Genomic DNA, 47,728 nt, shown 5'->3' with positions numbered 1-47,728 from the left:
TCCTCGCCGTTATTGGCGTTCAAATGCTCGCACTGGGCCTGCGTGAGCTTTTTAATTTTTAGCCTCTTTTTTTCAAAACAATTTTAAGTCATTCCGTGTTATTATTCCAGCAGCATAGCCGGGAGTAATTACGCAGACGAAGTAACTAGCCTTTTCCACATAGCGCAACCCGCTATGGTTGTCGACAGCAGCAACATCTAATCACTACACCCTTTGACTCCGACAATGGCGCGTATACCGCGATGCATTGTTATGCCCGCTTAAATTCTTTTTTTAGTTGAACAACAGGTAAATCCGTTATTGATTACTAGGTGGATGTTATTTGTTCTCTTTTTTTAATAAGAACATAAAAAAATCAATATAGACGGAACAGTTAGCAGAAAAGCCGTCCCGATTCCTCGGGACGGCCGTTTTTTTTAATACTTCTTTATTTGCTTGCCATTATTAATCTGCTCAACTAAGGAATCGTAATCCCTTCTTTTATTTCGTCGGTGGCATTGACGATCACCTGATCACTGGCATGTAACTGCCCGAATACTTCTGTAGAATCGTTGTGGTGATTCCCTTCCTGTATGTCCACCCATTTGGTGCGATGATCCTGCACCGCCACTACATATTTCTTCTCAGTAGACATCACCACAGCGCTGGAAGGCACCAGCATGGCCTGCGTGGAGCCATTTAACGGCAGCAATACTTCTGTGTACATCCCTGCTTTGAGTAAATGACGCGCATTCTCTACATCTATTTCCACTGCCTCAGAACGATACTTATCGTTCAGTGTCCCTGCCTGCCGCGCAATGGTGCCTTCGAAATGCTGTCCCGGAATAGCGTTCACATCAAAAGTAACCACCGACTGCTGCGACAATTGTGCACTATACATTTCCGGTATCTGTAGTATCAGCCTCAGCTTATCTTCCTGCTCCAGCATCAGCATGGGCTTATCATCCACCTTGGTATCCGGCCCAACCAATGCGCCCGGATGAATATTACGCTCTGTAATTACGCCGTCGAATGGTGCGATAACAGTGAGGTAACCGCGGTTCACTTCCTGCGCACGGTAATTGGCCTGTTCGCTGTTCATCAGCGCGCTATCGGCCAACATACGGGCTTTCGAGAGCTCCAGGTCGTGCGCGGAAATTGTACCCGGCTCGGCACTTACTGCCAGTGTGCGCTCGTAGTTATCTTTGCTGGAAGCAAACATCGCCGCAGCCTGCAAATACTTCGATTGTGCCGCATAGAACTGTTGCGTTACTTCCGGCGCTTCCAGCACCAGCAATACTTGTCCCTTCTTCACTTTGGTGCCCCGGTCTACCAGTATGCTCTTTACAAAACCATTGATCCTTGGATAGATACTTACTTTCTGAAAAGCCGCCAGCGCGCCCGGCAGGCGGATATTGCCGGCCAACGGACGTTGCACGACCGGTACTACTGTATAATGATGATCCGAAGTAACTGCTTTCTTTTCCGGCATGGCGGCAGAATTACAGGCAGCCATGGCTGTAATAATTCCACATGCAGATAAATAATATTTATAGTGTTTCATAATTTATAGTTTATTTTAAATCGTCCTGTTCAGACGGCATTAACGAAGGAGAATCATAACCAGCTTTACGCTGTACCAACGCATATACTTGTGGTAATATCAGCAAAGCCGCCAGTGTAGAAGCAATCAGACCACCAATAACAGCGCGTCCCAATGGAGCTGTCTGATCGCCGGCTTCTCCCAAACCACTGGCCATCGGAATCATTCCTGCCACCATCGCAAGGCTCGTCATCAGGATAGGACGCAAACGTATACCTGCACTCACTATCGCCGCTTTTGCGGAATCGTGGTACTCCCCTCTCAGCTTCTCTGCATTGGTTACAATCAGGATGGCATTGGCCACAGAAACCCCGGTAGACATGATCATACCCATGTACGACTGCAGATTGAGTGTTGCCCCCGTCAGCAATAAGGCGATCAATGCACCTGCGATTACTGCAGGGATGGTTGTCAACACCACCAGCGATAATTTAAACGACTGGTAATTGGCTGCCAGTAAAAGAAAAATCACCACCACAGCTATCATCAGCCCGTTCTGTAAACTGCCTAATGTTTCTACCAACAGGCTGGAAGCGCCCTTTAGTTCTGTAATCAATCCTTTAGGTGGTGTGCCTGTTTCCCTGATTGCTTTTTGTACCGCTGCAGTAGCAGTGGCGAGATCTTTACCGGAAATATTGGCACTAACGGTCACGAATCTACGTGGACCGGCACGGTCAAATTCTCCCGGCATTTCCGTAGTAGTAAAAGTAGCAACATCTGCTAAAACAGGCCGTGGCTGGCCTTTTACCAGGGGAATCTCCTTCAGGTCGTTGATGGCCGTCATGTTGTACTCCGGCACCTGTACCTGCACCTGGTAGGTATAGGCTACTTTTTCATCGAGCCATTGGTTCTTTTCGGTGAACCGGCTGGACGACGTAGACGCTGTTACCGAACGGGCTACTTCTAAAATATTCAACCCCATCTGCGCCAGTTTGAACCGGTCTATATGAATGCTGATCACCGGGAAGTGTAAGGGTTGCGCAATTTGCACATCACGGAGAAAAGGCACCTCTTTCAGGTGTCCGACCAGTTGCTCCGCATAGCTGGCAATTTGCTTCATGTCCTTCCCTGCTACCCGCACTTCAATTGGCGTAGCAGCTCCCTGGCTCATAATTTTTTCTGTGAGATCTATAGGCTCGAAAGACAAGCGCATCTCCGGAATATCTGCCGTGATGCGCTTCCTGAGCTCATCTTTCAGCTTCTCAATATCTACCTTATAATTCTCCTCCAGGTTTACCTGCAATACCGCTTCATGCGTACCACTGTTGAAAATATACAGATTGCTGGTACCGTAGCTGCTGGGAATCAGCCCTACATAAGCGGAGCTGATGGCAACCTGTCCGTTTACAGTACTGTCTACAATCCGCAGCACCTGGTGTAACCCTTCTTCCGTACGCTCCAAACGGGTACCATCCGGCATACGTAGCCGTAGCTGGAACTGTCCGGCGTTCACATGTGGCATCAGGTCCTTTCCAATCCACATATAACAACCACCGGCTAATAACAGGGAGCCGATGAGATATACGGTAACGACTAAACGAGAACGTTTCATGCCACCTTCCAGGATGCCCATAAACCGCCCTTTGAACCGCTCGAATCCGGTGGCCTTTTCCGGATGTTGTTCTCCCTGTTTCAAATGGTCTTTTACTTCAGCAACTTCTGCTGCATCCAGCGCCTGCACGGCATGCGCGTGGTGTTGGTATTTATCTGCCTTCAACCACCAGTTGGCGATAACGGGTACCAGTGTTTGCGCCGCAAAGAACGAGGCTATCATGGCAAAGCCAATTGATAACGACAACGGGAGGAACATGGCCCGCGGCACACCAGTCATGATAAAGGATGGTGCAAACACCGCCAGGATACACAACAGGATCAGCACCAACGGAAACGCAATCTCTTCACAGGCATCATAAATGGCCTTTCGTTTTGACTTACCCATTTCCAGGTGCTGGTGGATATTTTCAATGGTCACCGTGGCCTGATCCACCAGGATACCGATGGCCAGCGCCAGTCCGCTCAGCGTCATGATATTGATGGTTTGACCTGCGAGCTTTAATCCCATTACTGCGCACAACACCGCCACCGGAATGGTAACTACCACCACGAGGCAACTGCGCAGATCACGCAGGAACAGCAGCACCATCAGTCCCGTAAGCAAGGCGCCCAGTGCGCCTTCCGTAATCAGGCTTTTCACCGCATTGATCACGAACACCGACTGGTCAAACTCGTAAGACACTTTCACATCATCCGGTAGCAGACTTTGCATTTCCGGTATTTTCGACTTCAGAGTTTTCACCACATCCCAGGTAGAGGCATCGGCTGTTTTTACCACCGGAATATACACGGAGCGTTTGCCATTGACCAACGCATAGTCCACGGTAACATCCGTAGCATCGGCCACCCTGGCTACATCGCGGATAAACACGTTGTTGTTGCCATTGGTAACAATCGGAATATCGCCGAAGTCGGTGACTTGTTTCTCCAGCGAGTTGAGGGTGGTCACGAACATGGTATTATTGATCCGGATATTTCCGGAAGGCGTCATCACATTATTTTTAGCGATGGCTTCCACTACTTCATCCGCGCTTAAGTTGAAGGCGCGTAACTTTTGTGGATCTACATTCACCACCACAGAGCGCGAGTTAGCGCCAAAAGGCGGTGGCGCCGACAAACCCGGTACCGAAGCAAACATAGGCCGGATACGGGTGGCCGCCAGGTCGTAGATTTCCTTCAGTGATTTATTGGGGCTGCTGAACACCAACTCTCCTACTGGTAATGACGAGGCATCGAAGCGCATTACCTGCGGCGGCAATGCACCGGGAGGGAAAAACTTCATGGCGCGATTCACCTGCAAAGCCACCTGGGCAGAGGCTTCCGCCATATCTGTATTTTCGTAAAAGGTGAGCTTTAATAACGTTAACCCCTGTATGTTTTTAGTAGTGATATTTTTTACCCCATTTACATATAGAAACTGGTCCTGCAATCGTGTAGCAAAAAAACCTTCCATCTGTTGGGGCGACATCCCTCCGTAAGGCTCTATCACATAGATAGTAGGCAGGTTGAGTTTCGGAAAAATGTCGATCGGTATACTGAATATAGACAACAATGAAAAAAGCAGCAGACCGCCGGTGATCACTACCACCGCGATGGGCTTTTTCAATGCCGAAGAAACAAATGACATAGTCGTGCGTTTAGTTCAGATCAGGTAAAAATTGTGAGATAGTGTTGCCGGCATAGGCAGCACGAAACAGTGCTTTCCACGCGGCATCACGGGTTTGCACCAGGTCTGTTTCCGCACGGTTCAACACAAATAAGGCGGTGGTAACATCAATGATGTTGGTCAGCCCTCCCTTATACAGCGCCATTTTCTGCCGGGCCGCCGCCTGCGCCGCTGCCAGCTGTAAGGGCAATTCCTGTAGCTTATCTCTCGAAGCCTGTATATCTGATTCGGCCTGTTGTAATAAACCGTTGAGTGTAGTACGTGTGGTTTCCAGCTGTTGTTCCGCCACTTCCGACTTATACTGCTGTACAGCCACCTTTTCATGGGTGCGTTTAAGATCCGTGAGATTGTAGGTAACTCCCACTCCCAACAGATAATTATACCGGCTGTATCCCATGCCACTCCAAAGGTTTTTGTCATACTGGTCATTAAATGATCCGCTGGAACCGCGCATCCATCCGGCTGCCATCAGGTTTACCTTTGGCAGGCGCGACTTGCGGATCACCTCTTCTGCAGCACGTTGCTGACGATACACTGCATTATAGTATTCCAACATCGGATGTGTACCGATACTATCCGGGGTAGCCATACCCAGCAAGGGAAGCAGGCGGGCATTGTTCACCGTATCAGGTTGTATAAGTGTAGTATCCAGCCCCGTGAAAGTGGATAGCTGAATGCGCACCTGGTTATATTTATTATTGATATCCAATAAATTCAACCGGGCTTTCGAGAGTTCTGCGGCAGCCACAGCACTGTCTACTCCGGGTTTAAGGCCGTGCAAAACGGTAGCGGTAACAGCTCTCAGCACTTCTGCATTTCTTTGAATATTATCTACGGCAATTTTCTGCAACGCCTGCAGGCGCAAAAATTCCAGGTAGTTTTCTATCACCAGTACGGTTAGCTGGTTGGCTGTATTGCTCAGGTCTGTTTGTTGCACTTTGAGTGCCTGTGCAGCTTCTTTTTGCTCACTGTTATAAGCGCCGAAGTTGTAAACTTCCCAGGTCATGGCGGCCATGGCGATGTTACCACTCATGAGGGTACTGTTATTTTCCGCCCGGATACCTMCCGATGTGGAGGGTATCATGCCCATGGTAAAGTATGATCCGTATATGCTGTTATCGGTACCCGCATCTAGCTGCTCGTGCAGTTTTATAGCCGGATACCAGTTATGTTTTATGTCTGTCAGGTTGGCCTGCCTGGCGTTCACCTGGGCCTGTTTGGCTTTAATAGCGGGGTAATGCGCAAGGGTAAGCGCAATAGCCCGATGCAGCGAAAAGCTATCCGCTGCAGATTGTGCGAACAAAGAAGTGAAGGGAAAAATACATAGCAACCACCAACACCACTTCTTCGCGATCGAATATGAGTTCATAAATCGCTGAAAAAAGAATGAAATAAAAAAAATGATAAAACGGGTTATCAGGCGGTGGGCGGGCCTCTCCAGCTCCTCAGCGGTATGGGAATGCTGAGATAAGGATTAAAATAAAATCCGACGTGGATTTTATCTACATAAATAAAACGTGCGGTAATATCCGATAATAAAGGCGGACAAACTTTTTCATGTCCGTAGCTGTCGTTGATGCCTACCGGACGACGTTTAAACCGGGTAATGGTAGTCCGGTAACGGGGTGCTTTTAACGCCGCCTTAAATGCGGTGACACTGGCTTCATGAATACTATTAACGGCTGTTTTTTGTACTGCCATCACCGGCCCCTGCGCTGCTGGCAGGATCATCACGGCGATCAGTACATAAAAAAAATGCCTTAATAATTTCATGGTGGTATACAGTTACGTACCCACTAAGGTATTCAATACCCGCTGGTATTGCAAGACAGGCATCGTTATTTTAACCAAATTTTAATAAAACTAAAAGAAGCAAACCAGGCATAATTCTTCCATTTTCAGGAGTGCATTGGCCAGGCGGTAGTCCTGCATATACAGGCAGGCGAAAGACTGGTATTCATCCAGTGCCGGGCCTACAGCTGCTATTTTCAGGTCGTAGGGCGACAGTTGTTCATTCACAAAATCCAGCATCTCTTTGGCAAAATCTTCTGCCGCTATCATTTCTCCATAGGTGTCCGGGTCCGGTGCTTCCAGTATAATACCCAAATTTAATAATGGCGCCAGTTCATTGAGCAGCGGAATACCTGTGGTCACAAATTCCTCCCACTCAAACTCTGCTACGTTTCCGTTGGCCGACAAGGCTGTATATAGCTCTTCCCAGATGGTCATTACATTAGGGGCTACAATTTCCGGCAACCCACTGATCAGTTCCTCTGCCGCCTCTTCATTAAAAATATCGAGGTAAAGCTGCGCCAGTGGCTCCCGCGCATTTCCCATGCCTTTTAGTTTCTCCAGAAACTTCAGCTCCTGTATCAAATTAGACCAGCGAAGCATCAGTTCTTCTTCATCTTCCTCATTCATTTCATCTATAATCAATACGGCTTTATCCTGGAGTTTGTAATTATCCAGGCGGCTTTTCCGGATAGATAATCCCGGTGTACTAAAGGAGAGTTCATAGGAGGCGTAATTCAAGAAGGAGGTACCAATCAGCACCTTATCTTTAAATATTTCGTGTACTACGCTTTCTTTCGTGTCTATATAGGAATAGCCGTTCTCCTTTCCATAGGTTTGAGTTAACCAGGTAAAATCTTCACGTGAAATATCAGGCATTTGGACTGGCATAATTAAATGGGTGAGTAGTGATCGTTGTTAAATTCAAGACTACGCTGCGTTTTAACCACAGCGTGATTTTGGTGTTTCATTAATTATATAAAAGTAAAAGATTTGGGGAGATGAAAGCAAATATTTCTGCTCTCATCTCCCCAAATTTATATCATTACAACTAAATACTCTCTATAGCCGGAATTTCAGGCCTGCGTTCACACCCAGTCCACCAATATTAATATAGGACTTCAGATCATTGGATGGCTTGCTATCATCCTTGTAAAAAACTTTAGTCCCTTGTTGATTGATGGGGGTATTGGAGTTTTTGTCTAAAGTAGTTTGATATTCCGTCTTCTTTTCCGCCGTGCTGAGATCACTCAGCCCACGTGTTTTGGTAGCGACCACTGTGCCGCTTGCTACATTCACCACGGTGGTTGTTTCGTCGTACCGGGTAATTTCTTTCTCCTTACTTTTTACCGGTATATTTCTATACTCTGCTTCTACAAACACGTCAAAACGGGAAGCCACCTGGAAAGATACGCCCAGCGCGCCCTGGAAGCCAACTGTGATGTTAGGTTTGATTTCTTCTTTGCGGTGAATAGCGGTAGACGCCTGCAAGCCTGGGCCAGGAGAGCTTACCTGGCTGGCATCTGTTTCAATGTACAGGCGGCCCCATAACGGTACCACCACACCGAAGCGCACATAAGGATTTACTTTTTCCAAACCGGGACTTACCACCAGGCTGGGTGCAAAGTCCACTGCATTCACATAACCATGGGATTCCACATGTCCCAGTTCTTTTGTAGAACCCACTATGGTAGTGAGTTGCCGGGTCATCAGGTTTTTCTGGCTGTGGAAATAATTGAAGGTTCCTTCTACTGCCAGATACTTATTGATGTTGTACCCTACAGATAACCCACCACGGAAACCCTGGCCATAGGAACCTGTCAGCACTTTACGACTGATGGTGTCCAACGGATTGGGATTAGCCGGGTTGTATTCTGTGTGCAAGTCCTGTGGAGGATAAGGACCAACATTGGGAAACTGTCCGGGCGATACACTAAAAAAATAACCGCCGGCAATTTTTAAATACCATTTTGAATGAGCGGGGCTGGTGGAATTAGACATGTCCTGGGCCTGGGTAGTAACAGCAACGGCCGTAAATAGGATAGCAGCACCAAACAGGTGTAGTTTTTTCATATGCAATGGTTTTGGTGTAACGAATTAATCTATTGAAAGTTAACAAATTATTACCAAATAACCATCACTTACACCATTTCATTAAAATGCTTCTGCCAGCGACAGGTATAATCCTTTTTGTCTGGATTCTCCATTCCGTTTTTCTCCTACGGCATAGTCTATACGAATCGTGAGCCGGGCGCTTTCATCATAGAAATAACGGATACCTGCACCGTAACTGGGCTTAAATCCGTCGAAATGAAAATCGCGGTTGGCAAACACCGTACCTGTACCCGCAAAAGCTGCCAGGGCAAACTTAGGCTTGATATCTACAAACCAGATATGGATACGCATCTTAGGATCTATGAGGTAACGATACTCGGCTTGTCCCGCCAAATAGTTCTGGTTACGATATCTCCCGGTATAATATCCCCGCATGATCAGGTCATTACCCATTTCAGGTAATAAATAAAATGGTAGTTCTTTTCCTTGCAGGCTATTAAAAATACCATTTAAGCCCAGGGTACTTTTTTTGGAGATAGCGATAAAATGGGTGCCCTGTGCATCGATCTTAAAGAGCGGCTGTGTACTAAGGAAAGCAGGTGCATAGGCAACATTAAGCCTCAGCCACCAGCCGTAACGGGTATAATTCTGGTTATCACGGTTATCGAAAATACCTGTTAACCCGAGGAAGGTAACATGGCCGCCATACTTATCCGTAAGCGGCATAGTGGTATATACGCCTTTATCGTCGCCGCTGCTATACGTGTCGTGCTGGTACTGAATGGACGCACCGGCATAGAAGTGGCCACTGATACGCCGCTCCCCTTCCAGCTGCACCCTATACCGAATATTGTCTACCAGTGAACGGGTGTCATGATGGGTAGTATCGCCGATACCAAAAAAGTATAACGGATAGTTCTGGTAGCGGAGATTTGTTTTGAAATGCCAGGTATTAGACCGGGTCCAGATATTTGTTTTGAGATCTATTTTAAACTGGTGCTCCGTTGTGATAGCCGGAATGAGATTTATGGACGAATTACGTGTAGCCGGGTCCGGGTTTTTATTATCTGTATAAAAAGAATATAACATAGCGGCGCCTATCTCCAATCCTTTTTCCTGGGAATAGCCCAACACCGGTATAGGAAAAAAACTACGCCTCCGTACCGCCACACTATCGTATATGCCTTCGGGTGAGGCAGCTGTATGGGGAACGCTATCCTGTTGCGCCTGGGCGCCTGCGGCCAATAAAATCAATAAAGCGGTGATATGGAGGTGTTTATACATAGGCTGCAAATGTAAAGAAATTTGCAAAGCCATCGCCGCCTGTCTATATTATGGTTTATCGGAATGCCCCAGACTTTTCTCCGGACTTACCAGATCCCGTACCAGCTGCTTCAGGAACTTAATTTCCGGGAAGTGCCCGGCCGTTTTACGATCAAATATCATTTCTTCGTTTAGCCGTATAGTAAAGGTTCCTCCAATTTCGCTGGGACGCAGGGTAACCCCTCCCAGTTCCTCCGTAAAAGTGGTCAGTAACTCCTGGGCCATGTAGGCAGACCTCAGTAACCATCCGCATTTAGGGCAGTATTCTATGGTAATAACCGGTTTCATGAGCATTATAATTTATAAAGATGGACGTAGGCAGATAAAAAATAAAAATTTTTGGGAAAGATACGACCCTATTTGGTTTATAGGGCATAACACTAAATACATTGGCCTTTTTATGTCAACTTACTTTGAATCGTGGCACATTATCTTTAATTTTAACCTATATTAAGGTGGACCGTCCCCGAATCGCTCCACACTTGTCACTGCCAACACTATACACTATGCTGCCGGCCAGTCCTTTGAATAAATGTATATTAATCCCACTTTACTTTTTCTTGTTGTCGCCTGCGGTAGCAGCGCAGCAGGTTACCAATGATTCATTACTATCATCGCTTCATGCTCATTCCCAAAAAGATACTGTTAGAATCAAACTGTTGAATCAGGTTTCCAGATTATATTTCACTAAAGACGCGGCTATGGCAGCCGGCTTCGGAGAAGAAGCCCTGTTGTTGAGTGATAGTTTGCACTATATACCCGGGAAAATATGGGCCCTCCGCAACCTGGCGCTCGTAGAAAATACCAAAGGCCATCTGGATCAGCAAATGCAGCTGACCCTTAATGCCCTCAAGCTGGCGGAAGTACTCGGCGAATCATATATGCTGGGCGTTTTAAATAATGATGTCGGCAATATTTTCACGGAGCTAAACAGTCCCCGGGATGCCTTGCAATACCTGAAAAAATCGTTAGCCATCAAAACGAAGCGAAATGAAAAAGCGGAGATTGGCAAAACGATCAACAATATCGGATGTGCCTATATTGCCCTGAAAATGTATGATTCCGCTATGTATTATCTGCAACGGGCAGAAAAAATAAAACAGGAATTAAATGATCAACGTGGCCTGGCATATACCTATGAAAACATGGGTATTATTGCGATGGTAACCGCAAAATATACCGACGCACTGCGCTTTCACCAACTCTCCTCCGCGTATTATAAAGAAGCCGGCAATTTACCCGGCGTAGTAAAGGCCAGTCTGAACCTCGCAGAAGTACAAATCATGCTGGGCGATGTAAAAAGCGCCGATAAAAACCTCGACAACGCCAAAGAACTCAACGACAAACTCGGCAACGCCAAAAATGAACTGATTTATTATAAGATCCGGTATGAACTGGATTCTGCGCGGAAAGACTATGCTGCTGCATTTGCCGACTTCAAAGCATACAGCGCCCGGAATATTGACTTTTTCAACGCAGAAAAAGGACGACAAATTTCCCGCTCGGAAGAAAGATATGAAGCGGAAAAAAAGCAACGCGAAAATGTGCTGCTGAAGAAGGAACAACATATGCATCTGGCCACCATACAACAACAACGGGTACTGGTATTATCCGCTGCTGCCCTGTTTCTGGCCCTGTTGCTGATCACCGTGATGGTATACCGCCTGTATAAACGACAACAGGAACTATACCTGGAGCTGAACAACAAGAACCAGGAAGTATCCATGCAGAACCGCATTATCCTGGAACAAAATGCGACGCTGGAAAATCTGAATCAGGTAAAAGATAAAATCTTCTCGGTCATCTCCCATGATCTCCGCTCTCCGCTGGCCATCCTGGAAGGATTACTTTTCCTGCTGAAAGACGAGAAAATTGATGCCAACCAGTTCCGGATGTATACCGATGAGTTGTGGAGAGATGTGAAAAATACGGCCTATATGATGGACAACATGCTGCAATGGGCCAGCAATCAAATGAAAGGCATTGGGGTAAAGCCGGATGATTTCGATCTCACCATGTTGCTCAGCCGGGAGTTTGATTTATTGCAAACCCTGGCCAGACAAAAAGAGGTGAAGTTGTCGCATGAATTGAATAAAAACATCATGGTATATGCTGATCCCGATATGATCCGGCTGGTATTGCGTAACCTGATCAACAATGCCATTAAATTCACGCCTGCCGGCGGTGAAGTGTTGATTAGCGCGCAGATTGGCAACGACATCGCAGAAATCACGGTGAAAGACAATGGTACCGGTATCCCACTGGAAAACCAGCACCGCATCTTCTCTAATATCTATTACTCTACTACTGGTACCCAGAATGAAAAGGGCTGTGGCTTGGGACTGCATCTGTCGAAAGACTTTGTAGAGCGCAACCATGGGCAAATCTGGTTTAACAGTATGCCTGGTACCGGCAGCAGTTTCTCCTTCACCCTTCCCCTATCAGAGGACTCAGAAATCAATCCGCGGGCCTACACCATGGTGGTACAGGATCATCCGGTAAATGGCGTCCGGGTGTTGAGGCGCTGATCAGAGCAGTCCAAACGCTGTAGTATGCTTAATTTCCGTCATCACAAAGGAACTGTGTACCTGTCCGATATTCTCTGCTGCGGCCAGTTTATTGGTTAAAAAGTGCTGGTAACTGCGCATGTCGTCTACTACTACTTTGAGCAGGTAGTCATAGGTCCCGGCCACGTGATAACACTCCATCACCTCTTCCATGCCGGCAATAGCCGTTTCAAATTTCTTAATCAACGGCTGTGAATGCAGTCGCAGCGACACATTACAAAAGGCCATGAGGGCCTTCCCTACCTGATCGCCATGTAGTAGCGTGACATAGCTTTTTATCACCCCACTCTTCTCTATTTTCTTTAACCGTTCGTACGTTGGTGTAACGGATAAGCCTATACGATGTGCAATTTCTTTGGTATTTAACCGTGCATCCTGTTGTAATACCTGTAAAATGCGACGGTCCGTGTTATCCAGTATATCCATGGTAGTTATATTTTTCTTTACAATAGCAATAATTTCGCTCCAAATAGTCTTCGAAAACTACTAAATAATCAAAACTAGTATATATTTTCTATTGTCAACACATCTGTAGTTAAATTAAATTAGTATCCCCTAATTTAGCAGCATCATACACCTGTAATTAACGATTATGAAAGAGTACCGGTTAGCTGCTGCTGATACAGCCGCGCTAAATGAACTGTTGGCGCAGGTACAATCCCGTACCAAAGATTTTCTGGGTTATCCCGTATCAAAAGATTTTGATTATAGTCCCTTGTTGCCTTTTCTCCAATATCCGCTTAACAACCTTGGTGATCCTTTTGTACCTTCTACTTATGCTGTAGGTACCAGGGAGATGGAAAAGCAGGTGGTATCTTTCTTTGCGAACCTTTTCCGTGCACCCGAAGATGACTGGTGGGGTTATGTAACCAATGGCGGGTCTGAGGGCAATTTATATGGCTTATATCTCGCAAGAGAGCTATACCCTAAAGGCATGGTATACTATTCTGAAGCTACGCACTATAGTGTACAGAAAAACCTGCACCTGTTGAATATGCCGGGAATTATTATCCGCACCTTACCCAACGGGGAAATAGACTACGAAGATCTGGAAAACACCATCCGTATGAACCRGCACTTACCGGTGATTATGCTGGCCAACATTGGTACTACGATGACGGAAGCCAGGGATGATGTAAAACGGATTAAAAGTATCCTTAAAAACCTCGCGATCAAGCATCATTACATTCACGCCGACGGCGCGCTATCAGGGAGTTACAGCGCGTTCCTGGAACCCAGGCCCGCCTTCGATTTTGCAGATGGAGCAGATAGTATCGCTATCAGCGGACATAAATTTATTGGCGCGCCCATACCCTGTGGTGTGGTCATTGCGCGAAAATCAAACCGCGACAGAATAGCCCGGTCTGTAGCGTACATCGGTAGTATGGACACCACCATCACCGGTTCAAGAAACGGCCATAGTCCATTGTTCCTATGGTATGCTATCCAATCGCTGGGCATCGCCGGATTAAAAGAGCGGGCCATGCATAGTTTAGCAACAGCCGCCTACGCAGTAAGCCGTTTGAATGATATCGGCATTCCTGCGTGGCGCAACCCCAATGCTATTACGGTGGTGTTTCCGGACCCTCCCGGAAGCATTCGCCGTAAGTGGCAACTGGCTTCTGAAGGTGGTTACTCACACATTATCTGCATGCCTAATGTAAATAAAKAGCAGGTAGATGAATTTATTGCCACCCTCACCGCCGCTATGGCTACGGTTTAATCCTGTCCTTCTGCAATGGCCAGGATGGCGGTATTGAGGGCACGCCGGATCTGACGTTCCGTTTCCTTATTGGCTAACGGCATCACCAGCTGGACTTTAAACTGAACAAAGTCTTTCTTGATTTCTATGGTTTTCAGGGAAAAACTTTCCGGCGTAAAACTGCGGGAATACTCCGCCACGCTGCTTCTCAGTCGATCTTCCAATCCACGGATCGTAAAAGGATGCTTATGATCCAGTTCAAACTCAACGGTCAGTTTTTTGATGTTTTGTTTGGACTGGTTTAATACCGTGGTGGTAAAAACAACGGAGTTGGGAATAATGACAACGTCATCATCATCATTCAGCAATACCACGTTGATGAGGGTGATATCCATGATCCGTCCTTTGTACTCACCTATCCGCACCTGGTCGCCCAGTGACAGCTGATCGGAAAACATGATGATCAGACCATTGATCATATTGGTGATATAATCTTTCGTGAGGAGCGCAATCGCTGCTGCCACGATGGTAATGCTGGTAACAAACTGCAGGGGATTTACACCAAAGAAAAAGGTAATAGCCAACAGCAGGAAGATGGTATTGAGTACAGAAGTGATTCTGTTAATACCCAGTACAAAGTTATCTTTTTCAATAGGTTTACTCCTATTCCGGCGGGTGTACCACGATAAAATCAACAGCCACGCCAGGGAAATCACCAGGTTAGCGCCCAGGAAAAAAGAAAGTGCATTGGTCAGTTTAAACAGCCATACAATTTTGTCGTAAACGGCCGGATGTTCAAGATTGAAATATACAATGCCAAGATACACCAGTAGTTTTACCAGGAAAATAATCCGTTCCCTGCGATTGGCGTTCTTGTACGTTTTATCGGTTACCATCATAGCTATACTCGCTCGCTTTGCTGCGAAGGTACAACCGTGATTTTAAAATTATGAAGCCAGCGGGAGTTATTTCATTTTATCCAGGATTTCTTCCCAGATAATACGGGCAATTTGCTCTGACTCCACGGTACGCAGACTTCCTTCCGGGGTATCTTTGTGATCGGCTGTAAAAGTGGCGGTATGGGGTTCGTATTCGTCCAATACGTGTTCACTGACATCTGGAATCACCTGAAATGCTGTTTCCAAAGCGCTCCTGTCGATTGTGATAACCAAACCGTAGGGCTTACCTTTTATGATCACAGTAATGCTGTGCTTTTCCATACCTTATATGCTGCAAGGTATATACCACAAATAAAGACCGGTGCTGTGTATTGACCGGTCTTTATGAATATATTGTCATTATAAAAAACGACTGGGATCAGGCCATTGCGGCTGATTTTTTACGGGCGGTTGACTTTCTTTTTGAAGCGGCTTTTTTAGCGGTCGCCTTTTTGGCAGTTGTCTTTTTAGCCATTGTTTTCTTCGCCATAGTTTTTTTAGCAGTAGTTCTTTTGGCGGTTGTTTTCTTCGCAGCGATTTTCTTTGGAGCCGCCTTTTTAGCAGTTGCTTTTTTGGCAGTTACTTTTTTGGTGGTAGGCTGTTTAGCCACCATTTTTCTCGGAGGGGCTTTCTTAGCGGCAGCTTTTTTAGGAACTTTTGCACCTTCCTCTCTTGCTTCAGATAATCCTATGGCGATAGCTTGCTTAGGATTCGTAACTTTTCTGTTGCTTCTTCCGCTTTTCAGTTTACCCTCATGCATTTCCTGCATTGCTCTTTTCACTTTACGTTGTGATTCATCTGAATACTTTGCCATAACAAAAAAATTTAGATGGGTTGAGGAAAAGAATAACAGTATAGTGAAAACAAAATATAAGCCACGGAAAATGAAGGACTTCAGTGGGATAAAATGGGGAACCTGCCTCAAAAGTGTGTTAAAAATTCTATGGATTGTGGAATGTATTGCCCTATTCATTTGCGCCCCATCGCCCAATACCTGCTATAGTACGGAGTCCTGGCGGTGGCACATATCTTGATCGCTATTACCGACTCTTTTAACTACTATCACTATAAAACTTCAGGATTATGGAAGACATCAGATTTCAACATGCCACGCCAGTTGCCCATGCAGCTGAAAAAAATCAAGATCAGAAAAGCAAGCATAGTAAACGCGGATTTGCTTCTATGGACCCTGAACAGCAACGTGCCATTTCAAGAGAAGGGGGAAAAGCTGCGCATCAGCAGGGAGTAGCTCATAAATTCACTTCTGAAGAAGCACGTGCAGCAGGTAAGAAAGGTGGCGAAGCAGTAAGCAAAAACCGCGAACACATGGCCGCCATAGGCCGTAAAGGTGGTACTAACCGCGGAAAAAAGAAAAACAACGCAGAAAACGAAAGCAATAATAATGAGCAATAACCCAAGCGGGTTATTGCTTTTTGATTAGTGCAACAACACAGATTCATTTCTCCCCGGAGCGCCTGATATAAGAATATCTTTCTTATATTTATTGCATTTTAGACCTATGGTAGCAAAAAGGCGTTGGTGCTATTTCCTTCTCATTTTATTGAATATCCCTTTAGGGTTGGCCACCAGATGGGCTCCCCAGTATTTCCCCGAGTTGATGCGCGTATACGGCGGCGATGTATTATCCGCCACCTGTATTTTCTTTGGTATCCGGTTCCTCTATCCGGTTACCCCACTATGGAAAATTGGTATCAGCAACTATCTGGTATGTATCCTCATTGAAGTACAGCAGCTGTACCAGGCCGATTGGGCCGTAAAATTCCGTAATACGCCTGCCGGCATTATCCTGGGACATGGGTTTCTGTGGAGCGACTGCGTATGCTATGCGGTAGGTACCATCATTGCACTGGGTGTGGCATGGCTCCTGGAAAAGATAATTTGAGTATATTTATTGGGTATCCTTTAACAATTCCATTATGCTGATATTGATTAAAATCGGGATCGCACTAGTGATGGTGGAGCATCTGTATATCCTTTGGCTGGAGATGTTTGCCTGGACTTCCAGGGGCCCTAAAGTGTTCCGGCAGTTCCCCAAAGAACTCTTTCCTCCCACCAAATCGCTGGCAGCCAACCAGGGCTTGTATAACGGATTCCTCGCAGCAGGTCTGGCCTGGACTTTCTTCATTACCGATCCTGTATGGGCGGCCCGCGTAGCCATTTTCTTCCTGAGCTGTATTGTAATAGCCGGCTTATACGGCGCCCTTACCGCCGATAAAAAGATATTTTTCGTGCAGGCACTACCCGCACTGGTGACGCTTTTACTAATTTTGCTGGCTTAACCCATTTTATGATAGACGCGTCAGATATCCGGATTGGAAATTATGTTGCCTGGTTTGATTACAACATGGAGGAAGCAGCCTTTATAGTAGAAGGCATTTTGGAGGGCTATGTCTATAATTCGGGATTACCACGCAGTAAACTCCCCTTTGATAAAGTCAACCCGGTGATCCTGGACATCTACCTGTTATCCAGGTTTGGCTTTATCAAAGGAGATCCTGATTATGGAGAAGATGTAAACGTATATTCCCTGAAATACAACCGGCTGCACAGTGTGCACGTACGGCATGAAAAAGGGGTATTTCAGCCCCTTACCGATGCCGCAGAAGGTCTTGTAGCCTATGGCCGGCCCATTGTACATGTACACCAGCTGCAGAATCTTTTTCACGCCGTTACCCGTGATGAGCTTTCCCTGTTTGAATAATTCTCTTCTCATTTTACCTTATCGTTAACCCCGAATGTGGCCGGAGATTTCCGCCAACCTTATGAGCATGATGTTTGTTGACCTATGTGTGATCTCACCTTTAAAAAGACAGCTCCATGAGTACCAATACTGCGGTTATACCGAATCCTGCTGCACTGGATGAACTATGTATCAACACACTCCGTTTTCTTTCTGTAGATGCCGTACAGAAAGCTGATAGCGGGCATCCCGGACTGCCGCTGGGTGCTGCTCCGATGGCCTATGTGCTTTGGTCCCGTTTTTTAAGACATAACCCTACTGACCCCGACTGGTTTAACCGGGACCGTTTTGTATTGTCTGCCGGCCATGGGTCTGCGTTGTTGTATAGTTTATTACACCTCACGGGGTACGATTTATCCCTGGAAGAAATAAAGCAATTCCGCCAATGGGGCAGTAAAACCCCGGGGCATCCCGAGCGGGGCGTGGCTCCCGGCGTGGAAGTCACTACAGGCCCGTTGGGACAGGGATTTGCCAATGGTGTGGGCATCGCCATGGCAGAAGCCTACCTGGGGGCAAAGTATAACCGTCCCGGTGATGCAGTGATAGATCACTACACTTACGCACTGGTGAGCGATGGGGATCTGATGGAAGGAGTGGCCGCGGAAGCTGCTTCCCTGGCCGGACACCTGAGATTAGGTAAACTGATTTATTTATATGACGATAACCGCATTACCCTGGCCTCTGCTACACCAGTAACCTTTACAGAAGATCACGCCCTGCGGTTTCAGTCGTACGGATGGCATACCCAAAAAGTGGCCGATGGCAACGACCTCGATGCCATCGATCAGGCTATCCGCGCTGCACAGGCGGTCACCGACCGGCCTTCCCTGATACTGGTGCGCACCCATATTGGCTATGGTTCTCCCAACAAACAAGACACTACCGCCGCCCATGGCTCTCCCCTGGGTCCGGACGAAGTAAAGCTTACCAAAGAAAACCTGGGCTGGCCCACCACACCGGATTTCCTGGTGCCTCCGGAAGCAGCTGCTCATTTTCGTACTGCCATTGACGTTGGTAAAGGGGAAAGTGCCAAATGGGAAGAGCAAATGGTGATTTACGCGCAGAAATACCCGGATCTGGCGAAAGAGCTGCGCGCCCTGATACACGGACATATACCGGAAAACTGGGATAAAGATATAGCCGCCTTCCCGGCCGACGCGAAGGGACTGGCTACCAGAGCTGCCTCCGGCAAAGTCATGCAGGCCTTTTTCCCGCACCTTCCGGGGCTGATTGGTGGCTCTGCCGATCTCAACACCTCTACCAATACAGAATTGAAAGACGCTGGTAACTTTGAAAGCCCACTGATGAAGAACGGCGACCTGCAGGGAGCCGCCGGTGGTGTATGGAGTTACGAAGGCAGAAATATACAGTACGGTGTACGCGAGCATGCCATGGGAGCTATTTCCAACGGGCTGGCGGCCCATGGTGGTATCATTCCTTACTGCGCCACCTTCCTGACGTTCTCAGATTACATGCGGCCTTCGATACGACTGGCGGCGTTATCGGAACTGAAAGTAGTATACGTGTTTACGCACGACAGCATTGCCATGGGAGAAGACGGCCCAACACACCAGCCAGTGGAATTGCTGGCCGCCCTGCGGGCTATTCCTGCCCTGGTGGTGATTCGTCCGGGTGATGCCAATGAAACCATTGCGGCATGGCAAATGGCGATATTGCTACCAGATAAACCGGTAGCACTGATCTTTTCCCGGCAGGCGGTTCCTACTATAGATCGCAGTAAATATGCGGCGGCTAATGGCTTGCGCTTTGGCGCCTATATTGTTTCGGAGGCGCCGAATGGGGCGCCGGAGCTGATCCTCATTGCTACCGGATCTGAAGTAGATTTAGCACTCACTGCACAGGAAAAACTAAAATCACGTATATCCGTTCGCGTTGTATCCATGCCAAGCTGGGAATTATTTGAGGCACAGTCGCCCGCCTACCGGGAGCAGGTATTACCCGCCGCCGTTACCGCGCGGATATCTGTAGAAGCGGGCATCTCCATGGGCTGGCAACGTTATACCGGCGATAAAGGGATCAATATTTCGATAGATCGTTTCGGCGCCTCTGCGCCCGGTCCGGTGTTGCTTCGTGAATTCGGTTTCACTGCTGACAACATTTGCGTACAGGCGTTAGCGTTATTAAATAAATAATTACGAACTATGAAAAAACTGGTGGTCTTCGATCTCGACGGCACGCTGGCGCCAAGCAAATCTGCCATAGATGACGAAATGAGCGCATTATTGTTTTCCCTGCTACAGGTGGCCAGGGTAGCCGTTATTTCCGGTGGTGCCTGGCCACAATTTGAAAAACAGGTGTTAGCACATCTCCCCACGGGAGACCGCCTGCAACAGCTATCTATTCTGCCTACCTGCGGTACTCAGTTTTATGAATACCGCAACGGCTGGACCTTATTATATGCGGAAAATTTTACAGCGGAAGAGAAAGAAAAAATCATTACGGCATTAAATAATGTAGTCGTGAAACTCGGCTATACGCCGCCACAGCTATGGGGAGAACAGATAGAAGACCGTGGCAGTCAAATTACTTTTTCTGCATTGGGACAGCAGGCACCGCTGGCAGAAAAACAAAAATGGGACCCGGATTTTGCAAAACGACAAAAGATGAAATCCTTGCTGGCACAGCTTATCCCGGAATTTTCTGTGAACCTGGGGGGCACCACTTCTGTTGACATCACCAAACCGGGGATCGACAAGGCTTACGGCATCCATAAGCTGGAAGATATCTTACACCTCACCATTGCAGAAATGCTCTTTGCAGGTGACGCCATTTTTCCCGGGGGTAACGACTACCCTGCCAAAGAAGCCGGTGTAGATTGCATCCGGGTGCGTGATCCGGAAGAAACAAAGCGGGTGATTGCTACCATTGTAGCCTGCTATGCTGATTTATGAGCAAGTAACTCGTTGACTAATTCCGTGATGCTAACAACACCGGTGGCAATCACTTCATCGCCGGCGCCATAATAAATATATAAGGCGTCGTCGAATACCGCGGTGCCTGTAGGGAAACACACATTATCTACATCTCCCCTAACCTCCCAAACCCGCTCAGGTACCAGTATAGGATGAGGCAGGCGGGCTATTTCCTTCATCGGATTATCGAGGTCCAGCAAAGCAGCACAGCCTACATATACGTATCCATGCTTCGTTTGATGCACCCCGTGGTAAATCAGTAACCAGCCATGCGGCGTTTCCACCGGCGGACAACCAGCGCCCACGTAGCTTATTTCATGTGCATACCGGGAAGAAAGTACGATGTGATCCTTTAAATGCAGAAAATAATCCTCCCAGAAAGCCGGCGTTAGTTCAGATAAATCATTCACTGCCACCAGCTGTACATCGGGCTTTATACGATGCAGGAAATACAACTTACCGTTGATTCTTCTCGGGAAAAAAACAACATCCTTATCCCATAATTTTGGGTTAAAGTCGTTGTACGTTGTGTATTTCTCACTAAGCGTAAAATTTGTGGACGCCAGTTTTTTAAATGTCGGGAAGTCCATTTGCGCCACAATCAAGCCCTTCTTTTCAAAATGAATACCATCAGTAGAAGTAGCCAGTGCGCCGCAGGCATTCGCGCCATCATAGGCCGTGTAGGTGAGATAATATACATCGTCAATCTTTACCACACGCGGATCTTCGAGCCCTTTGGACTCGTAGTCGTGCTCCGGAAAAAGCAGTGGCTTAGTCCATCGTTCCGTAACGGTCAGCGGACCGCTAAGCCGGCAGAAGCCAATACTGGAATGGTTTCCCGTTTGCACAGCTCTATAGTAAAAAAGAATATCATCGCCTTTTCTGATGGTGGCAGGGTTTAATACGCCTTCATTTTCAAACTCCAGCGTAGTGGGTTTGAGCAACTCACCTTCTTTTTTGATCCGTATCATAGTTCCTGGTTTCCTTTTTTGGGCAAAACTGAATATTCAGATAACAACCTATAAAAGGTAACGTTTTTTACCGGAACCCAACATCCTTTTCAGAGAAACTTAGTACTATTCGAGTGTGGTTAGCAGCTCGTCCACTTCCGGACCATAGTTTGCGGCAAACCGAAATCGTTTGGCCTGTAGCAGTGCTTCTTTAGCTGCAACGCGATTATTTTCCTTCAGATACAGGAGCGCCAGGTTGCGGTACGCATAGGCATTCCCTTTATGCAACGAGAGCGATTTTAATATGTGCTCACGGGCAGCTTCCAGTTGGCCCAGTTGCATCAGCGCATAGCCTTTATTGTTATAGGCAAAGGCGCCATATTCATCATTGCTCAATGCAATAGCCTTATCCAGCATACTGATCGCTTGTTCATACTCGCCAGTGTCCGCATAGTAGAATCCAAGATTATTCAGGAGATAAAAATCGTCGGTTTCGTGAGGCAGTTGATGATAAATTTTGGCAGCTTCTTCAGGAGCGCCCATTTGTCTTAGACACCTTCCCATGTTTTCGAGAATGTCAATATTGTCGGCATCCAGGGCCAATGCGTCTTTCAGATGGGGATATGCTTTATCGTAGGCACGTTCGTTCATCCATGTACTGGCGCATAAAACATAAGCCTCTGTAATATCCGGGCTAGCCTGCAATGCGTACCAACAGTAATTCCGGCATAGCTTTAAGTGATTAAACCGGTAATAATACCTGGCTATCAACAAGTATTTCCCGGCTATTTTTCTTCTTTCAGACTTTCCCGAAAAGAAACGGGTCAGGCCTTCCCGGAATGCATCTCTTTGAGGTTCACTGGCAGCATCCTCCATGTTTATTTTCAGCGTATACTGTACTTCTTCTCCTAACTCCTCCTCCAACTCCAGTCTAATTTGCTGTTGTAACGCCTGCAGATAATCTTCAAAAATAAGCCCCACCTTTTCTAATTGATGCCTGCATGGCCCATTCACGCTCAGCATTGCTAACATCAGGTATTCCGCTGTTAAAGGCGGCCCAGAGAAGGCGTGTTGTTTTAGTTTCGATGCCCCGAGCAGGAGTTCTTCCAGCTCTACTGTAATGGGAACATCTTCCAGATCAGGAGTAACATTTATTTCTGGCCAATAGTATGCGCTTAGCCGATCCCGCAATAGTTTCCTGTCTTCCTCCGGGATAGGTAGTAAAAAATCGTCCCGGCGCAATAGCACTTGCAATAACAAGAGGCTGTCTATATAATAAATTTTCTTGTTGACGCTGAAATTTCGCGCATCAAGCATTACGGCTGCCATTTGATCAGACATAGAAGGAAGCATATTCTAAAACATTAGAATATAAAAATATATTATTTAAAAAATATTAACTGGAGATGTTGGAGGCTGGGGCAGCTATTATGCTACCAATAAAGCCAGGAGGCCCTGGAACAGCAGGCATAAAAAAAGGACGAACCCGGTGTAACCCTTGTTCGTCCTTTCGTTGGTGACCTCATCTGGATTCAAACCAGAAACCTTTTGATTCGTAGTCAAATGCTCTATTCAGTTGAGCTATGAAGCCGTTTCCCCTTTCGGGATTGCAAATGTAGAATAATTTTTTATTCTAACAAATTATTTTTCAAGTTTTTATATCTGATAGCTTTTCGTCAGATTATTTTTTTAGATAGAAAATGCTGCAATTGATGCAGCATTTTCTATCTTTTTGTGACCTCATCTGGATTCAAACCAGAAACCTTTTGATTCGTAGTCAAATGCTCTATTCAGTTGAGCTATGAAGCCGTTTCCCCGTTTGGGATTGCAAATGTAGGATTTGTTTTAAATTAAACAAAAAAAAAATTAAAATATTTTTTCGGACACTATCGTCAACGGGTATACGTAATTTAACAAAATGCCAATAGGCGCAACATTTCAGGCATCCCTATTGGCCTAAAATTATTTCGTATATACAATTACGTTAGTACCCCAAAGCCCCCTTATACTTTAATGATAATATTTTTGCGGTACATCCATCCTATCGGAATCAGGATCACCAATACCAGTAAGATGGCGGCTCCCAGCGAGGCATGGTAAGGCGATAACCAACTCACAAAAACCGTTTGATAAAACCATTCATGGAGGTTGGTATCTTTCACTGGTATATAACCCAGCAGCTTCGGCACCAGGCCGGATAATACAAAAGCCGTAATCGCATTGCGGCCAAACGCCACAAAGGGCGTCAGAAAGCGCTGCCGCTGCTGCACATCAATCAGCCAATAACAGGTAGCCAGGGCCATAGTAGCCAGGCCACCAGTATATAATACAAAGGAGCTTGTCCACAGTGATTTATTAATCGGGAAAAACTGATCCCAGATCAACGCCAGCAGCACCGCCAGGAAGCCATATACAAACATCCAGGACACTTTTACTGCCGGCTCCTGGTCTTTACGCTGTAGCCAACTGCCCACCAGCATTCCGAATATACTTGTGCCAATAGCAGGAATTGTACTGAGAATGCCTTCAGGGTCCCAGGTTTTAGAGCCTCTCCACAAATGAGCCGGTGTAAACACGAGGCGATCCAGCCACGCTCCCAGGTTCGTTTCCGGCTCCAGATTAGCAGCCCCCACGCCGGGTACAGGAATGCAGGTCATGATTATCCAGTAGCCCAGTAATAGCGCAGCCCCTATCCATATTTGGGTACGACGGCTTGTTTTAATGAACAAAATTGCGCAAATACTGAACACCACACCGATGCGTGGTAATACACCCGGAAACCGGAGGGTAGCAAAATTGAATTTAGGGAAAAGGTTCAGTAACCAGCCAAGCGCAATAATAGTAGCACCTCTGCGCAAAGCCTGCCAGATAAGCGCTTTGTGCTGCGTGGGATCTTCCCGGCGAGTTCCCAATGCATAGGAAACAGATACTCCTACAATGAACAGGAAGAAGGGAAAAATCAGGTCGGTGGGCGTACAACCATTCCATTTGGAGTGCTCCAGTGGCGGATATACATAACTCCAGTTGCCGGGGTTATTCACGAGTATCATGGCGGCTACCGTCACGCCGCGAAAAAAATCCAATGATAGTAACCGCTGCTTTATTGCTATCGGCATGTTCGTTTATTTTTTAACTTCCTTCTTCCGCCGGCCTATGGCGACGGTTCCGGTAAATGGCTATAATAGGCGGCTACCGCCTTAGTAAGAAGATAAATATAAAAAAAGAAAGGCGGGAAAGAAAGAGAAGGCTGCAAAATAAAAAAAGCCTCCAGGTAATACCTGAAGGCTTTTTTTGTGACTCCGTCTGGATTCAAACCAGAAACCTTTTGATTCGTAGTCAAATGCTCTATTCAGTTGAGCTACGGAGCCGTTTCCCCGTTTGGGAGTGCAAATATGTAACAACTTTTTATTCTAGCCAAAAAAAATTTCGGATGGCACTATCGCCGACGTATATACGTCTAATAAAAAAATCCGGGAAAACAGCTATGGACGGCCATTTTACCGGATTATCAAAACGAAAAAGAAGTATTTATCTCCCTAAAAAAACAATCCTAACTTGTATAACACATACCCTGCTACCAATAATATGGGGCCTAAAAAAGCCACCCATGACATAGATGGGTGTGGCAAAGCCTCCAGCAATGGTAACAGCTCTTCATTCACTTCGTATAACTTGTCGTCTGCTTTACGAACACACCACATCTTACCCAAAGGAAAAAGCGGAATCCAATAAAGATGGGCATAATTCTGCCGAAGTTCAAACTGTACAAAATCAGGTACATCGCTGAACACGCCTATATCTGCCAGTTGAAATGATTTCATCAGCAAACTTCTGCGGCCATAGAAAAATATCATAGTATAGGTGTAAAAGGGTTAAGCGCTACAGCGCAATGGGAAACAATATATAAACTATTTATATAATTTAATACCGCTCCAGGCATTATTTTTCACTAGACATGTTCATATATCCGGCTTCCTGAATATGTTCAAAGCAAGCCCCTGCGCTATCTAAACATATTTTTTTTAATTAAAAAAAATAGCGATACTTTAACAGTCAAATAGCAACAATAAGGCGCCACTTTAACTAAAACCCCAATAAAAGATTTAACCAGGAACCGGATCGCGCCTAACCCCATACAGCATAGCAGACAAATCATACACTACATCAGGCGTCATTTACAATGGAATGGTAATGCGAAGAGAGCCGCAACTGTAAACAGATATCCGACTTCATTTGTGCCCTTTTGCCAATTGTATACAACGCCTAAAAAAATGTCTGCTACGACAGGACCTACATCAGATAGATAAGTCATACCCCGAAAAACAATTCCCAACAAGAGCATCGTAAAGAAAGCATGTATTCGTTTTCAGACAGGTTTTAACATTAAAAACTTTGTTCGTATGAACCCCAAAAACACAGCGTTACTTACAGCAACGCTCACCGAAAACCTAACATCCAATAAACAGCGGGCACAGGTGGAGCAATTAAAAAAAGAATTAGCCTCCACACTTAATGATCAAACAGTTACTGACGCCATCCCAAAAGGATTAAGCCTGATTGATCGGTTAAACTTTCAAACATTATCGAAGACAACAGACCTGGCGCAGGAAGTCAGTGATGCTGCCACGACACCCGAAGCCGTGAACGGAATCGCTTCTCCGAATTATAGTGTTGTTCGGCGGGACATCCCGGTCATTACCAGCCAGGTGCCGGATGCCACCCCGTCCTGGGCTGCTGGCATGGCGGTAGATCACACACTTGGACCTTTCGTTGATAATTATGGGAAATGGTATTGGTGGGATTTCTATAAAATAGTTACTACCGTAATTGTTCAACGTGGTACKGATCAATTCCTGATGGTACCATTCCATGGTATACTTACCAGCCAACATCAATATAAACTCAACGCAGGCAGTATCTGGATTCGTTCGCAATTGATTACGCCATCTGCTCCTGCTGGCGCCTTCACCGGCCTGAAAATAAAAGGTGGAATACTGCGGTTCAATGATCCGGTAACCATTTCCGGCGGAACCACTATCGTTATCGGGAACAACGATATTTGCGAACTCATAGTTGACCTGGATCAGCCCGCGGATCAACCGGCCAACGATACCCCYACCGGCGAAGATGCAAGGCATCTCAACATCAAATTGCCCGAAAAAGTAACTATTAATGTTGGATCGGGCAATGTGGCGGTGGTATTGGGAACGGATATGGATCTGCGTGTTTATCAAAATGAATTTGCGCTGAAGCCTCAAAAAGCAACTCCCGCCTATAACCAGTTGCTGAACCGGATTCTGGTTCCTTATAAAAACGCGTCCGATTCAAATTCTCTGCAAATCAGCCATGCGCAATCAAAATTATTTCTACCAGCTGGCAAAGCCGGTTTGCAAAATACTTACTGGGCATTACCGGTTACCACTTCATCCATCACTAACCTGGGAGATGCAGCCGGAACAGGCGCCATCGTGTTACAATTAAATCCCGGTATCAACGCAACATGGGTTGGACTGGCTAAAGGACCTATTCAACTAAATGAATGCTATTTGTTAGCCGAACCTGGCAGAATAGCTATCACTGCACCTGCTGCCACTTCGAAAAAAGCAAAGCAATATTTTGAATTGTGGAATGAAAGTCAAAAGGAAAAATTGATCCGATCCAGGGTAGATCTGACCTGGAATCAACCTGTTCAGCTATTCTACAACTGCCTTAGCAGCGGTGCAGAAACAATAAAATCAAACGGACAATCATTGACGGCATCGATTGATCAACCTGTTACAGCGGATCATCATCGCCTCAACATTACCTCCCCTTCTGCTGACCTGGTACTTTTTGAAGTAAAAGGTGAAAGGACTGTTTACGCACTTGCGTTGAACATCATGCAACAATTATCACTGGCAAAAAAAATTGGAACGATAGATCCCATTTCCTTCGCCCTTAGAAATGCATTCTTCAAAACAACACCAGTGGATGATTTTCTGATGATTGGCAAATTGGCTACCCCAACCACCATTAATCAGGGCTCCGTAATCCTGGATTGCCCATTATATTTTATTCTTCCTACCCTCCCCGATCCATACGTAACAAATTTCTATCTGTATGGGCCATCACGGGAACGATTATCTTATTCTTCTTCACCGGGAATCGGGATGAGTCTCGCCGCAACTATTCAATGGAATAATCCCACAACTCCGGATCTGCAGATTTTCTTTCTGCCTGATTCCACCAATCCCCAACTACTTACAGCCATTGAAAGTAACGTGACAGGTTGGTCGAAAAATATTTCATCGCTGCAAACCGATACTGCAAATAACAATACAGAAACTGCACAAGCGGGTGGGGAAACACCACCTTTCAGCACGGCATCCCTCACTTCATTCGCCAGACGATTTAACAATACTGCTGCGGTTTACCAGGAAGATGCAGCCAATAGTCAGCAATTGCGCAACCGCTTCAATAAAGAATTAAACACCACCAATGAAAGCTTCTTCCTGCTGGATGTATCCACCAATGCCGATCTCTTTGGTGTAGGGGTTGGTCTTTCCCACAACAACGATACAAAGGATTTTAAAGTAGTCAGCCGGGTTTTCCCTTTCCAGGTGAAAGACATGGACCTTACTACCTACGCTTTCAATACACGATTATATACATTGCCTCAGGTGCAGTGGGAACCTTTACAAACCATTCAAAATCCAGCTATAAGTCCACCGTTCCCATCTCCCGTTACGTCGGCCAATACAGGTGATCCTACCATTATCGGCACGGCATCCAATGAACTTGTTCCAATTGCCCCGATACCCGCCATTGCCAAATTCATTGCGGAATATAATAAAGCGGGCGACCCACAAAAACTGGTGACGCTTTTCTCCCTTCCATTCGGGATGAAATCTGTTGCAGTAATGGATAACCCCAATGATACAACAAAACAGGGGGCAACAGTTGCCTTAAACTCCCCGGATTTTGATCAGCAGGTACAGGGCGGTATTCAAATTTCGATGATGGCCACCTCTCCATCCAGTGGTGCGGATATGGAGTCGCCCGGCTTCCAGGGAGCCACCATTCAATTGCGCAATCTTATTGATCTGCTGACCGGAAATATTCCCGTGGATGGCATGGGAAACCCATATAGTGTGCTTGGTCCGGTGGTTGACATCATTTTTAACGGTGAATTCAGACCCGGAGGAGGAGATCCGCGGGTGCCACTGGAACGAATGGATATCTCCGGCTACGGTGCCTCCATCTTCAGTAACTGGCTGAATCCAAATGCAGTCATTGCGGCTACCAGCCAGGCTAAATTTGATGTGATTGTAGGAAGAACGTCTCACGAAGTAATACAGGTAAAAAGTCTGCTGTATCCGTGGGCAATTCCGGTTGTCCGCACCATCACTATTCAAAGAACAACGGGGGGCGGTGTTACAAGACACGACAGTGGATGGAAAGCGCAGGGAGCTGGCCTATATGATTTTTCATTCTATACACCAGATCCTGCTGATGCAACCAAAAAAATATTTCATCCCAATCCGTTTGAAACGCATCCTGGCGTGATCAAAGGAATATACAACGTAACGGAAATAAGTGATACCGGACGCATTTATACAGATGTGGCAAATCCGGCTGATCCGAATGATGACGTGATTATGCAGGAAGTTTTTTTCAATGCCGATGTGCTGATAGAAGATGTTCAAACCGGCGCATTCAATGGATATGTTCCGAGCAAAGGCCAACGGGGATTTGTGCAATTAGGCCCCTACCAAAAACTACTCACCCCATTACAATATTTCAATTTCCTGAATAGCGAAGGAACTTTAGGAGGCCCTGTTGATTGTGTGATAAATGTTGGTCAATCCGGTCAGCTGATGCGTTGCCTGCGGGTGGACGTAACTGGCGTGAATGATGCAGGGGCATCGTTTTTTGTATCAACGGCAAAGGGATCTGTTTACCTTCCAAAAGAGGGCTCCTGGAGTTTGGTAAAAACGCAACCGGGATCAGGTGATATTATTACGATTGATGGAGATAGCGGATACCCGCTTATCCGTGAAGGAAAACTCAATACTTCCGGTAAGAAGAAGTTCCCGCCAGTTATTATCAAATCTAATTCCAAGCCATATCGATTTGCTGATGCTGCGGATTTAAAGCAAACCTCATCGCCTAACTCAGATTATGGTATCCTTCATTCTACCGGCCCTCAGAAAGTCCTTTTTCTCAGACCTACTATCAAACGTAATGATGCAAATATCAGAAGTACACTCACGCCATTTTTTGCCGACTGCTATGCATTACTTGGCTCAGTAGGTATTTTCCCGAATGTAAATACCACATTCCCGCTGGGAGGTGGCGGAACGGTATTGGAAATTCTCGGTTCAGGAAAACTAAAATTGAATTCCGGTGGTAATTATCTTGTTCCCGGAGGTTACACGAGAGATCTGGTAAATAAAGGAGGTGGAAGAATTTATGTTGATTATGCGGATGCAGCTGGTGGTGGCGGAACTACAGCTGTTGCCTACTCGTTTGATTCCAATGCCAGCGTTCCGTGGTCTGCCAGCATGGATAAAATAAGTATTGTGACGGACCTTCCATCCTGTCCGGGCATCACCACCTTAACGACCAGCTTTGCTGCAGCGGCTGATCAGAAGCCTAACATGGGACAACCAACCATTAAATATGGCTCGGTTCTTCAACCCATCATTGACATCATCAGCTTTCTCGGCGGTTTTGATTTAGCGAAAGCCATCATGGTAAACATGGGTAATGCCACAGTGGATACCTGGCAACCCAAGATGCAAATGATCATGCCGGTAGAACTGGAGTTTAAAGCTCCTTCCCGTCTTGAAATAAAAGTGGCTAATGTAACAGTACTTGAAACTGGCGTTGAGGCTCCTACTGTTCCCGTGCTTATCCTGGGATTAGAACTTTCATTGAAAGCATATTTTACCTGGCCAAAGAAAGGAGATTTTAGCAGTGCRGTGAGTGAATTTGGTTCCTCGGGGGCATTGTCAAGCGGACTTGACATCGAAATCGAAGGAGAGATCCATATTCTGATATTTACGATTAGTCCTGTTATTGGATTTTATTTCATCGGCATTATTGGATTCGAGGTGGAAATTGATTCCGCGGAAGGTGTTAAAACCAGCTTCAAAATAGCGGTGGGCGCGGAGCTCAGGATAAATATTGCAGATATTATTGAAGCAGCTGCATTAATTGCGATGGGCGTTGAGCATGAATTCGAGAGCGGTACCAACTGGGTATTGATGATATTCAAAGCGGAAGCTGAAATATTGGGTGGTATTATTTCCGTGAGTTTTTCTATTGAAGCCAAAGGAGCACAAGTAAAAGAGTTAGAAGCCGGCGTAGAAAAATCATATGCGGAATGTGAGGTAGAACTGGCACTGGATATCTCTGTTGCTTTTGTTATCCATTTTGAATTTGATACTACCTGGCAGGAAAAAAGAGAATTAAGTTAATAACCCCATCAAAAAATTTAAACTATGATCTCCGATACAAAGCTGACCGTAATGACCTATCCGCAATATTGGGATGGATCGATATTGACAGTGAATCTCCTGGTGCTACCACATGAAGATCCATTGTCGCCGTTTGCAGTGAATTTACCGGCAGGCATAAATGCGCCTGCCTTCGCCGATGCGAATTTAAAATTCAGGGCGATGATCATCGACAACCTCGATATGATGCCAAGGCCAATGGATGTAATCCACCAAATTGCTACGCCTGTTACTCCTCCAGTGAACGCAAGGGCGCTGTTTGTTGAATTGTCAAAATCATTTAAGATCACGAAGCCTTCAAACGTTGTAACACCCGCCAATGCAGGTACTTTCATCCAAAAATATCTTCCAAAAAGTTATCGTAATTCATTTGCATTTTCTTCACCGCGAACACCGCTGGCAAAAACAGATGATAGCTATTTGTGTTCATTTAAGAAAAAAGACGACGCACTTCCACCACCAGTATACTGGGATGGTACGGTGAGTTGGGGAAAAGTGTTTTCCTATGCCCTGCGCCAACCGGCGCTGGCAAAGAAATTAGGCTTCATTTATTATGAAATACCGGTACCCATTCCTGCTGGCGCCTATCAAAATGGCGGATGGTTATATTTTGACCTGGATTCCACCAGTGATTTTTATCCGCAAAAAATTGCCAGGCCCGCTATTACCAAACATTATGCAGCCCGTATTCCTGCGCTTTCAACAGCCAGACCCGTTTATGCGGCGGTGCATTTCCCCGTTTCCGACACACCAGTTGCCGGTAATTACGATCCTATTTTCATTGAGGCGGAAGAATATGATGATGGCTTTGCAAAGATTGTACATTGCATGCAACCCGTCAGTGCGAATCTTTTATTGGAACCAGGTCAGGAAAATCAGGGCTTGCGTCCAACCAGGGATTTCGGTATCCGCCTCGGATGGGACGACGAACAAATATTGATCTGGCAAAACCGCCAAATGGCGGTCGATCCCGAAGTAGGTGATCGTTTGGATGCCCCCATGGGAGTTTTTAACTACCGCGTAGATGTTCGAAAAACAGGCGACGATGATGCCAATTGGAATTCACTGGAAAAAGTAACCGGTGATTTAACCCTGAATGGTATCGATGTTGGAAACTTTACCGGAGAACTGGGTATTGAAGTGGGTCCATCTCAATTAGATGGACAAAAAGATGGTCCTTACTGGCTTCCTTCCTATTACACACAATGGACAGGAACATCATTGGTATTAAAAGATCAAAAAGCAGCAACGCTTGGTGGTACCGATAATGTTTTGAAAAAAATGATGCAGCCGGTGGACGATGACAAAGTAGCATTGCAATATGGAGATAGTTATGATTTCMGTGTTCGCTTTGGTGATATCACCGGTGGAGGCCCCCACCCAAAAGATGTGGCTATCAATAGTGCCCCACCTCCATTTGCCTCCTGCAGATTCAGAAGATTGTTACCTCCAAAAAAATTGGGTGTTCCAGACTTAAAAAATGGTCCTGCGATCACTCCGGATAAAACGAGTTGTGATATTTATCGTTCACTACTCGGATATCCTGCCCTGTTGTACACAGGACTTCCTAATGCCTACAATTTGCTACTGGCGGACCTTCCCAGCGCAATGGCTGAACAAAGAGAGGCCTCCTATCCTGATCCGGATGTAACCATGTTTACTATTGATGTAGATATTAAAGCCCCGGAAATGGACAATGCTTTATCCGATAGTGGAGATGAAGCCTATTATCATTTATTTACCACCCAACGCAATTTCCCTGATGACATAACACAACCCTTCCATTTGGAAGTAGCATTTCATGATGTAAAAACCGTGAAGTATGGTGATGCCGCAGACCTGGGAGATTTGCCATTAACCACCGATACTTCCCCCCTGCAATTACCAACAGCACGTAATATCAGGATAAGGGTGACGCCTCTTTGCAAAGCAGATCCTACATTAAAATATTTTGGCAGTCAGGAAGCCAGAATCGGCCAACCCGTTACCTTGTATACAAGAGCGGAAGCAAGTGATGAAAGAGCATTGTTTAAAGCCGCCATCTCAGCAAAACAATTTCAGTGCATCATGTTACAACCCGATCCAGCTCCATCTCTGAATACAGACGCCGTACAGCGGATTGCAGGACTGGGAACCACCACGCCGGCAAACTTATTTCAGCGACTGGCAGAGCAACTTGAACTGGATACCTCAGGATTAAGCTTATTTGGAAAACCTGGTCAACGGGTAATTTTTGGGTGTGCTAAAGGAATAAGACATACGCTTTCGCCAGAACATGCCAGCATTACGTTTGCTTCGAAAGCAGATTTAACGCATCAATGGATTGCTACCATTATCGTAGATATAAATAGAGATTGGGCATGGGATGGATTAGCTATGGAAAGTTTTGATATCAAAAGAGACGGAGTTGACAAAGTTGGATTTGTTGAATTTCAAAATACAGTTGGCATCACGGCGCTAAAGGACGCTGACAGGTCCTATACACGAATCATATTTTTTGATGCCATTGACCCAAAAGAGTTTGGAGGCGTTTTTCCTAAACCGGAAGACATCAAATATACCATTACTACAAATTTCCAAAAAGATCCGGCACAGCAGGATACGGATAAAAATGTGATGCTAACGGTGCCTGTAGCCATCCCGCCGGCACAGGTCCCTAAAATTGTTTCCGCTGGCATTGCTTTAACCCCTTATGAAAAATCGGATGATTATTCATCGACTAATGACAGAAGAAAAGTGCTTTGGATTGAATTTGCGGAACCGGTTGAAAACCCCACTGATGATGACTACTTCGCATTTGTAAAATCTTATTCCCCCGACCCGATTTTGCTGACAGGTCAACAGCCCATTAGTGATCCAAAGGACAATATACCATTTCTGCCTGCAGAATTAATAAGGGTTATCACACAAGATCAATCGGATGATCAGGCCGGATTGAATGCCTGGCAACGTTTGTTACCATGCAAAGAAATGTCACCACGACATTTTATCATTCCTCTTCCACCTGGATTAAATCTTGATTCTAAAGAATTATTTGGCTTTTTCACATATCAATTCTGCGTTGGTCATGCACGTGTGTGGTCAACTGCTCAGGGAAGGTTTGGAAGACCGATCACGATAACAGGCATACAGCATCCGGCGCCATCGATTCGTTGTATTACCACCCGTGATGAGTCAGGAGTGAGTATGACAGCAGATTTTGCCACACCTGTTTTCAATGGACGGAATTTGTTGGGTAATCCACAAACAGAGTTATGGGGAGTGCTATACGCGCAAGTTTCCCAGGCGAATGGTATGGAGAACAGAAACATCCTGTTAACCCGTCGCCAGATGTATATGAAACGGGATAATTATCTAAAAAAACAAATCACTGAAGCAAATGCTTCCTGTGGATGGTCGAATGATGAGATAGCAATGATGCTGGTGAATTTTGGTTTACCGAAGGAAACTTCATTAAGTGTGGTGGCTATTGAAATGTATAAGAACTTCGAAGCAGTGATAGAGCCTTTGGGCGAAAACCTGGGAAAGATGAGAATTTACAGGACATCGAGATTAGTGAAGGTGCCCATGATTTGTTGCTGTGAAGATTAAGTTGCAAAAATATAGCAACAACGGCTGGTAAATAATAAGCTTCCTGCCAAAATAAAAAACAGGCTTCCCAAACCGGAAGCCTGTTTTACTTTGCGCCCCTGTCAAAGCGCTAAGCGCTGCAGCGCAATGACGACAACACATAAACTATTTATATAATTCAATAATTCCGTTTATAGTATTTCTACTTGATATATTGATTCCATATTACCTTTATATTAGCAGTAAGACCGGTACCAGCCGGACTAATTTTTCTTTTTATATCTAATTATTTCACATGGCAACTGTTGGTACTATTAACAATAACCATCCGCAAAATGTAACGGATTACCCAAACAACAATACCTACTTTTTGGTGTGGAACTTTAAAGAGGGCTTCACCACAGCGCAGATAAAGCCCGTCTTCCAAAGGGTATGCGCCCTGGTGATCAACCTCAATAATTCAGCACTCGATCGTTTCCCCAACTCAAAGGCAAGTTGTACAATGGGCGTTGGCTACAACGCATGGCTGCAACTGGACTTACCCAAACCCTTACCGGCAGAACTTAAAAACTTTGAAGCCATAGCTGGCGTCAAACATACCGCCGTTGCCACTAAAGGTGATCTCCATTTTCACATCCGTTCTGATGTACAGAGCTTTGCCTATGATATGGCTTCCACGATTACTGATTTTATGAAGGAGATAGCAGATTGTATCGTGGAAGTGCAGGGCTTCCGCTATTGGGACAGCCGCTCTATCCTGGGCTTTGTAGATGGTACGGAAAATCCGCATGGAGCAGACCGTGACCATTTTGCCGTCATTGGTGATCAGGACCCTACCTATAAAGGCGGCAGCTACCTCTTTGTACAAAAGTATCTTCACAATCTTGATGCGTGGAAATCGCTGCCCGTAGCCGAACAGGAGAAAGTAATCGGCCGCTCAAAAGAACATGACATTGAAATGAGTGATGATATAAAACCGAAGAACGCACATATTGCACTGGCTAATATTGGGGACGATTTTAAAGTAGTACGGGATAATATGCCCTTTGGTAATGTAACTACCAACGAAATGGGTACTTATTTTATCTGTTATGCCAGCACTTTTACAACGGTTGAAAAGATGCTTCGCAATATGTTTGTGGGTGATCCGGAAGGCAACTATGACCGCATACTGGATTTTAGTACTGCTACTACAGGAAGTTTATTTTTTGTCCCTTCCATGGATATGCTGGATGATTTTGCAGGGTAAGCAGTACGATGTGACTATCAATAAAAAAGGGCCTCCATCATGGATGGAAGCCCTTTTGTGACCCTGTCAGGATTCAAACCTGAAACCTTCTGATCCGTAGTCAGATGCTCTATTCAATTGAGCTACAGAGCCCTAAAATAGTGGAATAGTAAAGTTATCTATTTTTTTCTAACCGCCAAACAGTTATTAAAAAAAACGCTCCAATCTTCTGATTTACACTTACTTTTACAACGATTGATTAATTATTGTAAGAAGTGAAAATTCAACTCTGGAGCATCGGAAAAGAACATGATCCCTATATCAGGGATGGCATTGCTGTATTTCAAAAACGACTACAGCATTATGTGGATTTTGAAGTAAAGCTGATCCCTACCGTAAAGCAGGCCGCCAGTTTATCGGTACCTGAACTAAAAAAGGCGGAAGCAAAAATCATCCTGGATATGTTGCAGCCCACCGATTTTTTGCTGGCATTGGATGAAAAGGGAAAGATGATGACCACCGTACAATTTGCGGACTTCCTCCAACAACGCAATAATGCCGGCACCAGGCAGCTGATTATACTGATAGGCGGCGCTTTTGGTATTGACAGTACCGTATTGCAAAGAGCCCAATTGCAAATGTCTTTATCCCCCCTCACCTTCCCGCATCAGCTGGTAAGGCTGATATTCACGGAACAGCTATATCGTGCTTATACTGTGCTAAACCGCGAAAAATATCATCACCAATAGTTATCTTCAGGATACCAACAATAAGCCATTCATATGACAATTACTATCAGCTTAATTATTATCATTATTACTGCCCTCATTTCTTTTATGGCGTTCCAGAATAACGACCAACTAGAAAAGCTGATGATGCGGCCCTATATGGTAACGCATTATCACCAATATTATCGTTTTATCACTTCCGGTTTTGTACATGCGGATACCCCGCATCTAATCTTCAATATGCTGACCCTATGGTTCTTTGGTGAGTTCATTGAGGGGGTTTTCGAACAGCTATTCCAAAACAAACTGGTATATGTAGCGTACTACATACTGGGCATCATCGTAGCAGATATTCCTTCTTACATAAAAAACCGTAATAATCAATATTACGCATCACTGGGGGCTTCAGGGGCTATTTCGGGCGTTGTATTTACTTCCATCCTGATTGCGCCATGGCAGAAGATTTATGTCTTTGCAGCCATTCCATTGCCGGCAGTTATTTACGGCGTGTTATTCCTGGCAGGATCTGCGTATATGTCGAGGAAAGGTGGTAGCAACGTAGATCATTCCGCGCATTTTTGGGGCGCCATATATGGCTTTGTATTCCCCCTGGTCTTTCATCCTGAACTGGGCACGTATTTTATACAAACGCTTTTACACCGGTAATAAGCAGGTGGATGGATTTAGTTACGGGAGATGTAACTAAATCCATCTGTTTATTTGATAAAATCTATGCTCAATACCGCTTTTGTTTTAGGGGTTATTTTCACCCGGTCATCTATCCTCATCCCTACTATCCACACAATCCGTTTGTTGGATTCCAGTACCCACACATTTTCTTTCTGCGGCAACGATAATTTCTGATCTATCAGAAAACGACTTACCTTTTTCTTTTTGGGCATGCCCAGCGGATAAAAATAATCGCCTTGTTTCCATTTGCGCAACATCAACGGAAAGCTCACTGCTGCGGCATCCAGCCAGGCAGTTTCTGTTGCTGTGGGAATAGTTGTGGTCCCCCTCTCCTGTTGACGCAGGTGCAATTGTCCGCCGCCGAAATGAATCGTTGACTGCTCCGGCTCTATGACCACCAACGGCGCCGTTGCAGTAGTAAGCGGTGTAATCAGCAACCACTGACGATTGCGGATAATGCGATGGGTAGCCGTTTCTACATACCGGCCCGACTCACTGTCCAGCAGCAGCAATACTTGTTGTGTTTGTGCAGAAGAACAACCAAACTCACGAAACAATTCCCAGGCAATAGTTTGCAGCGGAATACTTTTCTGCAGTTTCAGCACTGGTACTTTCCAGGTATCATTTTCCTGGAAAAGCAGGCGCTTACGATGCTTGCCCATCGCCTCCTGATAAAGGATTTCCGCTTCCTTCATGCGTTCAATGGTGGCGGCCATATTTTTTACGGCAGCAGGAAATGCTTCCTGTAAACGAGGAATAATCTGGTGCCGGTAAAAATTACGTGTATACTTATCGGTTATATTGGAGCTGTCTTCCACATAGGCAATATTATGCAGCGCTGCATAGGCTTCCAGTGTTTCCTTTTCCGTAAATAATAAAGGACGGATCAGGTGTTCCTGCTTCGGCAATATGCCATGCAAGCCCGCTATGCCGGTACCTTTTGTAAAATTCATCAGGGCCGTTTCCACGCTATCCTGCATATGATGTGCGGTGGCAACAAAGGCGAAGCCATGCTCCGCGCGTATTTGTTCCAGCCATTGGTAACGTAGTTCCCTTGCAGCCACCTGGATAGTAACGCGGTTTTCTGTTACGTACGCCTGCGTATCAAATTGTATGGTATATAGCGGCAATTCCAGGGTGGCAGCCAGTTGCTGTACAAATGCTTCGTCCCTTTTAGATTCTTCGCCTCGCAGCTGAAAGTTGCAATGGGCAATACCTGCCTGGTAGCCGGCTTGTTTAAAGAGCCAGGCCATTACAACGGAGTCGATGCCACCGCTAACCGCCAGCAGCACCTTCTGACCCGGATCAAACAGTTGTTGCCGGGAAATATAATTGGAGAAATTAGTTATTAAATGTTGCGGCATCTAGTGTTGATTGGATTTAAAATATCAATAGGCCAGCTCTTCATAAGCCGATTGCAGTTCGTTATAAGCATGTCTTTCATTACCTGCTTTGGCCATGGCCATCCCGGTTTCATACACCTTCAGGGCGCCGGCATTGTCGCCAGCCCTTTCCAGCAACTTTCCCAGCTGATAATAAGAACCCACATAACCCGGCTCATTGGCCAGCAGCTCTTCAAATTGTTGCCGGGCAGCGGCATCATCATTGATCTTAATATACTCCAGTCCCAATGCGTGCTTCAGAAAGCTGTCGTTGGGCGTAGCCAACAAAAGCTGCTTTATTTGTGCAATTCTGTCCATACTGTTTTATTATTATCTTATTATACAATATGTCAATCGTTATACTGATTAAAATCATCTTCTCCCCCTGTGGTTGGCGTACTTTATTTAGATATATTTGCTATTACCGCATTTTTAAATAAAACAGTTTAAGGCCATGAAGATTTTAGTATGTATCAGCAAAACTCCGGACACGACTGCAAAAATAGCTTTCACGGACAATAACACGAAATTCAATGAGGCTGGTGTACAGTTTATCATTAATCCGTACGACGAATGGTATGCATTGGTGAGGGCGCTGGAGCTGAAAGAAACCATCGGAGCGGATGTACATCTTATTACCGTAGGTGGGGCAGATTGTGATCCCATTATACGCAAAGCCCTGGCACTGGGTGGCGATGAATCTTTCCGTGTAAATGCAGACAGTGCAGACAGTTATTACATTGCATCACAGATAGCAGCACATGCCCGGGATAAACAGTATGATATTATTTTTACCGGTAAGGAAACAATTGACTATAATGGCTCCGGCATTGGCGGTATGATCGCGGAACTGCTGGAATTACCTTATGTATCTATTGCTGCGAAGTTTGATCTGAACGGTACCGTAGCTACTGTAAACAGGGAGATTGAAGGCGGAGAAGAGGTATGCGAAGTTTCTCTTCCGGTAGTGGTTTCCTGTCAGAAAGGAATGGCGGAAGCACGTATTCCGAATATGCGTGGAATCATGGCTGCCAGAACCAAACCATTGACCGTAGTAGCACCCGTAGCGGCAGACTCACTGACGGCTGTTGTAGGCTTTGAACTGCCACCAGCTAAAGCAGGCGTAAAACTCATCAGTCCTGATAACGTAGCGGAACTGGTGAAACTGCTGCATGAAGAAGCCAAAGTGATCTAAGGGTACAACTATCTCTCCACAACTAATTAAATTATTCATGTCTATATTAATATTTGCCGATCAGGCACAGGGTAAAATTAAAAAAGCAGCGCTGGAAGCCATCACTTACGGTGCTAAAGTAGCAGAACAACTGGGTACTACCGCCACTGCGCTGGTATTAGGGCCTGTGGAAGCCAGTGAGCTGGCTGCATTGGGCAACTATGGTGCACAGAAAGTATTACATGCTGCAGACGCCCGTTTACACGAAGTAGAAAGCATTGTGTATACCAAAGTGATTGCAGAAGCGGCTGGCAAAGAAGGCAGTAAGGTGATCATCTTCCCTCATAATTTTGATGGCAAGGCAGTAGCACCAAGAGTGGCAGCCCGTTTGAAAGCCGGCCTGGTATCGGGTGCGGTTTCCTATCMGGATACCAGCAATGGTTTTGTGGTAAAGAAGAATGTGTTTTCCGGTAAAGCATTTGCCAACATCAACATTACATCTGACGTCAAAATAATTGCCATTATACCTAACACGTTCCCACCGGTTCAGGGTACAGGAACTGCTACGGTGGAGGCTTTCACACCAGCTATCAACGATGCTGACTTTAAGGTGAAGGTGATAAAAACCGAAACCGTGAGTGGCGATATTCCATTAACGGAAGCAGAAATCATTGTGAGTGGTGGCCGTGGATTGAAGGGTCCTGAGAACTGGGGTATTCTGGAAGATCTGGCTAAAGCGCTGGGTGCCGCTACAGCGAGCTCCCGCCCGGTGGCTGATGCCGGCTGGCGTCCGCACCATGAGCATGTGGGTCAAACCGGCTTAACCGTACGCCCTAACCTTTATGTGGCTATTGGTATTTCCGGTGCGATACAGCACCTGGCAGGAGTTAATGGTAGCAAGGTGATTGTGGTGATCAACAAAGATCCGGAAGCGCCTTTCTTCAAAGCTGCGGACTATGGTATTGTGGGTGATGCTTTTGAAGTAGTGCCTGCGCTGACCCAGGCGGTGAAAAAGTTTAAAGAAGGATAATAATCATAGTTGCGAATTAAGAATTGCGAAGGGCTGGTACAAACTTTAAGATCGTGTTGCATCTGTTGTTCGCAATTCTTAATTCCTAACTTGTATATTAGGCATTTATCATGATAGATTTTTTTTAGATAAGGAATATTTTTCTAACTTCACGGTCTTACAAACTATTCAGCGACAACGCAAGACAGATATGAGAAAAATAGAACTGGAAATAGTTGCTTTATCGCACAGCATTACGCAGACTCATTCATATGCCGTGGTACTGGGAGAAGTAAATGGCTTACGCCGTTTGCCTATTGTGATTGGAGGCTTTGAAGCGCAGGCGATTGCGGTAGCGCTTGAGAAAATGCAACCCAGCCGGCCTTTAACACACGACCTGATGAAGAACTTCATGAACGCCTTTAATGTAGAATTACAGGAGGTTGTGATCAGCAATTTGCAGGAGGGCATTTTTTATTCCAAGCTTATCTGTGCCAATAACGATGAAACCATCGAGATTGATTCCCGTACATCTGATGCATTAGCGCTTGCGGTTCGTTTTGGCTGCCCTATTTATACGTTTGAGAATATTCTTAACAGCGCAGGCATCTTGCTGGATGATCCTGCGGGTAAGAAGACTAACAAGCCGGTGACCCCTACCATTTCGGAGCATGAAAAAGGCGCAGAAGATGACCTCAAAGCGATGAATGTAGATGAATTAACTACACTGTTACAGGAAGTATTGGAACAGGAAGATTATATCCGTGCCATCGCCATACGCGATGAGATTAACAGCCGCAAAAGCAAATAAATTCTTTTCAGTAAAAGCGATGCAGCCGGCAGTGCCAAACTGCAGCTGTTGCTTTGCTATGCAATGAATGCTACATGATTGTATTTCCCAACTGTAAAATAAACCTGGGTCTGCATATTACTCAAAAGCGCCCGGATGGTTTTCATGACCTGGAAACCATTTTTTATCCCCTGCCTGTATGTGATGCACTGGAAGGGATTACACATGCTACGTTACAATTTGAAAGCAGTGGTATTGATATTCCCGGCGATATGTCCGACAATCTTTGTCTGAAGGCATTTCAGCTGGTACGGCAGGATTTTCCCCAGGTGCAACCCTTACACATTCATCTGCACAAAAACATACCGATAGGTGCTGGTCTTGGTGGAGGATCTGCGGATGCTGCATTTATGTTGCGGTTGATTAACCAGAAATTTCAACTTGGTTTGAGTACGGAGGCGTTGGTGGCTTATGCTGCACAGCTAGGCAGCGACTGTCCCTTTTTTATACTGAACCAGCCTTGCTTTGCTACCGGCCGTGGTGAAATTATGACGCCTGTTAACCTGGATCTTTCCGGGTATTCGTTGCTGTTAGTACATCCGGGGATTCATGTGAACACGGGTTGGGCTTTTAAGCAGCTGACGCCGAAGCCGGCTGCCTGGTCCTTGCCGGAAGTGATTCAGTTACCTGTAACGGAATGGAAAGATAAAATGACGAATGACTTTGAAGGACCTGTATTTGCGGCGCATCCGGCGTTGGAGAAAATAAAAGCGCAATTATATGAAGCGGGGGCTTTGTATGCCACGATGAGTGGTAGTGGTTCGGCTTTGTTGGGGATCTTTCCTAAAAACAAAATAGCTGACATCTTGTGGGATGCCAGCTATCGCTTATTTACTATTAAGTAAGTCTTACTTTACAGAAGCTACCAGTGCTTTGAAAGTTTCTGGTTCATTCATAGCCAGATCAGCCAGAACTTTTCTGTTCAGGTCGATATTTTTACCAGCTAATTTGTTCATAAACACAGAGTAGGTCAACCCTTCTGCTCTAACAGCAGCGTTGATACGGGCGATCCACAGCTGACGGTAGTTTCTTTTCTTTAATTTACGGCCAACATAGCTATAAGTGAGTCCTTTCTCAAGAACGTTCTTCGCTACGGTGTAAACATTTTTTCTTTTACCGTAGAAGCCTTTGGCTTGCTTTAAGATCCTTTTTCTCCGGGCTCTTGAAGCTACGGCATTAACTGAACGAGGCATTTGCTTTGTTTTTTTCTCAGGTTATAAAATTCGATTCTTTTGACAGATACTAGCGCATTCCGAGCATTCTCTTAACCAGGTTAAGATTTGCTTCATGAACCAGCGTACTACCTCTTAAGCTACGTTTTCTTTTCGTAGATTTTTTAGTCAGTAAGTGGCTTTTGAAGGCCATGAACCGCTTAATCTGTCCGTTCCCACCAACCTTGAACGTTTTCTTGGCACGGGAATGTGTCTTTACTTTGGGCATCTTACATCAAATTTGGTCTGCAAAGGTATGAAATTAATTCAATAAAGCACAGTCTTGTGTAAATAAATAAGCCCGGACCCCAAATGTGGATAACTTATTAATATTTTTTTACCCCTCCGCAAGCTATTGACAATCAATTTTTCTTCTGCTCCTCTTCCAACTTATCTGGCGCCTATTCATATTACAATTATTATCACTTTTTTTATTTCTCTATATTATTTATAATTTTAATTTTAATTTAATTACATATTTTAACCATACTATGTATAAACACCTGACGCCTATGAAACCATTTTACACATTATCTAACCTGCGCCGGATATCCCTCCCCGGCTTTTTCTATCGATGTAAAGAGTTGAGCACCAACGGGACTGAGTAGACCGATCTACCAACCCTGATACTTTTTTTACTTAACTGCTTGCACCTATGAAACGTCTATTAACCTTTTTATTCCTCCTACTGGGGCTCATTCTGCTGAATAAGCAGGCAGATGCGCAGACACCATCCGCGAATAAGCCATGGATGAACCTGCCGGATTCTGCCTGTCTGGGAAGCTTCGCCAGTACCAATGCTTTTTTGTGGCCCGACAAAGATGGGAACTACAGATTGGCGGATTCGGTCAGCTGGTATATTACCGGAGGAACCTATAATATTCTGTACTCTACGGAACGAGTCAATCAGATTCCTAAGCTGATTGGACAGAAACGGGAAACTGCTTACAATAAAAACGCCTTAACCATACAATTCAATAGTTTAGGCTTATATACGATAAAAGCAGACATCTATCGTAACGGTGTTATTCAGTCCATTACCAGAACGATCTATGTAAAGGACTGTTCAAAGGCTGTATGTCTTGGACAAAATACGGGCGTGGGTGACTTCCTGGAAGACTTTGGAAAATTTCCCGTAGGCGCCAATTACAGTAACAGCAGTCCCAGCGTACCTCCAGATCCTGCTGGTTACGTATATGATCCTTATCCATCAGGTAATTTTGGTGATAACAAGTATATGGTATACTGGAATACCCATATCAGAAACGAATGGGTAAATGCTACCAACCACACCCCTAACCCAAGTCCTGACTCAGTAGGTGGTATGCTGGTATGTAACTCTGCTGTTGCCAAGAAAACTTTCTTTGTTAAAACAGGCGTACCTGTTTGCCCAGGCTCTATGTATAACTTCAGTGCCTGGTTTATGAACGTAAACGGCCTGGAAGTATTTAACGCTACTTGTGCTGCAGGTAACAGTGATGGTTATCACTACGCAGGGGTTACTTTCCAGATTGCAGATGCCGCTACCGGAGCAGTACTTGCCAACTTCAAAACCTATGACGTATCCATGAACCTCGACGGTCCCACGTGGCAGGAATATGGAGGCGCATTTAAAACACCCGCTAATGTAACCAGTGTAACACTCTCTATTATAAATGATAAACTCGGTGATTGCGGAAACGACATCGCCATTGATGATATCAGTTTTAAATATTGTAGTCCCTATATTTATTCATTTATTGATGGACAATCCAAACCGCCTTTAAGGGCGGATTCGTTGTGTGAAGGCGCTCCTGTTACTATTAAAGCGGTATATAGCCCATTAGATTACTTTAAAGATCCTGTTTACCAATGGCAGTACACCAAAGACACGCTCAACTGGCCTGCTAGTCCGGTTTTCCCGGCAGGTGTTACCGGTATCAATACAGATGTACTTACCTTCCCGGTAGGAACACTGAAAGGAGATCCTAACCAGATTGTAGATTATTACTTCCGGGTAAACATCCTGGAAAGAAATAACCCCAGCAACTGTGCGTCTCCATCTCTTTACACAAAAATCTCAGTACTCCCCAAACCTAAGGTAACCGTTTCCTCGGGCAGGATATGTATTGGAGATTCAGTAATACTCACCGCCAATGGCGGATATAGTGCTTATGAGTGGCAAACGGTTCCCGTAGTCAAAGGGCCTAAGATGACAGCCTATCCTACCGTGAACACCACCTTCGGTGCGATTGGTATTGCAGACTATGGATGGAATAGCGTTACCAAACAACCACGGCAATGTAGGGATACCGGTTATGCAAAGGTGATTGTAGACCTGCAACCTGTCGTGAACATGACCGCCACCCCATTGGAGATCTGTTTGGGTAAATCTATTACCCTGAAGGAAACCAACAGTGGCGCTCCGGTTGATAGTATCTCCTGGAGATGGACATATAATGGTGTCAACATCGGTAACCTGAATGATATAACGCTCACGCATACACCGATTGACACCGGTGCGAAGAAATACAAAGTAACGCTGAGCAATCATGCGTGTAGTGCAGCCGACTCTGTTATCGTAAATGTAAGATCCCAGCCTAAAGCAGACGCTGATACCATTTACATGCAGTGTAACACCAATGACTTCAATATTAAAAGAAGTCCACTGCCAACAGATCAGCAGGGTCAATGGACGTTCAACGGTCCTTCCAAGCTCGCGGTAATCACCAATCCAACCAATCCACAAACAACAGTAACAGGTGTGCAGCCTGGTGATACGATACGTCTTACATGGACCATCACCAATAAAGCACTTGCTGCCTGTACTGCTGTTAGCCAGGTTACGCTCATCAATACCAAATCGCTCACACCAAGTACTGCGGGAACTGATGTTGTACAGTGTGGCATTACCACCTTCCAACTGACTGCCAATAAACCTGGTATCGGCGAAAAAGGTAAATGGACTTTTGGCGCGGGTACTACGGGAACAGATGTGAGTCTGAATTATGATACCGCATACAATGCTATTGCTACCATCAAAGGTGGTAATAAAACAGTGACCCTCATCTGGAGCATTTCCAACGGCGTATGTAGCGGATCAACTTCGGCTACTATCAAGCTGACGTTGAAATCGCCTCCAACGATGAATATAAGCGCTCCTGCAGTATGTAATACCGTGGACTCTTTTAAAGTGATGATTACCGGTAAAACAGGTAACATTTCTAAATATACCCTGGATGTATCCCCTACCGCGCCTGCTGCCAGAAAAATGCCGGGCTTTACGCCAATCAACGGTATCTGGCCAAGTCAAAAGGCGATCGACTCCTTCAAAGTCAAATTACCTGCAAACACACCTGCCGGTAATTATGATTTTGTGTTGACTGCCATGGAAGATACGTTAGCAGGTTGTAGCAAAACAGTTACCTTCTCTCTATCCGTAGAAAAACCATCCACTAATCCTACCTCGGTCACTGCATCTACCACAGCCATCTGTGTTAAGGCAAATGATACCCTGACTGTTGTAGGAGGATCTCTGGGTGTTGATTCTACAGGTAAGCCTGCTACCTGGAAATGGTACACCGGAGGCTGTCCTGGCTCACCTGGCAGCAAACGCGTTTACCCTAACTCGTCGCTGACCACTGACAGCTCTGTTGTTGTTTTCAACGCAGTAAGTGCTACCACTACTTATTATGTGATGGCGCCAAGCAACGGCCCTTGCGGTAATACCAGCTGTGCATCTGTAACAGTAACAGTATACGCTCAACCACCGATAGCGAAAACTGACAGCACAGCTGCTCAGTGTAATAATTCTACCTTCACCATTAAAGGGAATGATCCTACCGCTACTCCAGGAGCAAAAGGCGTTTGGAGATTTACTCCTGCTCCGGGTGTAACCATCACCGATAGCACKAAAGCAACGACCACMGTAACTGTTCCTGCTGGTAACAGAGTMACCTTTATCTGGTGGGTAACCAACGGCGTCTGYGATTCGACCAGTGCRGCCGTTTCTGTTGTAAACTATCCTAAACCGGTGGTTGCCAAAGTTGATAGTGTGGCAGCTCAGTGTAATAATGCTACTTTCACKATTAAAGGAAATGATCCKACTACTACCTTCGGTGGTAAAGGTGTCTGGAGATTTACYCCTACTCCGGGKGTAACCATCACCGATAGCACGAAAGCAACGACCACAGTAACTGTTCCTGCTGGTAACAGAGTCACCTTTATCTGGTGGGTAACCAACGGCGTCTGTGATTCGACCAGTGCAGCCGTTTCTGTGGTAAACTATCCTAAACCAGTGGTTGCCAAAGTTGATAGTGTGGCAGCACAGTGTAATAATGCTACTTTCACGATTAAAGGAAATGATCCTACTACTACCTTCGGTGGTAAAGGTGTCTGGAGATTTACYCCTACTCCGGGTGTAACCATCACCGATAGCACKAAAGCAACGACCACCGTAAATGTTCCCGCTGGTAACAGAGTAACCTTTATCTGGTGGGTAACCAACGGCGTCTGCGATTCGACCAGTGCAGCCGTTTCTGTTGTAAACTATCCTAAACCAGTGGTTGCCAAAGTTGATAGTGTG

38 protein-coding genes and 4 tRNA genes are annotated in these 47,728 nt (G+C 45.6%); 18 read left to right on the top strand and 24 right to left on the bottom strand.

The annotated features are described in order from the left end of the window. Positions 1–457: 457 nt before the first annotated feature. The 8 genes from AC1DFM_RS34260 to AC1DFM_RS34225 all read right to left on the bottom strand — a co-directional run bounded on the left by AC1DFM_RS34260 (position 458) and on the right by AC1DFM_RS34225 (position 10,259). Positions 458–1,543, bottom strand: a complete 1,086-nt coding sequence (locus AC1DFM_RS34260; protein ID WP_477081288.1) for an efflux RND transporter periplasmic adaptor subunit — start codon at positions 1,541–1,543, stop codon at positions 458–460. Positions 1,544–1,553: 10 nt separating this feature from the next. Further along, complete coding sequence (locus tag AC1DFM_RS34255) at positions 1,554–4,763, bottom strand: efflux RND transporter permease subunit (protein WP_477081287.1); 3,210 nt, start codon at positions 4,761–4,763, stop codon at positions 1,554–1,556. Between the two features lie 10 nt (positions 4,764–4,773). Continuing rightward, positions 4,774–6,171, bottom strand: coding sequence for a TolC family protein (locus tag AC1DFM_RS34250; protein WP_477081286.1), 1,398 nt, complete (start codon positions 6,169–6,171; stop codon positions 4,774–4,776). 47 nt (positions 6,172–6,218) lie between these two features. Then, positions 6,219–6,575 carry a hypothetical protein gene (locus tag AC1DFM_RS34245; protein ID WP_477081285.1) on the bottom strand — a complete coding sequence of 119 codons (357 nt, stop codon included), beginning with the start codon at positions 6,573–6,575 and terminating at the stop codon, positions 6,219–6,221. Between the two features lie 90 nt (positions 6,576–6,665). Continuing rightward, a complete protein-coding gene (locus AC1DFM_RS34240) occupies positions 6,666–7,472 on the bottom strand; it encodes a DUF6630 family protein (RefSeq protein WP_477081284.1) in 807 nt (268 codons plus the stop codon). Positions 7,473–7,655: 183 nt separating this feature from the next. Further along, positions 7,656–8,666 carry an outer membrane beta-barrel protein gene (locus tag AC1DFM_RS34235; protein ID WP_477081283.1) on the bottom strand — a complete coding sequence of 337 codons (1,011 nt, stop codon included), beginning with the start codon at positions 8,664–8,666 and terminating at the stop codon, positions 7,656–7,658. An 81-nt stretch (positions 8,667–8,747) separates the two neighbouring features. Then, complete coding sequence (locus AC1DFM_RS34230; protein WP_477081282.1) at positions 8,748–9,932, bottom strand: BamA/TamA family outer membrane protein; 1,185 nt, start codon at positions 9,930–9,932, stop codon at positions 8,748–8,750. A 48-nt stretch (positions 9,933–9,980) separates the two neighbouring features. Continuing rightward, positions 9,981–10,259: an Rdx family protein gene (locus AC1DFM_RS34225; RefSeq protein WP_477081281.1), complete on the bottom strand. Its 279-nt coding sequence runs from the start codon at positions 10,257–10,259 to the stop codon at positions 9,981–9,983. 413 nt (positions 10,260–10,672) lie between these two features. Between AC1DFM_RS34225 and AC1DFM_RS34220 the strand changes: the two genes are divergently transcribed. Continuing rightward, entirely contained in the window at positions 10,673–12,499 is a 1,827-nt protein-coding gene (locus AC1DFM_RS34220; RefSeq protein WP_477081280.1) for a tetratricopeptide repeat-containing sensor histidine kinase, read from the top strand. Here the strand turns inward: AC1DFM_RS34220 and AC1DFM_RS34215 are convergent, their stop codons facing one another. After that, the gene (locus AC1DFM_RS34215) at positions 12,500–12,964 is read right to left on the bottom strand and encodes an Lrp/AsnC family transcriptional regulator (protein ID WP_477081279.1); all 465 of its coding nucleotides are present in this window, start codon (positions 12,962–12,964) and stop codon (positions 12,500–12,502) included. A gap of 166 nt (positions 12,965–13,130) precedes the next feature. On the opposite strand from AC1DFM_RS34215, the gene AC1DFM_RS34210 reads away from it, so the two are divergent. Then, on the top strand, positions 13,131–14,261 hold the full coding sequence (locus tag AC1DFM_RS34210; RefSeq protein ID WP_477081278.1) for a histidine decarboxylase: 1,131 nt from the start codon (positions 13,131–13,133) through the stop codon (positions 14,259–14,261). Here the strand turns inward: AC1DFM_RS34210 and AC1DFM_RS34205 are convergent. The 3 genes from AC1DFM_RS34205 to AC1DFM_RS34195 form a co-directional block, all read right to left on the bottom strand. Further along, complete coding sequence (locus AC1DFM_RS34205) at positions 14,258–15,139, bottom strand: mechanosensitive ion channel family protein (RefSeq protein ID WP_477081277.1); 882 nt, start codon at positions 15,137–15,139, stop codon at positions 14,258–14,260. The genes AC1DFM_RS34210 and AC1DFM_RS34205 overlap by 4 nt on opposite strands. A 66-nt stretch (positions 15,140–15,205) precedes the next feature. Then, positions 15,206–15,385, bottom strand: coding sequence for a hypothetical protein (locus AC1DFM_RS34200; protein ID WP_477081276.1), 180 nt, complete (start codon positions 15,383–15,385; stop codon positions 15,206–15,208). 172 nt (positions 15,386–15,557) lie between these two features. After that, complete coding sequence (locus AC1DFM_RS34195; protein WP_477081275.1) at positions 15,558–16,103, bottom strand: DUF6496 domain-containing protein; 546 nt, start codon at positions 16,101–16,103, stop codon at positions 15,558–15,560. Positions 16,104–16,261: 158 nt separating this feature from the next. On the opposite strand from AC1DFM_RS34195, the gene AC1DFM_RS34190 reads away from it, so the two are divergent. From AC1DFM_RS34190 to AC1DFM_RS34165, 6 genes are all read left to right on the top strand, one after another. After that, complete coding sequence (locus AC1DFM_RS34190) at positions 16,262–16,591, top strand: KGG domain-containing protein (RefSeq protein ID WP_477081274.1); 330 nt, start codon at positions 16,262–16,264, stop codon at positions 16,589–16,591. A 166-nt stretch (positions 16,592–16,757) separates the two neighbouring features. Then, entirely contained in the window at positions 16,758–17,081 is a 324-nt protein-coding gene (locus tag AC1DFM_RS34185) for a ribosomal maturation YjgA family protein (RefSeq protein WP_477081273.1), read from the top strand. 34 nt (positions 17,082–17,115) lie between these two features. After that, on the top strand, positions 17,116–17,478 hold the full coding sequence (locus AC1DFM_RS34180; protein ID WP_477081272.1) for a DUF1304 domain-containing protein: 363 nt from the start codon (positions 17,116–17,118) through the stop codon (positions 17,476–17,478). A gap of 8 nt (positions 17,479–17,486) precedes the next feature. Then, positions 17,487–17,900 (top strand): hypothetical protein, encoded by a 414-nt coding sequence (locus AC1DFM_RS34175; protein WP_477081271.1) that lies wholly within the window; start codon positions 17,487–17,489, stop codon positions 17,898–17,900. 116 nt (positions 17,901–18,016) lie between these two features. Then, positions 18,017–20,092, top strand: a complete 2,076-nt coding sequence (gene tkt / locus AC1DFM_RS34170) for a transketolase (RefSeq protein WP_477081270.1) — start codon at positions 18,017–18,019, stop codon at positions 20,090–20,092. Between the two features lie 9 nt (positions 20,093–20,101). After that, on the top strand, positions 20,102–20,851 hold the full coding sequence (locus tag AC1DFM_RS34165; protein WP_477081269.1) for an HAD-IIB family hydrolase: 750 nt from the start codon (positions 20,102–20,104) through the stop codon (positions 20,849–20,851). Here the strand turns inward: AC1DFM_RS34165 and AC1DFM_RS34160 are convergent. The 7 genes from AC1DFM_RS34160 to AC1DFM_RS34130 all read right to left on the bottom strand — a co-directional run bounded on the left by AC1DFM_RS34160 (position 20,836) and on the right by AC1DFM_RS34130 (position 25,676). Continuing rightward, on the bottom strand, positions 20,836–21,843 hold the full coding sequence (locus AC1DFM_RS34160) for a glycoside hydrolase family 130 protein (RefSeq protein WP_477081268.1): 1,008 nt from the start codon (positions 21,841–21,843) through the stop codon (positions 20,836–20,838). The genes AC1DFM_RS34165 and AC1DFM_RS34160 overlap by 16 nt on opposite strands. Before the next feature lie 105 nt (positions 21,844–21,948). Beyond that, complete coding sequence (locus AC1DFM_RS34155) at positions 21,949–23,163, bottom strand: tetratricopeptide repeat protein (RefSeq protein ID WP_477081267.1); 1,215 nt, start codon at positions 23,161–23,163, stop codon at positions 21,949–21,951. Between the two features lie 173 nt (positions 23,164–23,336). Further along, positions 23,337–23,413 (bottom strand) — tRNA-Arg (locus AC1DFM_RS34150). A 144-nt stretch (positions 23,414–23,557) separates the two neighbouring features. Next, a tRNA-Arg gene (locus AC1DFM_RS34145) sits at positions 23,558–23,631 on the bottom strand. A 194-nt stretch (positions 23,632–23,825) separates the two neighbouring features. Continuing rightward, on the bottom strand, positions 23,826–24,938 hold the full coding sequence (locus tag AC1DFM_RS34140; protein ID WP_477081266.1) for an acyltransferase family protein: 1,113 nt from the start codon (positions 24,936–24,938) through the stop codon (positions 23,826–23,828). Positions 24,939–25,116: 178 nt separating this feature from the next. Beyond that, positions 25,117–25,190: transfer RNA gene (locus tag AC1DFM_RS34135), tRNA-Arg, on the bottom strand. 168 nt (positions 25,191–25,358) lie between these two features. Beyond that, positions 25,359–25,676, bottom strand: a complete 318-nt coding sequence (locus AC1DFM_RS34130) for a hypothetical protein (RefSeq protein WP_477081265.1) — start codon at positions 25,674–25,676, stop codon at positions 25,359–25,361. A 546-nt stretch (positions 25,677–26,222) separates the two neighbouring features. Here AC1DFM_RS34130 and AC1DFM_RS34125 point away from each other — a divergent pair. The 3 genes from AC1DFM_RS34125 to AC1DFM_RS34115 all read left to right on the top strand — a co-directional run bounded on the left by AC1DFM_RS34125 (position 26,223) and on the right by AC1DFM_RS34115 (position 36,141). Continuing rightward, positions 26,223–31,283, top strand: a complete 5,061-nt coding sequence (locus tag AC1DFM_RS34125; protein WP_477081264.1) for a hypothetical protein — start codon at positions 26,223–26,225, stop codon at positions 31,281–31,283. A 24-nt stretch (positions 31,284–31,307) separates the two neighbouring features. After that, positions 31,308–34,913 (top strand): hypothetical protein, encoded by a 3,606-nt coding sequence (locus AC1DFM_RS34120; protein ID WP_477081263.1) that lies wholly within the window; start codon positions 31,308–31,310, stop codon positions 34,911–34,913. 274 nt (positions 34,914–35,187) lie between these two features. Further along, the gene (locus tag AC1DFM_RS34115) at positions 35,188–36,141 is read left to right on the top strand and encodes a Dyp-type peroxidase (RefSeq protein ID WP_477081262.1); all 954 of its coding nucleotides are present in this window, start codon (positions 35,188–35,190) and stop codon (positions 36,139–36,141) included. 58 nt (positions 36,142–36,199) lie between these two features. Here the strand turns inward: AC1DFM_RS34115 and AC1DFM_RS34110 are convergent. Next, positions 36,200–36,273: transfer RNA gene (locus tag AC1DFM_RS34110), tRNA-Arg, on the bottom strand. Between the two features lie 122 nt (positions 36,274–36,395). Between AC1DFM_RS34110 and AC1DFM_RS34105 the strand changes: the two genes are divergently transcribed. Further along, on the top strand, positions 36,396–36,869 hold the full coding sequence (locus tag AC1DFM_RS34105) for a 23S rRNA (pseudouridine(1915)-N(3))-methyltransferase RlmH (RefSeq protein ID WP_477081261.1): 474 nt from the start codon (positions 36,396–36,398) through the stop codon (positions 36,867–36,869). 33 nt (positions 36,870–36,902) lie between these two features. Beyond that, positions 36,903–37,514 carry a rhomboid family intramembrane serine protease gene (locus AC1DFM_RS34100; protein WP_477081260.1) on the top strand — a complete coding sequence of 204 codons (612 nt, stop codon included), beginning with the start codon at positions 36,903–36,905 and terminating at the stop codon, positions 37,512–37,514. 50 nt (positions 37,515–37,564) lie between these two features. Here the strand turns inward: AC1DFM_RS34100 and tilS are convergent, their stop codons facing one another. Beyond that, positions 37,565–38,902 carry a tRNA lysidine(34) synthetase TilS gene (tilS, locus tag AC1DFM_RS34095; RefSeq protein WP_477081259.1) on the bottom strand — a complete coding sequence of 446 codons (1,338 nt, stop codon included), beginning with the start codon at positions 38,900–38,902 and terminating at the stop codon, positions 37,565–37,567. Positions 38,903–38,926: 24 nt separating this feature from the next. After that, on the bottom strand, positions 38,927–39,238 hold the full coding sequence (locus AC1DFM_RS34090) for a tetratricopeptide repeat protein (RefSeq protein ID WP_291923884.1): 312 nt from the start codon (positions 39,236–39,238) through the stop codon (positions 38,927–38,929). A gap of 136 nt (positions 39,239–39,374) precedes the next feature. On the opposite strand from AC1DFM_RS34090, the gene AC1DFM_RS34085 reads away from it, so the two are divergent. From AC1DFM_RS34085 to ispE, 4 genes are all read left to right on the top strand, one after another. After that, positions 39,375–40,115 carry an electron transfer flavoprotein subunit beta/FixA family protein gene (locus tag AC1DFM_RS34085; protein ID WP_477081258.1) on the top strand — a complete coding sequence of 247 codons (741 nt, stop codon included), beginning with the start codon at positions 39,375–39,377 and terminating at the stop codon, positions 40,113–40,115. 37 nt (positions 40,116–40,152) lie between these two features. Continuing rightward, positions 40,153–41,124, top strand: coding sequence for an electron transfer flavoprotein subunit alpha/FixB family protein (locus tag AC1DFM_RS34080; RefSeq protein WP_477081257.1), 972 nt, complete (start codon positions 40,153–40,155; stop codon positions 41,122–41,124). Positions 41,125–41,314: 190 nt separating this feature from the next. After that, complete coding sequence (locus AC1DFM_RS34075; protein WP_477081256.1) at positions 41,315–41,914, top strand: bifunctional nuclease family protein; 600 nt, start codon at positions 41,315–41,317, stop codon at positions 41,912–41,914. A 74-nt stretch (positions 41,915–41,988) separates the two neighbouring features. Further along, positions 41,989–42,798 (top strand): 4-(cytidine 5'-diphospho)-2-C-methyl-D-erythritol kinase, encoded by an 810-nt coding sequence (ispE, locus tag AC1DFM_RS34070; protein WP_477081255.1) that lies wholly within the window; start codon positions 41,989–41,991, stop codon positions 42,796–42,798. A 3-nt stretch (positions 42,799–42,801) separates the two neighbouring features. Here the strand turns inward: ispE and rplT are convergent, their stop codons facing one another. Further along, positions 42,802–43,146 (bottom strand): 50S ribosomal protein L20, encoded by a 345-nt coding sequence (gene rplT / locus AC1DFM_RS34065; RefSeq protein WP_078673350.1) that lies wholly within the window; start codon positions 43,144–43,146, stop codon positions 42,802–42,804. Positions 43,147–43,195: 49 nt separating this feature from the next. Further along, positions 43,196–43,393, bottom strand: coding sequence for a 50S ribosomal protein L35 (gene rpmI / locus AC1DFM_RS34060; protein ID WP_079471802.1), 198 nt, complete (start codon positions 43,391–43,393; stop codon positions 43,196–43,198). A 426-nt stretch (positions 43,394–43,819) separates the two neighbouring features. Here rpmI and AC1DFM_RS34055 point away from each other — a divergent pair. After that, positions 43,820–47,728, top strand: a 3,909-nt coding sequence (locus AC1DFM_RS34055; RefSeq protein WP_477081254.1) for a hypothetical protein, incomplete at its 3' end; no start/stop codon positions are given.

It is taken from the genome of Chitinophaga sp. 05T412 (genome assembly GCF_056396465.1).
This window is presented reverse-complemented; position numbering and strand designations above follow the sequence as displayed.

Coding starts and splice junctions, on each gene's coding strand:
- AC1DFM_RS34260 (WP_477081288.1), bottom strand. CDS start 1,543: ATGAAACACTATAAATATTATTTATCTGCATGTGGAATTATTACAGCC.
- AC1DFM_RS34255 (WP_477081287.1), bottom strand. CDS start 4,763: ATGTCATTTGTTTCTTCGGCATTGAAAAAGCCCATCGCGGTGGTAGTG.
- AC1DFM_RS34245 (WP_477081285.1), bottom strand. CDS start 6,575: ATGAAATTATTAAGGCATTTTTTTTATGTACTGATCGCCGTGATGATC.
- AC1DFM_RS34240 (WP_477081284.1), bottom strand. CDS start 7,472: ATGCCTGATATTTCACGTGAAGATTTTACCTGGTTAACTCAAACCTAT.
- AC1DFM_RS34235 (WP_477081283.1), bottom strand. CDS start 8,666: ATGAAAAAACTACACCTGTTTGGTGCTGCTATCCTATTTACGGCCGTT.
- AC1DFM_RS34230 (WP_477081282.1), bottom strand. CDS start 9,932: ATGTATAAACACCTCCATATCACCGCTTTATTGATTTTATTGGCCGCA.
- AC1DFM_RS34225 (WP_477081281.1), bottom strand. CDS start 10,259: ATGAAACCGGTTATTACCATAGAATACTGCCCTAAATGCGGATGGTTA.
- AC1DFM_RS34220 (WP_477081280.1), top strand. CDS start 10,673: ATGGCAGCCGGCTTCGGAGAAGAAGCCCTGTTGTTGAGTGATAGTTTG.
- AC1DFM_RS34215 (WP_477081279.1), bottom strand. CDS start 12,964: ATGGATATACTGGATAACACGGACCGTCGCATTTTACAGGTATTACAA.
- AC1DFM_RS34205 (WP_477081277.1), bottom strand. CDS start 15,139: ATGATGGTAACCGATAAAACGTACAAGAACGCCAATCGCAGGGAACGG.
- AC1DFM_RS34190 (WP_477081274.1), top strand. CDS start 16,262: ATGGAAGACATCAGATTTCAACATGCCACGCCAGTTGCCCATGCAGCT.
- AC1DFM_RS34180 (WP_477081272.1), top strand. CDS start 17,116: ATGCTGATATTGATTAAAATCGGGATCGCACTAGTGATGGTGGAGCAT.
- AC1DFM_RS34175 (WP_477081271.1), top strand. CDS start 17,487: ATGATAGACGCGTCAGATATCCGGATTGGAAATTATGTTGCCTGGTTT.
- tkt (WP_477081270.1), top strand. CDS start 18,017: ATGAGTACCAATACTGCGGTTATACCGAATCCTGCTGCACTGGATGAA.
- AC1DFM_RS34165 (WP_477081269.1), top strand. CDS start 20,102: ATGAAAAAACTGGTGGTCTTCGATCTCGACGGCACGCTGGCGCCAAGC.
- AC1DFM_RS34160 (WP_477081268.1), bottom strand. CDS start 21,843: ATGATACGGATCAAAAAAGAAGGTGAGTTGCTCAAACCCACTACGCTG.
- AC1DFM_RS34155 (WP_477081267.1), bottom strand. CDS start 23,163: ATGTCTGATCAAATGGCAGCCGTAATGCTTGATGCGCGAAATTTCAGC.
- AC1DFM_RS34140 (WP_477081266.1), bottom strand. CDS start 24,938: ATGCCGATAGCAATAAAGCAGCGGTTACTATCATTGGATTTTTTTCGC.
- AC1DFM_RS34130 (WP_477081265.1), bottom strand. CDS start 25,676: ATGATATTTTTCTATGGCCGCAGAAGTTTGCTGATGAAATCATTTCAA.
- AC1DFM_RS34115 (WP_477081262.1), top strand. CDS start 35,188: ATGGCAACTGTTGGTACTATTAACAATAACCATCCGCAAAATGTAACG.
- AC1DFM_RS34100 (WP_477081260.1), top strand. CDS start 36,903: ATGACAATTACTATCAGCTTAATTATTATCATTATTACTGCCCTCATT.
- tilS (WP_477081259.1), bottom strand. CDS start 38,902: ATGCCGCAACATTTAATAACTAATTTCTCCAATTATATTTCCCGGCAA.
- AC1DFM_RS34090 (WP_291923884.1), bottom strand. CDS start 39,238: ATGGACAGAATTGCACAAATAAAGCAGCTTTTGTTGGCTACGCCCAAC.
- AC1DFM_RS34085 (WP_477081258.1), top strand. CDS start 39,375: ATGAAGATTTTAGTATGTATCAGCAAAACTCCGGACACGACTGCAAAA.
- AC1DFM_RS34075 (WP_477081256.1), top strand. CDS start 41,315: ATGAGAAAAATAGAACTGGAAATAGTTGCTTTATCGCACAGCATTACG.
- ispE (WP_477081255.1), top strand. CDS start 41,989: ATGATTGTATTTCCCAACTGTAAAATAAACCTGGGTCTGCATATTACT.
- rplT (WP_078673350.1), bottom strand. CDS start 43,146: ATGCCTCGTTCAGTTAATGCCGTAGCTTCAAGAGCCCGGAGAAAAAGG.
- rpmI (WP_079471802.1), bottom strand. CDS start 43,393: ATGCCCAAAGTAAAGACACATTCCCGTGCCAAGAAAACGTTCAAGGTT.